Consider the following 55,249-nt stretch of genomic DNA (forward strand, 5'->3'; position numbering starts at 1 on the left):
CGACATCAACATCGGCAACGAGTTCGAGACCTTTGTTCCGCTTGGTGCGTCCGATTACGGATGGCAGAAGACGGCCATGTTCTCGGTTCAGCTCGATGCCCGCACCGAAACCGAACTCGGCACCCTGCGCGCCTTCCTCGACGCCCGTCTGGTTCATGGCTCGCTGGTCAGCCTCGACAAGGCCTATCTGTCGCTCGGCGGCCTGACCATCGGTCGCGCTTCCACCGCTTTCGATTATGACTTCGGCGGCGAGCAGGACGTCCTGAAGATCAACGGCACGCAGAACGTTGTGCAGTACACCTTCAAGGGTGGCAACGGCTTCTCCGCCACCATCTCGCTCGACGACGATGGCGACGTGATCTCTGGCGCTGGCGCTTATGACGACGGCATCGACAACGCCATCTCCGGCGCTGATTTCATTCCGAACGTTTCGGCCAACGTCCAGTACGCCTCTGGCCCGATCGCTCTCGGCGTTTACGGCGCTTATGACAACGACACCGAAGAAGGCATCATCAAGGTTCTGGGCAGCTATGCCTTCTCCGATGCCGACAAGCTGTCGCTCGGCGGTTACTGGGCTTCGGGCGCGACTTACGTCATGAGCCGCACCGACTTCTCCGGCTACACGGGCTTCCGTAGCAGCCTTGCGCTGCAGGGCAGCTGGTCGTTGCAGGGTGAATACAAGCACACCTTCAACGAGAAGCTGGCTGCTTCGCTCGGCGTTGTCTACATCAACAACGTCGGCTTTGCTGACGACATCGTCGCTGACGCCGATTTCAACTTCTGGCGCGTTGGCACCACGATCGACTACAAGCCGGTTCCCGGCTTCCTGATCAAGACCAGCCTGAACTACAACAAGTTCACTGGTGACGATGCTGACTTCGCGGTCGGCAACGATAACTTCAACGACGGCTTCTTCAGCGGTCTCGTTCGTTTCCAGCGCGACTTCTAAGTCAAGCTGACTTCACGATCAAAAGAACCCGGCGGGCAACCGCCGGGTTTTTTGTTGGGTTCTCGGTGGATTGAGCCTGGTACGTGATGGCTCGGTTACGTCAGGACGAGACCAGGCCTCTTCCAGAGGTCAATGTACAAAATGCGGCCGTTTGGAAGCACTGTCTGCCGCCTAGCGCTGCGCTTGCGCCGAATCGAAAAATTCCGCGATTTGGCCAGGCAGGGCGCCGGTTTCGAGGAAGGGTGCGTGGCCTTGCCCTTCGACGCTCACGCTTTTCATGCCCGGATGCAGCCGTGTCATTTCCTTGACCGTCGCGATGGACAAGAGCCGGGAGTTTTCCCCGCGAATCGTCATCATCGGAATTTCCTTGAGCATTTTGAACTGCGGCCATAGCGTCGGCAGCGGCTGGGACAGATCCATGTCTTTCAGTGTCTCGGGCAATCTCGGGTCGAAATCTGGCACCAGACGTCTGTCCCGTTCCTTATATATAGCCGAAACCATCCGTTCCCAGTCGCCCATCTGCAGCGCCGGAAAGTCCTGACCATGCGCGGCGCGTTGCGCTGCCAGCGCTTCGGCGACTGTATCGACATGCGGTGACTTCTGCAGATAGTCGCGGATATGAGCCAGCCCTCCGGCTTCGATCTCCGGGCCGATATCGTTGAAGACGATCGCTTTCAGCACCGACGGCTTGGTCACGCCAAGGACATGGATGATCAGTCCGCCGCGCGATGTGCCAATAAACGCTGCCTGGTCGATGCCAAGCGCCGAAAGACCACAGAGGATGTCGTTGGCCTCGGTGCCGACATTATAATTGGCGACGTCGGGGTCGTAGGCCGATTCGCCGCGTCCCCTGTAATCGAATGCGATCACGCGCCGGCGCGTCTTTGCCTGTCCGGACAGATACAGCGCCAGTTCATGGAAATCGCGCGCGTTGCGGGTCAGGCCGGGCAAGCAGACCACGGGCCAATGGTCCGCATTCGATTCGCCGTAGACCCGTGCGTGCAGCCGCAACCCATCCGGTGCGTCGTAGAAGAAATCGGAAAAACCCTGATTGTCGGGCATGGAAGTTCTCCTGGCGGATGCCACCGTGCCTACGGACGAACGGCCAATCGGCGACTATGGGGTTGCGGGAGGACTACAGCCCGGGCTTCGGCTCCCACGCTGTGCTGCCGGCTCACTTTCGGCCATTCACCAGATCGCCTGCAATGTCGAATCTTCCCGACAGCCGCATCTTGTAGACCTCGTAGTTTTCTATCACGCGCTGCACGTAACTTCTTGTTTCCGTGTACGGAATCCGCTCGATCCAGTCGATTACGGCATCGAGATCCCTGCCGCGCGGGTCGCCATATTTTTCGACCCATTCGGAGGCGCGGCGCGGTCCGGCATTGTAGCCTGCGAATGTCAGCACGTAGGAGCCATTGAAACGGTCGAGCTGTTCGCCGAGAAAGGCGGCGCCCAGCGTGGCGTTGTAACCGGCATCGGTGGTCAGCTTCGCCTGCGAGAACGTCATCCCCGCTTTCTTCGCCAATTGTTGCGCCGTGCCGGGCATCAGCTGCAGCAAGCCGCGCGCGCCGGCTTTCGACACCGCTCCGATGTTGAACTCGCTCTCCTGCCGCGCGATGGCGTAAGCCAGCGCCTTGCCGGAGCCCGATATATCGGCGGAGGCCGGGATGACTCCGATCGGATGGGAGAGCGCGCCGACATCGATGCCGTTGGCGCTGGCGACCTTGCCAACCTTCAAAGCGAGAAAATGATTGCCCCGCTTTTCGGCCATTGCGCTAAGCAACGCCAGTTCTCCCGGGCTCGTCAGTTGACCGGCCAGATCGAGATAGAGCGCGTCGGCATAGCGATTATACCCGGCCGCTTCGAGACGCCTGATGGCGGTGACAGCTTCCCGGCCTTCGAAAGTCTTCCGGTCGGCCGCGGTTGCGTCAGGATAGACGACGTTCAGCGTCTGGCGTCCGATGCGTTCGCCGGCAAGCTGCCCGTAAAAGGTGGTCCCAAAGGCCGCGGCCTTGCCAAAATAGTCCTTGGCATTCCCCGGGCCGCCAGCTTCGGCGGCGCGGCCAAGCCAGTAATAAGCGCGTGACAGGGTAACCGGTCCCTGTCCGAGATCGGCAATGCGGCTGAAATGTTTGGCTGCGATTGCCGGGTCGTTCAGGCCGCGCAACGCATACCAGCCGGCATGGAATTCCGCGTCGGCGGCATTGGCTGTGCTTTCCGCTGCATGGGCGGAAACGATCCGGTAAGCGGATTTGACGTCGCCTTCATCGACAAGCTCGCGCGACAGAACCCGCCGTTCCACCCACCATGCATCCGGATCGACAAGCGCCGCCTTGTCGGTCGGCGCCTTGAGCACGACTGCGGCCGCTTCGGCATACTTCTTCTGCTTGCGCAGAAATTCGGCCTGGGCGAAGGCATAGCCGGCTGCCCGCTGCGTTGCCGGTACGGCGGTGAGAAGCGCTTCGGCATCCTTATTGCCGCGAATCACCGCCGCCCACGCCGTGGCAAGTTCTTTCACGTCCGTCAGCTCGGCGACCCGCAGGGCGGAGGTCACGCGATCGGCATAGAACATGCGCTCCATGCGGGCCCGCTGATCCGCAGCGGACAGGATCGCGCCAAATTCGTTGAGGATCGCGGCTTCGTCCGCCGCCTCCAGCTTTTCGGTGCGCCAGAAAGGCGAGAGGACGCTGCGGGCGGCTTTTATATTGTCCGTCGCGACATAGGCCCTGGTAAGCAGGATCACGCCTTCGGTTGTCTGCGGCTGGCTCCCGCCGAATGCCTGAAGCACGAGCTTCGGCGCCGGGTTCTCACGGTAGAGGGCGCGTTCGCTGTTCCGTCGCAGTGTCGTCATGCCGGGCCAGCCGGCCAGCGTTCTGGCCGCGGCGGCAATTTCTCCGCTAGGGACCGCATTGCCCCCGTAAAGCGCGATCGCCCAGGCCAGGACATGGCGGTCGAGCGAAGCATCGGCCAGACTGTCGCGCACCCTGCGCGCGCCGTCGATGTCACCAGAGGAAAGGGCATCGAGGCCACTCTTCAGCCTATCGACTGCGAGGGACGGTTGTACAGTTCCCATCATCGGGAGCGGAATGGTCGCGGTTGCCTGGGAATCCACACTCGCGCCAGCCGCAAGGCCGGGCAGCAGCGCCATGGCCGCCGCCACAAGCACCGTCCGATGTACTAGCCGGGCGAAAATTGTGTCGGTCATTCCTGTCTTGACGCTATCCGCTGGGGCAGGTGCTAGCAAACCTAGCGACGCCGCATGAAAGGTGCGTAAACGAAAAATTGTCGTGGTCGTTCGGATTTGCTTCCTCTGGCATCATCACTGTTCTTGTTCCGCAACGGTGTCCAGACTATGGTGCCCGGCCTCGCTCTCGGCTAGAAGCCGGGAGTAAACACCGGGAATAAACATAGGTCGGAATCTCCGGGATTCCATGGAGTTGAACAAATGCTGAGAGGATCGCTTACCGCGCTCGTAACGCCGTTCGAGCAGAGCGGGCGTTTCGACGAGAAAGCTTTCCGGGCATTTGTCGACTGGCAGATATCCGAAGGCACCACCGGACTTGTGCCTGTCGGAACCACGGGTGAATCGCCTACGCTTACGCATGATGAGCATCGTCAGGTGGTCAAGGTCTGCGTGGAGATGTCGAAGGGGCGCGTGCCGGTGGTCGCCGGCGCCGGTTCGAACAACACCGAAGAGGCGGTCGGGCTTATCCGGTATGCCGAACAGGCAGGCGCCGACGCTGCTCTCGTGGTTACGCCGTATTACAACAAGCCGACCCAGCGCGGCCTCTACGAGCATTTCGCCGCGGTGGCCAGGGCTACCAGCCTGCCGATCATCATCTACAATATACCGCCCCGCTCAGTGATCGACATGAGCCCGGAAACGATGGGCCGGCTGGCGCATGACTTCAAGAATATCGTCGGCGTCAAGGACGCCACCGGCAAGGTCGAACGCGTTTCCGAGCAGCGCGCTACGTGCGGCAAGGATTTCATCCAGCTTTCCGGCGAGGATGCCTCGGCCCTGGGTTTCAACGCCCATGGCGGTGTCGGATGCATCTCCGTGACATCCAATGTCGCGCCCAGGCTTTGCGCGGAGTTCCAGGAAGCCACATTGGCCAATGATAAGGAGCGTGCGCTGGATCTGCAGGATCGGCTGCTGCCGCTGCACAAGGCCATTTTCATCGAGCCCGGCGTTTCAGGCGCCAAATACGCCCTCTGGCGGCTGGGCAAGATTGAAAACGTCACGCGTTCGCCGCTGGTGACGGTCGAGGAGCAGACGGCGGGCAAGATCGATGCCGCCATGAAGTTCGCGGGACTGATCAACTGAAGCCGGTCCGCCCTTGCCAAGCGGGGCGGCTGTCTCCATGTGTGGGTTCCTTTGACGCGTCCGCGCTGCGCTTGCAGCGCGGCATATATTTTCCATGAACTCGATGCCATGAACCAGATCAGAAAAGCCGATCCGAACAGCAAGATCGCCGCGGAAAACCGCAGGGCGCGCTTCAACTATGAGGTGCTGGATACGCTCGAGACCGGCCTTGTCCTGTCGGGCACGGAGGTCAAGTCGCTGCGTGGCGGTCATGCCAACATCCAGGAGTCCTACGCGTCTTTCGAAGGCGGGGAGGTCTGGCTGATCAACTCCTATCTGCCCGAATATCTGCAGGCAAATAGGTTCAATCATGAGCCGCGCCGCCGCCGCAAGCTGCTCGTCTCGAAGCGGGAGATGGCCCGGCTGGCGCAGAGCGTCGAGCGCGAAGGCATGACGCTGGTGCCGTTGAAAATCTACTTCAACGACCGGGGCAGGGCGAAGCTTCTGCTCGCCGTGGCGCGTGGCAAGAAACTGCACGACAAGCGGGCGACCGAAAAGGAACGCGACTGGAACCGCGAGAAGGGACGCCTGCTGAAGAACGCGGGCTGAGTTGCCGATCGGGCGACAGCTTGAATCTATGTTTCCAGGAAATCCCGTATATCTTTGAAAACGCTAACAAACATCGCTTCGGTCAACACCCCTGTATTCGTGTTGTAGCGCGAGCAATGATAGCTGGAGAACAGGGTGGTCGGGCCGATCTCGTGCCGCCCGCCATGCTTGAAGGGGTGCGCCGCCACACGCGCGCCGAGCGCCCGAACGGTCGATTGGTGCGCGATAGAGCCGAGCGCAAGGATCGCCCTGAGGTTAGCAAACCGGGCAATGGTGGGTGTCAGAAACGTCCGGCAGGTGGCGATCTCCGGCCCGGTCGGCTTGTTTTCCGGCGGCACGCAACGCACGCCGTTGGTGATCGCAGTGCCGATCAATTCAAGGCTGTCATCCGGCCGCGCTTCGAATTGTCCTCGGGCGAACCCAAGGGCGGTAAGCGTCGAGTAGAGCAGGTTCCCGGCATAGTCCCCGGTGAAAGGTCGGCCGGTGCGGTTTGCGCCGCGCAGTCCCGGAGCCAGTCCCACAATGAGCAGGCGCACGCTGTCCTCGCCTTCGGGTGGCAGGAATGTTGGCACCGGCGCGTTGAACCAGCCGGGCTCGTTTACCCGCCACGTCTCCCGAAAGGACACAAGGCGAGGGCATAGCGGACAGTCGCGACCGGGTTCCGAGAGGATGGCCATGTCGGTCGCCGTCAGTAGTCGTCATCCTCGTCGCTGGCGGAGGCGGGTTCAGGCCGGCGGATTGGCCTTTCCGAAGGATCGCGGCCGACCTCGTTCTTCAAGGTCATGAGATCGATGAAATGGTCCGCCTGCCGGCGCAAATCATCGGAGATCATCGGCGGCTGCGACGCCATCGTCGAAACGACCGATACTTTGCGGCCGCGCCTCTGCAAGGCTTCAACCAGCGTGCGGAAGTCACCGTCGCCCGAGAAAATGACGTAGTGATCGACGGAATCGGCCAGTTCGAGGGCGTCCACCGTCAATTCAATGTCCATATTGCCCTTGATCTTGCGGCGGCCGGTCGAGTCGGTGAATTCCTTGGCCGGCTTGGTCACCACCTTGAAGCCGTTATAGTCCAGCCAGTCGATCAGCGGCCGGATCGAGGAATATTCCTGATCCTCGACCAGCGCGGTGTAATAATAGGCGCGCAGCAGATAGCCCTTTTTCTGGAAGCTGGACAGCAGCTTGCGGTAGTCGATATCGAAGCCCAAAGATCGGGATGTGGCGTAGAGATTGGCGCCGTCGATAAAAAGAGCGATCTTTTCGCGTGGATCAAACATGGACAATATCCCGTCGTGAAATAGGCAATAATCAAAAACGCAGGTCACGCTTGTTGGTTTCGGATGACCGGCAGAACTTTATGCTTATGGAGATAGCGCCGGACCCAGCGCGTGGAAAGTGGCGGGTCCCCATTGCAAGGAATTGTGATCGGGTTCGGTGCTTATGCCAGGTGGACTGGCGCCACCCCGCCACGCTTGTGTTTTTTTGTCGTTCGGGTTATGCACCGCGCCAGATTTCCGCAAATCCAGAGCACGAAAGGGGCATTGAATGGCCCGCGTAACCGTTGAAGATTGCATCGACAAGGTCGACAACCGCTTCGAGCTGGTGCTGTTGGCCGGTCACCGCGCCCGCCTCATCAGCCAGGGCGCCCAGATCACCATTCCGCGCGACAACGACAAGAACCCGGTCGTCGCCCTGCGCGAGATCGCCGACGAGACGCTTTCGCCAGGCGATCTCAAGGAGGATCTGATCCATTCGCTGCAGAAGCATGTCGAGGTAGACGAGCCTGAAGCCGATGGCGATTCTATCACCGACCAGAGCACTGCTGCCGTCGCGTCCGACGCCGACGAGCCGGAAGATAGCATCACTTTCGACCGGATGACGGAAGAGGATCTGCTGGCTGGCATCGAAGGCCTGGTGGCGCCGGAAAAAAGCGACGATTACTAAGCCTTAAAGCCTGCCGCACTTTCGTGGCGGCGTTTTCATGGTTATCTATGTCATGCGCCGGATGTAGCGTCCGGCGCATGATTTATTTCTGTCCCGCGAGAACCGGCACATGATGCGGCAGTATGAGCTTGTCGAGCGCGTCCAGCGCTACAAGCCAGACGTAAACGAGGCATTGCTCAACAAGGCCTACGTCTATGCCATGCAGAAGCACGGTCATCAGAAGCGGGCCTCCGGCGATCCCTATTTCTCGCATCCGCTCGAAGTCGCAGCCATCCTCACCGATATGCATATGGATGAGGCAACGATCGCCGTCGCACTTCTGCACGATACGATCGAGGACACGACCGCCACCCGGGCCGAAATCGATGAATTGTTCGGTCCCGAGATGGGCAAGCTCGTCGAGGGACTTACCAAGCTCAAGAAACTCGATCTCGTTTCCAAGAAGGCCGAGCAGGCGGAGAACCTGCGCAAGCTGCTGCTGGCCATTTCCGAGGATGTGCGGGTCCTGCTCGTCAAGCTTGCCGACCGGCTGCACAACATGCGCACGCTCGACCATATGCCGGAGGCCAAGCGCCTGCGCATCGCCGAGGAGACGATGGAGATCTACGCGCCGCTGGCCGGGCGCATGGGCATGCAGGGCATGCGCGAGGAGCTGGAGGAAATCGCCTTCCGGTACATCAATCCGGAAGCCTATCGCGCGGTGACGGCTAGGCTGGCGGAGATTTTCGAGCGCAACAAGGGCGTGCTGCAGGAGATCGAGAAGGCGCTGTCAGCCCTGTTCGAAAAATATCAGATCAAGGCGAGCGTGAAGAGCCGGCAGAAGAAGCCATGGTCGGTCTTCCGCAAGATGGAAACCAAGGCGCTGTCGTTCGAGCAGTTGTCGGATATTTTCGGCTTCCGCGTCGTCGTCGATACGGTCGAGGATTGTTACCGGGCGCTGGGCGCCATCCACACCAGCTGGTCGATGGTCCCCGGCCGGTTCAAGGACTACATCTCCACGCCCAAGCAGAACGACTACCGTTCCATCCACACCACCATTGTCGGCCCTTCGCGCCAGCGCGTCGAACTGCAGATACGCACGCTCGAAATGAACAAGATCGCCGAGTACGGCGTCGCCGCGCATTCGATCTACAAGGATACGGGCGGCAAGGCCAATGGCGCCGCCAACACCATCTCCAAGGATACGAACGCCTATGCCTGGCTGCGCCGCACCATCGAGCAGCTTGCCGAGGGTGACAATCCGGAGGACTTCCTCGAAAACACCAAGTTGGAACTGTTCCAGGACCAGGTCTTCTGCTTCACGCCGAAGGGCATGCTGATCGCCTTGCCGCGCGGGGCGACGCCGATCGATTTCGCTTATGCGGTTCACACCGATGTCGGCGACACCTGCGTGGGCGCCAAGGTCAATGGCCGCATCATGCCGCTGATGACGGAACTGAAGAATGGCGACGAGGTCGAGATCATCCGCTCCAAGGCGCAAATTCCGCCAGCGGCGTGGGAGTCGGTCGTCGTCACCGGCAAGGCGCGGTCGGCGATCCGCCGGGCCACCAAGAACGCCATACGCAAGCAGTATTCCGGGCTCGGTATTCGCATTCTGGAGCGCGCCTTCGAGCGCAATGGCAAGTCCTTCGCCAAGGAAAGCCTGAAGCCCGTCCTTCATCGTCTGGCCCGCAAGGACATCGAGGATGTGCTGGCGTCGGTCGGTCGGGGTGAGCTTGCCTCCTCCGACGTCCTCAAGGCGGTGTTCCCCGACTACAAGGACGAGCGGGTCACCACGCAGCAGGTCAAGCCGCGCGAGGAAGGCTGGTCGCGCATCCGCAACGCAGCCGGCATGCTGTTCAAGATGCCAGGACGCGCGGCGCGCCGGGAAAGCCAGCCGAAGGACGATGCGGTGCCGATCCGTGGCGTTCGCGGCGACCTGCCGGTGCGGTTTGCGCCCGAGGGCGCCGTGCCGGGGGACCGCATCGTCGGCATCGTCCAGCCTGGCTCCGGCATCACCATCTACCCGATCCAGTCGCCGTCCCTGACCGCCTTCGACGACCAGCCCGAACGCTGGATCGATGTGCGCTGGGACATCGACGAAAACAACAAGGAGCGGTTCCCCGCCCGCGTTTCGGTCACCGCCATTAACGCACCGGGCTCACTTGCGGAGATCACGCAGGTTGTCGCTTCGAACGACGCCAACATTCATACGCTTTCGATGGTCCGCACCGCACCCGATTTCACCGAGATGCTGCTTGATCTCGAAGTCTGGGATTTGAAGCACCTCAATCGGCTGCTGTCGCAGCTCAAGGAGAACTCCAGCGTCAGCGACGCCCGCCGCGTCAATGGCTGATTGGACTTTGTGAATGCTGTTGCTGCTTGAACCTGATTGCGCTTGAGCGCTGGCGGGTCCATATGAGGTCGGTCTTAAGGCACTGCTGATTGAAATGCTGTTCAAACGCCGGAAAACAGAAACGCTTGGTGAACGATTGCGCGTGTGGCTTTGGCCCCGCCGGTCGTTCTCGCGCTCACTGCGCTATTTCTCCAAGCGTGTGCTGAGGCTCAACGCCACGCCTCACGCGGTTGCAGCGGGCGTCGCGGCAGGCGTCTTCGCGTCATTCTTCCCGCTCGGCTTTCATTTCATCATCGCCGTCGTGGTCGCCTGGCTTTTCGCCGGCAATCTGGTCGCGGCGGCTATCGGCACGGCGCTCGGCAATCCGCTCACCTTTCCTATCCTGTGGGGCGCCTCCTATGAGACCGGCAAGCTGATCCTGCATCATCACATGCCGCCGCATGGCCCGCCCGCCGATCTCGGCGACCTGATGCACCATCTCTCCTTTGCGCAATTGTGGGGGCCGGTGCTGAAGCCGATCACCATCGGCGCTTTGCCGCTGGGTCTGGTGTTCGGCCTGCTCTTCTACGGACTCACCCGTTGGGGCATGGGCGTTTTCCGCGAACAGCGCCGCAAGCGTCTGGCCGCCAGGGCGGCACGCAACCATGCGTCCGTCCCTCCCCACGGCAGCATTGGCTCCACTGCTCGATGATCATCGGCATCGGCAGCGACCTGATCGATATCCGTCGCATCGAAAAGTCACTGGAAGCCCATGGCGAGCGCTTTATCCGGCGCATCTACACCGATATCGAACGCCAGCGTTCCGAAAGCCGCCGTGGCCGTGCGGCCTCATACGCCAAGCGCTTCGCTGCCAAGGAAGCGTGTTCCAAGGCCCTGGGTTCCGGCATCGCCTATGGGGTCTACTGGCGCGACATGGGCGTGGTCAATTTGCCGGACGGCAAACCCACCATGGAATTGACTGGCGGCGCGGCTGCGCGGCTGGCCGGTATGATCCCGCATGGCCACCGACCTGTCATCCACCTGACCATCACCGACGATTTCCCGCTCGCTCAGGCGTTCGTGATCATCGAGGCGCTGCCGGTCTCACAAGCGCCATAGTAATGGGCCTTTGCACGTCTTATTGGCGTTGCCCCCTTGGCGCTGAAACCTTATAGAACCATCGATAAACGAGGACGACATGAGCGTGGCTGACAAATCCGACAAGAAGTCCGGCGGGCTTGGCGAAACCGTCAGCGTCATCGTTCAGGCGCTGCTTCTTGCGCTGGTCATCCGCACGCTTTTCTTCCAGCCGTTCTCCATCCCGTCGGGTTCTATGCGTCCGACCCTGCTTGAGGGCGACTATTTGTTCGTCACCAAATGGGCTTATGGCTACTCGCGCTATTCGCTGCCGTTCGGCCCCAATCTATTTTCCGGCCGCATCTGGGGTTCCGATCCCAAGCGCGGCGATGTCGCGGTATTCAAGTTCCCGCCGAATCCTTCGCTGGATTACATCAAACGCGTGGTCGGACTGCCGGGCGATCATATCCAGATGAAGCAGGGCCAGCTCTTCATCAACGGCACGGGCGTGCCGCGCGAGAAGGTCGGCCAGATCGATGACCGCGACATCACCGAGGTCAACGGACCGGTCGATGTCTACAAGGAAACGCTTCCCAACGGCGTCAGCTACAACACCCTCGACCTGTCGCCGAATACCATAGGCGACGACACCAAGGAGTTCGTCGTGCCGGAAGGCCATTACTTCATGATGGGCGACAACCGCGACAACTCCAGCGACAGCCGCTTCAGCGTCGGTTATGTGCCGGCTGAGAACCTCGTCGGCCGCGCCAACATGATCTTCTTCTCCATTGGCGGCGGCTCGAGCCCGCTCGAGATATGGAACTGGCCGTCCTACATGCGCGCCTCGCGCCTGTTCCATTTCGTCAATTAAGTATGGCGACGAAGCGGCTGACAGCGGACGAGCTTGCCGAAGCGCTTCGCGAACGTACAGGTCACAGCTTTCGCGACCCGCAGCGCCTGCAGCGGGCGCTGACACACGCCAGCGCGCGCAGCGCTCATGCCGGCGTCGATTACGAGCGTTTCGAGTTCCTCGGCGACCGGGTGCTCGGCCTCGTCGTCGCCGATATGCTGCTGGCGGCATTTCCTGAGGCGCTGGAAGGCGAGCTGTCGCTGCGCCTCAACGCATTGGTCAACGCCGAGACACTGTCGCGCATCGCCGAGGAGATCGGCTTGCCGGAATTGGTTCGCGCCGGCAGCGACGTGCGCAATCTGGCCGAACGCAAGCGGACCAACCTGCGCGCCGATGCGCTGGAATCGCTGATCGCGGTGCTTTATCTCGACGGCGGGCTGGAAGCGGCCCAATCCTTCATCCACCGTTACTGGCAGCCGCGTTCGCAGGCCATGGGCGTGGCGCGGCGCGACCCCAAGACCGAGTTGCAGGAATGGGCGCATCAGGCAGCCGGCGCTGTTCCCGACTACCTGGTCGAGGCGAGGGAGGGACCGGATCACGATCCCCTGTTCACCGTCCGCGTGGAGGTCGGTGCGTTTGAGCCTGCGGTTGGCAGCGGCCGTTCGAAGCGCGAGGCCGAGCAGGCCGCGGCGGCAGCCTTGCTGGTGCGCGAAGGCATATGGACCAGCGAAGGAGCCACCCCATGACCATGGCCGAGACGCCCGCGACACATTCGGGCTTCGTCGCCCTGATCGGCGCTCCAAACGCCGGCAAATCGACATTGGTGAACCGGCTTGTCGGCTCCAAGGTTTCGATCGTCACTCACAAGGTGCAGACGACGCGTGCGCTGGTGCGCGGTATCGCAACGCATGAGAATGCCCAGATCGTCTTTGTCGACACACCCGGTATCTTCAAGCCGAAGCGTCGGCTCGACACCGCCATGGTCACCACCGCCTGGGGCGGGGCGAAGGATGCCGACATCGTGCTGGTGCTGATCGACGCCGAGCGTGGCATCAAGGGTGACGCGGATGCCATCCTGGAGCGTTTGAAGGATGTCCGCCAGCCGATGGTGCTGATCCTCAACAAGGTCGACAGGGTCAAGCCCGAGGCGCTCCTGGCGCTGACGGCGACGGCCAACGAGCGTGTGCCATTCAAACGCACCTTCATGGTCTCCGCGCTGACCGGTTCCGGCTGCAAGGATTTGCTTGATTATCTGGCAGAAAGCCTGCCGGCAGGGCCCTGGTATTATCCAGAGGACCAGATTTCCGATCTGCCGATGCGCCAACTCGCAGCCGAGATCACACGCGAAAAGCTCTATCTCAGGCTGCATCAGGAACTGCCATATTCCTCCCATGTCGAAACAGAAAAGTGGGAGGAGAAGAAGGACGGTTCGGTCCGCATCGAACAGGTCATCTATGTCGAGCGCGACAGCCAGAAGAAAATCGTGCTTGGCCACAAGGGCGAGACCATTCGCGCCATCGGCGAGTCGTCGCGCAAGGAGATCGGCGCCATTCTCGAACAGAAGGTGCATCTCTTCCTGTTCGTGAAGGTGCGCGAGAACTGGGGCGACGATCCCGAGCGCTATCGCGAGATGGGGCTGGAATTTCCTCACTGACGCTCCTGCTGGAGAGGCACCATGGTTTCCATGACGGTCGAGCTTCGAAACCTTGAAGGAACCGAGGCTGCCGTCGGCTGGGCTGGCGCCCACACGGTCGTCATTGATCGGCCCGTAGGGAAGGCCGGCGGCAAAGGCTTGGGCTTCAACGGCGGCCAGATGCTGGCGCTGGCGATCGGCGGCTGCTTCTGCAACGATCTGCGTTACGTCGCACACGGTATGGGTGTAGCGCTCGGCCGCATTGCCGTCAGCGTCACGCTGGAACTCGACGGCGAGCCGCTGCTGGCGACATCAGCGACAATGACGGTCTCGTGCGAAACGCTGGACGGCTCTGATCCGCAAATGCTGATCGAAAGAGCCAAAGCCGACAGTACGGTGTCCAATTCACTGGCCAGAGGCTTTCCGGTGACTGTCGCGACGGCTGCAAACCGCCCGTAGGTGGATTGGGCCCTGGCTGGAGCGCTGTTAGCGGCTCACAGTTTCTGCCCCGGGTCCGCCTGCATGAAGCGGCGAGCCAGCCCAGCCCCGGCGCCTCGAACCACCAGTAGAACCGGCCCGTGGTCAGGAGGACCGCCAGCCTGCCGAAGCCGATGGCGAGAAAGATGAACCGACGGCGTCCATCGCGCCGAGCACCGTGACCCGCCGGTTTCAAGTCCGTTTGTACGGTCCGGCAAATCGTGGCGGGAGCGTTTGCGAACTCCTTGATTTCGCCACTGAACCCGTCAAAGCTTTCACGCATGGAATGGCGTGACGAGGGAATCATCCTGGGCACCCGAAAGCATGGCGAGACGAGCGCCATTCTGGAGGTGATGACGCGTGCCCACGGCCGCCATCTCGGCCTTGTGCGCGGCGGCCGGTCGCGCAAATTGCAGCCCGTGCTTCAGCCCGGAAACCGCGTCGATCTTCTGTGGCGCGCGCGGCTCGATGAGCACCTTGGCGTGTTCCAGGCTGAGGCGCTGGAGATGAATGCCGCGCGTTTGATGGACAGCGCCGTCGCGGTCTACGGCCTGCAGGTGCTGGCAGCGCATCTGCGCCTGCTGCCGGAGCGCGATTCCCACGCGGCGCTCTACGAAACGCTGACGATCATGATGCCGCATCTCGATGACGGCGATGCCGCGGGCGAACTCGTGGCCCGTTTCGAACTGCTCATTCTGGACGAACTGGGGTTCGGGCTCGATCTTTCCCACTGCGCCGCGACTGGCGCTCGCACTGATCTTGCCTATGTCTCGCCGAAGTCGGGCAGGGCGGTATCGCGCGCGGCAGGCCAGCCCTGGCATGACAAGATGTTGGTCTTGCCGGCATTTTTACAGCGGGGTTCGGGCTTGCGCGCCGACGTGGTGGGGATAGACGACGCGTTCAGGCTGACTGGTTTTTTCTTCGCTCGCCATGTCTACGAGCCGCGCGGTATCAATGAACCGGATGCGCGGAACGGCTTTCTTGCCGCGTTGCGCAAGCACCATGCCGCCCAGCGGTTGCTGGCCGGGGACACTGCCGCATGAGCGGAAGAACAGTCCAATGAAGACTGGTCTGGTTTGAGGGAGCCGCCATGTTTGAAAGTCTGATCGGCCTGGCCGTCATCGTCGCGCTGCTTTTCATGGCGGTACGCCAGCAGAAGCGGCTCAATCTGGTCGAGCGAGAACTCGGCGCGCTCCGCAACATGGTGCTTGCGGGCGTCGCGCTGCCAAAAGCCATGGCGGCTGAGAACCAGATGACGCGGCAAGCGGAGACACCTTCGCCGGAGGCCGAAGTACCAGATGCGGAGGTATCGCAGCCTGCCGCGACCTCCGCGGACGAGGAAACGGTATCCGGACCCTGGGCGGTGGCTGCCGGATCCCATAAGACAGAGCCGGATGAAACGCCGCCCGCCCAGCCCGCTCGCCCCACGGGCCGGCCTGACATCGAGACCGCGCTCGGCACCCGCTGGGCGGTCTGGGTTGGCGGCATCGCGCTGGCCCTCGGCGGCCTGTTCCTCGTCAAATACACCATCGAGGCCGGCATTTTCGGCCCGGGCGTCCGGCTCACGCTGGCGGGCCTGTTCGGCCTGCTGCTCGCCGGGGTCGGCGAGTTCATCCGCCGCACCGGCTTCAAGGTTCCGGTTCAGGGCGTTGCTGGCGCGTACATTCCCGCGATCCTGACCGCCGCCGGCGCGTTTACCCTGTTCGGGGCGGTCTATGCCGCGCATGGCGTCTACGGTTTTGTAGGCCCGACGGCGGCCTTTGCGCTGCTGGGCCTGATCGGCATCGCAACGCTGGCCGCGGCGCTTGTGCATGGACAGGCGCTCGCCGGGATAGGTCTGTTGGGTTCGCTGGCGACGCCTATGCTGGTTTCGTCGCAATCGCCCAATGCATGGGCGCTGTTCGGCTACATCGCCATCGTCCTCGCGGCGACGGGAGCAGTCGCGCGCATCCGGTCCTGGAATTTCCTGATGGCGGCGGCATTCGTCGGCAGCGGTCTGTGGATGCTTGCTTACCTGATGCAGGCGCCGCTTCCGGACTTCACGGTGATCGTGTTCATCGCCGCCGTGACGTTGGTGGTGCTGGCGTTCGTCTGGCTCGGACGGCATGATTTTGGCTCGCAGCCGGTCGGCGCCTTCGATGTCCCTTCCGTGGCGGTCGCGGTCTTCATTGCTCTGTCGGCGTTGGCGCTTTTCATCTACCCGCCTTTCGCCGCTACCGGTGGCGTTCTATCGGGCGTTGTTCTGATCGTGGCGATGCTTGCCGTGGCGTTCTACCGTCCGATGGCGATGCCACTCCTCTATGGCGCCGGTATTGCTGCGACGCTGGCGTTCCTGCACATTCTTCCAGTCGTTTCGGTGTCGCTGGGACTCTCCGGCGGATATCTTGAAATGGGCGGCGTGGCGACCGTCGGTTCCGACCCGGCGATGAAGTATGCAGGCTTGGTTCTCGGCCTGGTCTTTGTCGCCGCCGGCTTCTGGACGGCTCGCCGCGACATAGCCCGGCCTCTCGCTTCCGTCTCCTGGACCGGCTGGGGCGTGGCGGTTCCACTGGTCATCCTGACAACGCTCTGGATCGCGTTCGGCAATATCGACCGGGATTTCTTCTATGCCGCCATCGCCTTGCTGCTGACGGCGGTCTTTGTGGCGGGAGCCGAATGGATCGCCCGTGCCGAACAGCCGCCGCTCTCGGGCGGCCTTGCGGTTTCCGCTGCGTTGGCGGGAGCGGGACTGACCAGTCTCCTGTTCATCCACATGGCATTCGGTTCCGGACTGACGACTGTCTTTGCCGGGTTGCTTGCCGTCGTTCCTGCGCTCGCGACGCGCTGGCGCTCCTATCCGGTGCTTGGATGGCTGTCGGTCGGCTCCCTCATCGCGACGATCTGCCGTGTCGCGTTCGATCCGACCATCGTCGGCGCGGCATTCCTGTCGACGACGCCGGTGTTCAACTGGCTGCTCGCCGGCTACGGCATTCCCGCGCTGGCCTTCGGTTTCTCGGCCTGGCAGCTTGCCCGGACGACCGGCGGCCGGCCCCGCCTGGCCATGGAAGCGGGCGCTGCGCTGTTTGCGTTGCTCATCGTGGCCATGCTGGTGCGCCATGCCATGCATGGCGGCGTCATCGACGATGGCGCGCTGACGCTGGCCGAACAGGCAATCTATACGCTGATTGCTCTGGGTGCGGGCGGCATCCTCATCGCCATCGACATGCGGTCGCCGAGTTCCGTGATGCGCTACGGTTCATTGGTAGTAGGCGTGATGTCCGTTGCCAGCATCGTGATCCAGCATTTTTTCTGGCTCAACCCGCTGTTCACAGATGAAGCGACGGGCAGCATCCCGGCGTTCAATCTCCTGTTCCTGGCCTATCTGCTGCCGGCGGTCGCTGCGGGCGGATTGGCGTTCTATGCGCGCGGCAAGCGCCCCAAATGGTACTCGGCCATGCTGGCGCTGGTCGCGTCGCTGCTGGCCTTTGCCTACGCGACACTGTCCGTGCGCCGTGTCTTCAAAGGCGAGTTCATCGGCCTGTGGAGCGGCATGGAACCGCTGGAAACCTATTCTTATTCGGCGTTGTGGCTGGTGCTCGGCGTCGCGCTGCTGACGCTTGGCGTGTGGCTGGGTTCGCAGGTGCTGCGCATCGCTTCCGCGGCGCTGATTTCGATCGCGGTGCTGAAGGTCTTCCTTTTCGACATGTCGGAGCTGGAAGGTGTTCTGCGCGCGCTGTCCTTCATCGGCCTCGGCGTCGTGCTGATCGGCATCGGCCTGTTCTACCAGCGGCTGCTGACCCGCAGTGCAAGGGAACGCCCGCAGCCCGGATAATGTGAGCTGGCGGGAATAAAAGCGTCGCGCACATCGTTGTCTTTTCGGCTGGGTCGATTCCGCGATCTGCTTGCGCAGGCGGGGCGGGCCGGGTTCAATCGACATTCGGCCAGGCACGGCATCGAACCGGCGGGCAATGGAAGCGAAGAAGGCAGCGATCCTCAACGAAATACCGCGTTTGCGCCGCTACGCACGCTCGCTGCTGCGCGATCGCGACGCGGCCGACGACCTCGTGCAGGACTGTCTCGAGCGCGCGCTGCTGCGCCTGGACAATTGGCAGACGGGCGAAACGCCAAGGAAATGGCTGTTTACGATCATGCATCATCTGTTCATCGACGGGCTACGCAGGACGAGCCGGCGCGGCGAGGCCGCGATGCTGCCGCTCGACGCCGGCGAAGTGTCATCTGTGCCCGCCGAGCAGGCGGAGAACATGGCTTCGCGCGAGATCATCGATGCATTGCAGGCGATCGGACCAGATCGCCGCGCGGCGCTGGTGATGGTCGCCATCGAAGGGTTTTCCTATGCCGAGGCGGCGACAATTCTTGGCGTCCCGGCCGGCACGCTGATGTCGCGCATCGCCCGGGGCCGTGAGGATTTGCGTGCGCTTCTGGAGGGTAGCGCGCGCCGCAGGGCGATAAGGATCGTCGAGAAATGACCGGACGCGATTTTTCCGAACACGATATCCACATGGCCCTCGATGGCGAATTGCCGGCCGAGGAACGCGCCGCCTATGAGGCATGGCTGGAACTCAATCCGGAGATGAAGGCGCGCAGCCAGCGCTACGCCGCCGACCGCGACGCGCTCCGCCAAGCCGTCGCGCATGTTGCGGATGAGCCGGTGCCGGCGCGCCTGACAAGGATGGTACTCGGCGAAATGCCGAAGCGGCAGGCAGGTTTGCGCTCGCGCTGGTGGTTGGCAGCCGCGGCGGCGGTGCTGTTCATGGTTGGCGGTGCCGGCGGCTATCTGGCTGGTGCGCGCGGCACCGGCCTCGAAGCTCCGGAGGATCAACTGGCGGAGGAAGCCATCGCCGCGCATGTCATCTATGCTGCCGAGCAGCGTCATGCGGTCGAGGTGCCGGCCAGCGACAAGGATCACATGCAGAGCTGGCTGTCGAAGCGGGTCGGCATCAAGCTGGTGGCGCCAGACCTTGCAACCGATGGCTTCGAACTCGTCGGTGGCCGCCTCCTTCCGGCAGGCGCCAACAGCGCCGCCATGCTTCTTTATGAGGATCAGAAGGGCAATCGCATCTCCGTTTTCGTCACGGCCGAGGCTGTCAAGAAAAGCAGGGGCAGCTATGCGCAATCCGATGACGGGCCGCGCGCGGTTTACTGGCTGGATGAGGGCTATGGCTGCGCCATCGTCGGCTCGCTGCCGCGCGAGCGCCTGAACGAGGTGGCAAAAAGCGCCTACAGGCAGTTGCTGGCCGGCATGACGACCTGAGAAATCACCCAATCGACACGGCTCGTGCGCTCCGCCGATTGGGCTTTCGATACAGCTGATGCCTCCTGCGGCGAGGCTTTGCGCCAGTCATGGAATCCGTCACAATTCAGCCTAAATCGAAGCGCGATAGCGCTATTTGTGCGCCGTCGATCCGGCTGGTTGTGCGAGACATCCGGACCGTTATTCCCCGTCCCTCGACCGAGGTTTTTCAGCCTGCATGCCTGCTGAAATCCGCATGGCCCGCGCGTCTGATGTCGATGACCTCGCCGCCATCGAGGCCTCTGCTTTTCAGGCCGATCGCATTTCCCGCCGCTCGTTCCGCCGGCTTGTCGGCAAAGACACCGCCGCCATTCTGGTCTCGTTGCAAGACCGGATGCTGGCCGGCTACTGCGCCGTTCTTTTCCGGGCTGACAGCCCTCGCGCTCGCCTCTATTCAATTGCGGCGGCACCCGGAGTCAGTGGCGTCGGCCGGCTGCTGCTCGAGGCCGCCGAGGAAACGGCTGCCGGACGGGGATGCAAATACCTTCGGCTGGAAGTGCGGCAGGACAATGCACGCGCCATCGCGCTCTATGAAGCCGCCGGCTACCGCCGCACCGGCCGGGTCGAAGGCTACTACGCTGACGGCATGACGGCGCTGCGTTTCGAGAAGCTCTTATCTGGCGGAAAAGTCCCGTCCGGTGCGGCCCCCACTCATCCCGACCAGCCAAAGGTGCGTGAAGCATGACCTGGGTGATTTTGACGGGAAGGCAGAACGATATCGATCCGGTGGCGACGCCGCACAAGATCATCACCAGCCGCGACTATCTCGCCCATCCTGCGCTGTTCCGTGGCCAGCGGCCCAAGGTTATCAACCTGTCGAACAATTATGCCTACCAGAGCCGGGGTTACTATGCCTCGCTTCTCGCCTCGTCGCGGGGCCACAAGGTGATCCCGACGGTGGAGACGATGATCGACCTGTCGGAGCGCAAGCTCTACGAGAATTCACTGCCGGAGCTCGAGCTGGCGCTCAACAAGTGCCGCAAGGATCTCGGCGGCTCATATCCGGCAAAGGTACACATCTTCTTCGGCATAGGCCCGTCGAAGGCATGGGATCGCTTCGCCCGGCTTCTTTTCGACTGGTTTCGCGCCCCGGCTCTCGAAGTCACCATCAAGGACGCTACCGAATGGGCTTCGATCCGCAAGATCGGCTTTCATCCGCTGGCGCGCATGGACGACGACGAGGAAGAGCGCTTCCTGACCTGCATGGACACCTATACGGGCCGCGAATGGCGCGACACCAAGGCGCGGACCCCGGCGCGCTATACATTCGCCACGCTGATCGATCCGCAGGAGGAATTGCCGCCTTCGGAAATCTCCTCGCTGCGTCATTGGGCGCGGATCGCCGAAAAGATGGGCGTTGAAGTGGAGCCGATCACCAGGCGCGACCTGGCCAAGCTGGCCAACTACGACGCCCTGTTCATCCGCGAGACGACGTCGATCTCCAACCATACCTATCGCTTTGCCCGCCGGGCCCAGCAGGAAGGCATGCCGGTGATCGACGATCCTCTGTCGATGATCCGGTGCACCAACAAGGTCTATCTCAACGAGCTGATGACCTACAACAAGGTGCCGGTGCCGCCGACGGTTATGATCGCCGGGCTGTCGGATCTTGAAACGGCGGCCCAGACGCTCGGCTTCCCGCTTGTGCTCAAGATCCCGGACAGCGCCTTTTCACGCGGCGTCAAGAAGGCGTCGAACTTTGCCGAGCTGAAGGCGCTGGCGACCGAATGGCTGGAGGATTCAGATCTTCTGATCGCACAGAAATTCATCCCGACCGAATATGACTGGCGCGTCGGCGTACTCGGCGGTCAACCGCTTTTCGCCGTCCACTATCTGATGGCCAAGAAGCACTGGCAGATCGTCAACCACAAGGCCAACGGCAAGCCGGATCAGGGCGGCATCAGGACCTTCACGCTGAAACAGGCGCCGGCGCATGTCGTCGAGACGGCGGTCAAGGCTGCCCGCTGCATCGGCGACGGGCTCTACGGCGTCGATCTGAAGGAAACCAAGGACGGGATTTTCGTCATCGAGGTGAACGACAACCCCAACCTGGACCATGGTTGCGAGGATACGGGCGAGAAGGACGAAGTGTGGACCCGGCTCACCCAGTGGTTTCTCGACCGGCTGGAACGGCAGGGCCGGTAGCCGTTCGCAGTCAGACGACGATGGGCGCCGTCGCTCCGTCCATGCTCACCGATACGCCGGTGATGTAGCTCGCTCTGTCGGACGCCAGGAACAGGACGGTGTCGGCGATCTCCTGCGGCGTCGCCGCCCGGCCCATCGGAATGCGCGACAAGGCACGTTGCCGCGCCTCGTCTTCGGATATCCCGTGCAGGGAGGCTTCCGCGCGAAGACCCTCGGTGACACGGCCCGTTTCGGTCAGTCCCGGATTGACGGCAACCACGCGGATGCCGCGTCCGGCATAGGCGGTCGCCAGTCCCGCCGTGACCAGCATCAGGCCGGCATTGGCCGCGCCGCCGGCAATGTGGGTGGGTGAGGCGATCTTGCCGCCATTGCCGATGACATTGACGATCACGCCGCTGCCACGCGCCGCCATCAGCTTCACCACCGGGTCGATGATATTCACATAGGAGAAGAACTTGGCGTCGAACGCCTTGCGGTAGGCGACCGGCGACAGCTGATCCGGCGGCGTGCGCTGGGCGGCGCCGGCGCTGTTGACCAGGACATCGACCGGCCCCAGTTCGCGTTCGATCGTTTCGACGACGCGCGCCGCCTCTGCCTCATCGGACAGGTCCGCGGCCAGCCCGTACGAACCCGGCAATTGCGCGCAGGCATTTTCGACGTTCTCCTTCGAGCGCGAAACGATCGAGACCCGCGCGCCTTCGCCGGCGAAAGCCTGCGCACAGGCCAGCCCAATGCCCTTGCTGCCGCCGGTCACGACGACGACCTTTCCCTTCAGGCCAAGGTCCATGATCAATCTCCTCCTTGCCGTATCGCGTCGAGTTCCGCGAACCGCGCCAGGAATGCTTTCTGCGCCCAGATGGTCGAACGCGGCGCAAGGTCCAGCCGGTCGGCGGAAAAGCCGCGCGGACGCCCGAAGAATTCCGTTGCCTCGGCCACAGCGAAGCCGGCCAGCTCCGTCGCCTCGAAATAGGCGGCGATCTGGTCGGCGCGCTTGATGTCTTTGACCAATCCGACGCCGGGTTCGGCCGGCAGCGAAAAGCGGAGATGGATGGCGCGCTGCAGCCGCAGTTCGCAATCCTTGTAGCCGCCGCCCATGACCGATTTGAACGGTGAGATCATGTCGCCGATGACATATTCCGGGGCGTCGTGGAGCAGGGCGGCCAGCCGCTGGGCCGACGACGCAACCGGTGCGATCCGGGCGAAGATCGTTTCGACCAGAAGCGAATGCTGGGCAACGGAAAAGGCATGGTCGCCCCGGGTCTGGCCGTTCCAGCGCGCCACGCGGGCAAGGCCGTGGGCGATGTCGGAAATCTCGATGTCGAAGGGCGAGGGGTCGAGCAGGTCCAGCCGCCGTCCCGAAAGCATGCGCTGCCAGGCGCGGACCGGCGCGCCGGCGCGGTCGGCTGCCATCAGGCTTCCTCCGTGTTTTCCGGAAAGGTGAATCTCGCCCAGTCCGGAATAGAGAGATGAACAGGTACGACACCCGCCAGGATCGCCTTGCCGTCATCAACCGCGGCCTTCACCCGGTCGATGCGCGCAACCGCCAGACCGGCGCTGCCGGACGTCGAGCCCAACGCGCCAACCGGCCGGCCATCCACGGTCAGTTCGGTTCCGGCTGCAGGCAAGGGCGCATCCGCGGACACGATCAGCACCCGTCGCCGCGCCGTGCCGCGATGCTGCATCCGCGACACCACTTCCTGGCCGACATAGCATCCCTTCTTGAAGCCGACACCGCCGTTCTGGTCGAGGAGAACGTCGTGCGGGAAGGCATCGCCGAGTTGATAGTCGACCCCGCTCTCCGCCACCCCATGCGCGATGCGGAAGGTATGCCAGGCGGCAAGGTCTCCCTCATCGGATCGTACGCCATAGACGCGCACGACATCGCGGTCCGCAAAGCGTCGGTCGGATACTGCCGGCTCGGCCTTGCCTGAATCAAAGTCTGAGGCAATTGAATCGATCTGCCATTCCACGGAGACAAGCGACTGTTCCTGTTTGGAAATGCCCACCTTGGCCCGCAGCCGGTAAAGCACTAGCCTGCGCATGAAATCGTCGGCAATGTCGGCGCGGCACTCCAGCAGGAAGCCATTTTCGCCGGCGCGCGAAATCAGGAAATCGAACAGGATTTTGCCCTGCGGCGCCAGCAGCGCTCCGGGCTTTGCCTCACCCGCGCCAAGCTGGTCCAGATCGGTTGTCACGATGTTCTGCAGGAAGTGCTCGGCCTCGGCCCCGGATACGGAAACGAGCGCACGGTCTTTGAGCAGGGCGGATGGCATGTGTCGGGCGGCCTGAATTCTGCAAAACGGTCAGGCTTAGGTAAGCCTCCGCAACTTTCCCCGCAAGAGAGCCGGAAGCGTGAACCTCAATCGGCTCAGTCGCCCGCGACGAAGAACTTCCAACGGCCCTCGGGCGTGATTCCGACACGGTAGAAGATGTAAGCGCCGAACTGCTTCATGTCCTCGTAGTCGCCGGCGGTGACGATCTTGAACAGTTCCACCCGCTGCCGGGCATCGAGCTTGTCCAGCGGCAGTGCGAAGAAATAAGGCCAGACATAAAGCTCCTGGTCGGTGCCGACGTCGATATGGGAATAACCGGCGTTCATCACCTCTTCCATGATCGCCAGTATTTCCTGCCCCTCGGTGTCGCCGGAGAGGCCCTTGAGGAAGTCGATGGGGTCGCCATCGATATCGGTGAGGGAAAGCTGGGTCATCGAATCCCTTGTGCCGATCAGCGGCCGCAGCTTTTCAATGTCGCCGCTCTTGGCTGCTTCGACGATCAGGTCGTGCATGCGCCGCACCGGTTCGGGCAGTTTCGACAGATCGTAGACGACTTCGGGCAGCGGCGCCGCGGGATCGACATGCGGGCTGGATGGGCCGCCGCTTTGCGGAGGGGTGGCCGGCTCGACCTGTTCCGGTTCGTCCTGATCGGGCGCGGTCGGCTTGTCGTCGGCGGGCGGCGAAGGCTGGATCGGGTCCGGCAGGGGAACGCCGGTATCCGGCCCGCTGTCTTCGCCGGCGTCAGGCTGTTCGGCCGGCTTCGCCAAATCCTCACGCTTGATTTCGCTCAAGGCATGAGCCGGCTGGGCATGTAGTACCAGGAGCGGCGTAAGGCTTGCCGACAGGAGGGCGAGCCAAAGGCTCAGAGCCGATACATGCCGCCGAACGCCGGATTTTTCTTGTCTGAACACCCGCTTCTCCATGTCGGACGCCGCGCCCGAAAAGTAAGCCCAAGGCGGAACGCCACCTGGCCGGGCGCCGACTCAGTGCCGCAATTGGTCGGGGTCGAAAGCGCCAGCGATCACCTTTTCACGCATCCTGTCCAGCAGGGCAAGAGCCGCCGTTTCGCCATTGGCGCGCAGCATTTCCGCGAACGCCGTTTCAAGCGCCGCCTCTGCGATGATTTCCGGCTCGATACCTGCCGAAAGCCCTTCGGCCCAGGCTTCGTTATGGCTTTCGACAGCGGTCAGGCGTTTTTCTTCCCGGACCAGCGCATCGATATCGCTGAAGCTATGTTCCATAGGCGACTTCCACCCTTTCAAGTGTCGATCCTTCAAATACGGATCAAACTCGACTTGTCCCTTTAATGTCCCGTTAAGACTCTAGCACAGGCTTCCGCCGCTGTACGCTCGCCTTTGCCGGAAAAGTTAACGGCCTGTTAATTGCCGTAGCGCGAAGCGATGTCGCGCGAAAGGGCTTCCCCTTCCTTGACATAGCGGCTGATTGCCTCGGTCGCCGATGGCGTACACTGGCTGTACGCGGTCCCGAACGAGCGATAGCCACGATTGAAGGAGGCGATGAAACGCGCCTTGCGCTCCGGATCCGGACTTTCCGATTCGAGCAGTTTCTCCATCTCCGTCCGCCAGTTTCCACCGGTCTCTCCGCACAGGCTGCGCAGGAAGTGGAGGGAGCCGAGTATTTCGGCGAGGCGCATCAGCCCGGGTTCGAATGGCGCTTCCACGGCGCGGGCAGGCGACAAGGCGATTCCGGCGGCGATGCCGGTGGCAAGGCAGGTCGAAAGCAAATGCGAAGCGCGGCGCATAAACCCTTGTGACGAAACAATTTGTCAGCCGCAAGACCGCCATGCTGACAGGGGGCTGCGTTTTCAGTCCTTGCCCAGCAATTCGCTCGCGATGGTAAAGACCGAGCCGGCCAGGGGCAGATCCGACATTTCGGCCAGCGTGTAGAAGGCGGCGCTTTCGGCATCGTCCGCGGCCATCGCTTCGCCGCTCACATACCGCGCGCCGAACACGGTGAGGCGATAGTCGACCGGATGGCCTTCACTGGAACCTTCGATGAAAATGGTCTCTACCGGTCGGAAATCGTTGGCCTCCAGCCCGGTCTCTTCCATCAGTTCCCGCCGCGCCGCCTGCTCGAGCGTTTCTTCCGACTCTACCTTGCCGCCGGGAAAGGCATACAGCCCTTGCGATGGCGGCAGCGCGCGCTTGACCAGCAAAACCGTGTTGCCGCGCACCACGGCAACCGAGACGGCAGGCATTTCTTTTCTCTTGGCCATGAGGTTGCCTTGGATGTGCCTTCTGTGGATCGATAGGCTTTCTGCAGCTTTAAAGGTTGCGGCCTTCCGCTGCCACCGCCACTTTCAGGCTGAATATATCGAAAGATTGAACTCGCCATGTGCGGACGTTTCGCCCTCACCGCCACGACCGACCAGACGGCGGCCTTCCTGGGGCTCGCCGAACTGGAGGAGTTTCCGGCGCGCTACAACATCGCGCCGACGCAGCCGGTGCTCGCGGTGCTGTCCGCCGGCCCGCGCGAGCCGTTTTCCAACCGTCCCGACCGCTTGGCCATGCTGGTGCGCTGGGGACTGATCCCTGCCTGGGTGAAGGATACCCGCGATTTCCCGCTGCTGTTCAACGCACGTTCGGAAGGCATTGCCGAAAAGGCGTCGTTCCGCGCCGCCATGCGTCACCGCCGGGCGCTGATCCCTGCCTCCGGCTTCTATGAATGGCACAAGCAGTCCGGCGGTAGCGGCAAGGGACAGGCCTATTGGGTGCGCCCGAAGCAGGGCGGATTGATTGCGTTCGCCGCTGTCCTTGAGACTTACGCCGAGCCGGGAGGTTCGGAGATGGACACCGGCGCCATCGTCACCACGAGCGCCAATGACAACATCCGCCATATCCATGAACGCATGCCTGTCGTCGTGCAGCCACAGGATTTCGCTCGCTGGCTCGACTGCCGCAGCCAGGAACCGCGCGATGTCGTCGATCTCATGAAACCTGTCGAGCCGGGGTTTTTCGAGGCCCTGCCGGTCTCGGACCTCGTCAACAAGGTGGCGAATACCGGCCCCGAAATACAGGAACGGGCCGAAATCGCAGCCGTTCGTGAGCCCGAAAAAGCAAAGCGCCGCACCAATGGCGACGCTGGCGATACGCAGTTGACGCTATTTTAGAACGCCGCGACGTTTGTAAATCAAACGCCGGGTGCCCGAGCCGGGTTCAGGCGGCGCGTGGCGCGATGAACTTCTGGACAGGCTTTTTCTTCTTGGCCGTATGAAGCAGAGCCGCGGCGATAGCTGCCGGGCCGATTGCCCTGTATTGACTGTCGAGAGCCGCCGGTTGGGCGGGGCTGGTCTTAACCTTGCTGCGGGCCATGTTCGTCTTCCCCAAGACATTCCGTTTCGAAGTGCTTCATTGTCTCGCCGATTCGGACCAAATCGTGACGGTGTCGGCAAGAAGCCGGCGAACGTTCATCACTGTGCCGACATGTTTAATAGAATCTTACTGATCGTTCCCTCGGCCATGCGTAGCAGGCTTTTGCCGAAAGTTGCGTCTTGACGGCAACACTGGGCAGGGCGATAAAGCCGCCCCATGAGAACGTCTTTCGCCATTTGCTCCATTTGGATTATTGACTAGCGCTCGCGCTGGTCCGGACGTTTTCGCCTCATTTTTTCAGCAGGACAAACGCCCCGGCCAGCAGGCTGGAGCTGTCTCGCGTCTTGGCGCGGCGTGCTCCCGACAGCAGGAACGGACCGGGAAGGCACGCATGTCTGAAAGCACCAATGGGTTGCGTCTCTACAACACGCTGACGCGGACGAAGGAGACGTTTTTTCCGATCGATCCGGACAATGTCAGGATGTATGTGTGCGGCCCGACGGTCTATGACTTCGCCCATATCGGCAATGCGCGTCCGGTCATCGTTTTCGATGTCCTGTTCCGGCTGCTGCGGCACCTCTACGGCGAAGACCATGTGACCTATGTCCGCAACATCACCGACGTGGACGACAAGATCAACGCCCGTGCGCTTCGCGATTTCGGTGCTGAGATTTCTGGCGGGCAATTGTCGCTGAACGAGGCGATCCGCCACGTGACGGAAAAGACCGCGCAGCAGTTCCGCGGCGATGTGGCCGAACTCGGCTGCCTGCCGCCGACAGTAGAGCCGCGCGCCACCGAATTCGTGCAGCCGCGCGCCGACGGCAAGGCCGATATGATCGGCATGATTCAAACCCTCATCGAACGCGGCCATGCCTATGAAACCGCGGGCGAAGTCCTCTTCGATACCGGCTCGATGCCGGAATACGGCCAGTTGTCGAAACGGCATCTGGACGAGCAGCAGGCCGGCGCGCGCATCACCGTGGACGAGCACAAGAAGAACCCGCACGATTTCGTCCTGTGGAAGCTGTCGTCGCCGGAGGAGCCGGGATGGGAGTCGCCGTGGGGCAGGGGCCGGCCCGGTTGGCACATCGAGTGCTCGGCCATGTCCGCGGCCTACCTCGGCGAGACCTTCGACATCCATGGCGGCGGGCTCGATCTGATCTTCCCGCACCACGAAAACGAGATCGCTCAGTCGCGCTGTGCCCACGGCTCGCACGCCATGGCCAATGTCTGGATGCACAATGGCTTCCTGCAGGTGGAAGGCCAGAAGATGTCCAAGAGCCTCGGCAATTTCTACTCGATCCACGAACTGCTCGAGACGGAGACTTTCGGCGGCCGCAAATGGCCCGGCGAAGTGCTGCGCCTCGCCATGCTGATGACGCACTACCGCGAACCGATCGACTTCAGCGTGCGCAAGCTGGAGGAGGCGGAAAACACGCTGCGAAAGTGGAAGCGCGCCGCCGACACAGCCGCCGCGTCGGCGCCTGACCTTCCGCAAGCGATCGTCGATGCACTTTCGGACGATTTCTCCACGCATGCCGCATTTCAGGTGCTGACGCAGCTCGCCGGCGAGGCGGGTGAAGGCAGCGGAGCGGCGGCGTCGCTGAAAAGGGCGCTTGAATTCCTCGGTTTCGACGTCTCCTCCGCGCAGGTGAACCAAAACGAGGTCGATCGCGCCATAGCCCGCCGGCTGGAATTGATCGCCGCCAAGAACTGGGGCGAAGCCGACAGGATCCGCGACGAATTGTTGGCGCAGGGAATCCAGTTGAAGGACGGGAAAGACCCAGCCACCGGCGAGCGTGTCACCACTTGGGAAGTAAAGCGGTGAGAAGCGGCTCAACCAGATGGAGTGATGTCCATGATTGACCACACAGGCATACCAGTCGCGGATTTCGACAGGGCAAAGGCGTTCTACGACCGTGCTACGGCGCCGCTCGGGGGTTCGCTCCTTTTTATGGTTCCGCCGGAACATACAGGCGGCATGAAGGTCGGCGGCTATGGCCGTGAGCGGCCGGTTTTCTGGCTGCGCGAAACGGGCCAGGCCGGGAAAAGCGGACGCCACTACGCGTTCACCGCCAACAGCCGGGCCGATGTCGATGCCTTTCACGCCGCGGCGATCGCTGCCGGAGGCCGTGACAACGGCAAGCCCGGCATCCGCGCGCACTACCATCCCGATTACTATGGAGCATTCGTCCTCGACCCTGACGGCAACAACATCGAAGCCGTTTGCCACAAGCCCGAATAAGACGGACGGAAAGCACGATGAGCCTCGACAACAGGCCGGTCTATACAGGGGGGTGCCAGTGCGGTGCCGTTCGATTCCGTGTCGAAGGCACGCTTGGCGAGGGCTCAGTCTGTCATTGCCGCATGTGCCAGAAGGCGTCCGGCAGTTTTTACATGCCGCTGGTTTCCGTGCGCGAGGCCAAGGTGGAATGGACGCGCGGCGAACGCCGGCGCTTCCACTCCTCGAACCATGTCGATCGCGGATTCTGCGGCGATTGCGGTACGCCGCTGACCTATGAGGCGCCGGATGGCATGGCGCTGACCATCGCCAGCTTCGACAAGCCGGAAGAAATCGCTCCCGTCATCCAGTGGGGCGTCGAGGCGAAACTTCCCTATGTGGACGGTGTACCATCGCTCCCTGCTGAAGAAACGATGGCAGACATCGAAACCGCGCCGTTCCTGGCTGATCTCGTCTCCTATCAGCACCCCGACCACGACACGGACGAATGGCCGCCAGCGGACCGTTCGCACAAGGCCAGATCGAAATGACAGATCAGTTAAGAACCCTCTATCCAGAAACCGAACCGTTCGACAGCGGCATGCTGGATGTCGGCGACGGACACAGCATCTATTGGGAGCGCTGCGGCACCAAAGGCGCCAAGCCGGCGGTGTTCCTGCATGGCGGTCCGGGCGGCACGATCTCGCCGAAGCACCGGCGGCTCTTCGATCCGAAGCTCTACGATGTCATCCTCTTCGACCAGCGCGGCTGCGGCAAGTCCACGCCCAATGCCTCGCTCAACGCCAACACCACCTGGCACCTCGTCGCCGACATCGAAAAGCTGAGGGAGATGGCCGGTTTCGACAGATGGCTTGTTTTCGGCGGCTCCTGGGGATCGACGCTGGCGCTCGCCTATTCGGAAATCCACCCTGATCGCGTCAGCGAACTCGTGGTGCGCGGCATCTACACGCTGACCCGCGCCGAGCTCGAATGGTATTATCAGTTCGGCGTGTCCGAGATGTTTCCCGACAAATGGGAGCGTTTCATCGCGCCGATCCCGGAAGGCGAGCGGGGCGAAATGATGGCCGCCTATCGCAAGCGCCTCGTCGGCGACGACCGCAAAGCGCAGATCGAGGCGGCGCGCGCATGGAGCCGCTGGGAAGGCGAGACCATCACGCTGCTGCCCGATCCGGCCACCAGCGATGCGTTTGAAGAGGAAGACTACGCGCTCGCCTTCGCTCGCATCGAGAACCACTTTTTCGTCCATGCCGGCTGGCTGGAAGAGGGGCAGTTGCTGCGCGATGCCTTCAAGCTGAAGGACATTCCCGGCGTCATCGTCCACGGCCGTTACGACATGCCGTGTCCGGCCAGATATGCGTGGGCGCTGCACAAAGCCTGGCCGAGGGCCGAGTTCCACCTCATCGAAGGCGCCGGCCATGCTTATTCGGAACCGGGCATACTCGACCGGCTGATCCGCGCGACGGACAAGTTTGCAGGCAAATCATGATGGTCCGGGAACGCCTCTATCTTTTCGACACCACTCTGCGGGACGGCCAGCAGACGCCGGGCATCGATTTTTCCGTCGAGGACAAGATCGCTATCGCCAAGATGCTCGATGAATTCGGCATCGACTATGTCGAGGGCGGGTATCCGGGTGCGAATCCGACGGACACTGCTTTCTTTGCCGAAAAGCGCACGCAGCGCTCGAAGTTTGTCGCCTTCGGCATGACCAAGCGTGCTGGCGTTTCAGCGTCCAACGATCCCGGCCTCGCGGCGCTGCTGCGGTCGGCATCGGATGCGATCTGCTATGTCGCCAAAAGCTGGGACTACCATGTCCGCGTCGCGCTGGGCTGCACCAATGAGGAAAACCTCGAGGCGATCCAGGCTTCGGTGGAGGCGGCGCGGGGCGCTTCCAAGGAGGCGATGGTCGACTGCGAGCATTTCTTCGACGGGTTCAAGGCCAATCCCGATTATGCGCTTGCCTGCGCCAGGGCTGCCTATGAAGCCGGCGCCCGCTGGGTCGTCCTGTGCGACACCAATGGCGGCACCCAGCCCTCGGAAGTACGCGCCATTATCGGCAAGGTCGTTGCCAGCGGCATTCCCGGCGACCGTTTGGGCATTCACGCCCATGACGATACCGGGCAGGCCGTCGCCAATTCGCTGGCAGCGGTGGAGGCTGGCGTGCGGCAGATCCAGGGCACGCTGAACGGCATCGGCGAGCGCTGCGGCAATGCAAACCTGATCACGCTCATCCCGACGCTGATGCTCAAGCCTGCTTTCGCCGATCGCTTCGAAACCGGCATTTCAGCGGAACAGCTTGCCGGTATTTCGCGCCTGTCGCGTGCCTTCGACGAGCTTCTCAACCGGGCGCCGGAAATCCAGTCGCCCTATGTCGGGGCATCTGCCTTCGCTACGAAGGCCGGCATCCATGCTTCCGCTCTGGCCAAGGATCCGGCCACCTATGAGCATGTGCCGCCGGAATCGGTGGGCAACCGCCGCCGCGTCATGGTCTCGGATCAGGGCGGCAAGGCCAATTTCGTCGCCGAGCTAAAGCGACGCGGCATCGACGTGCCGCGTGACGATCACCGGCTGGATGCGCTGATTTCCGTGGTCAAGGAGCGCGAGGCGGAGGGCTATGCCTATGAAGGCGCCGACGCGAGCTTCGAACTGCTGGCGCGCCGGATGCTGACAGGCGTTCCGGAATTCTTCAGCGTCACCTCGTTCCGCTGCATGATTGAGCGTCGCTTCGACGCCAACGGCCAGTTGCGGACCGTATCCGAGGCGATCGTCAAGGTGCTGGTCGATGGCGAGGAGAAAATGTCGGTCGCCGAGGGCCATGGCCCGGTGAACGCGCTCGACATCGCGCTGCGCAAGGATCTGGGCAAATACCAAAGCGAGATCGCGGATCTCGAACTGGCCGACTACAAGGTGCGTATCCTCAATGGCGGCACCGAGGCGATAACACGGGTGCTGATCGAATCGCACGATGCGACCGGCGCGCGCTGGTGGACGGTCGGCGTCTCCGACAACATCATCGACGCCTCTTTCCAGGCCTTGATGGACTCCATCGTCTACAAGCTGATGAAGAACCGCGAAATGGCCGGATTGGTAGCGGCCGAATAGCCGGCTGCGCCGGCATGTCGGCTTGGGCCATTGGCAAAACTCCGTTGAACCATGCGATGTTTGACGTGGCTTTCGGCCTTCGAACGGCTCATACCGCTGCGATGTCCGCCGAACCAGCTCCAGAAAACGACAAATCTGCCCGGCGCGGCTTCGTGTTTGCGGTGTCGGCCTATTTCTTGTGGGGATTCCTGCCCTTCTACATGAAAGCTGTCGCGCATATCCCGTCGCTCGAAGTGGTGGCGCACCGGGTCATCTGGTCGCTTCCGGTCGCTGGGGTCGTGCTCCTGTGGCTGGGGCGCACCGGCGACATCAAGGTGGCGCTGCGTACGCCTCGCACCTTGGCCATGGTCGCGCTGACGGCGGCCATGATCACCGCGAACTGGTGTGTCTATGTGTGGGCTATCGCGGCCGACCGCGCGCTGGAAACCGCGCTCGGCTACTACATCAACCCGCTGTTCAGTGTTTTTCTCGGCGCGGTTCTGCTCGGTGAGCGCCCGACCCGGGCGCAGCTTGTGGCCATTGCGCTTGCGGCGCTGGCCGTAGCGGTCCTGACCTGGGAGAACGGCGGGCTGCCTTGGGTGGCGGTGGCGCTGACCTTTACCTGGGGCTTCTACGCCCTGCTCAAGAAGACCGTGCCGGTTGGGCCGTCGCAGGGTTTTTTCCTTGAAGTGCTGATCCTCGCTGTTCCGGCGCTGGGTTACATCGTTTGGCTCGAGGCAACCGGCGCCGGTCATTTCGGCGATCAGAGCGTGTCGGACATCTGGCTGCTGATGAGTTCCGGCCTGGTCACCGCCATCCCGCTCATCCTCTATGCCAACGGCGCGAAGCTGCTCAGGCTGTCGACCATCGCCATCATGCAGTACCTGGCGCCGACGATGATCTTCCTGGTCGCGGTGTTCGTCTTCCACGAGCCGTTCTCGACCGAGAAGGGCATCGCCTTTGCGCTGATCTGGGCAGCGCTGGCGGTCTATTCGTGGTCGATGCTGTCGGGCGGCCGCAGCGCGGCGGCTACAGTTTCTCGATAACCGAGGCTTCGCCTTCCGTCGGCGCATCGGCGGCGGCGCCTGCCGTCAGGATGGCGGCGACGATCGCGTCCGGATTGTCGACGACCAGCGGCTTGACGCGATTGGCGGTGTGGATGAACCCTTCCGCCGCCATATGATCCATCAGCGCGATCATCGGATTCCAGAATCCACGGACATTGCCGAACACCACCGGCTTGCGGTGATGGCCCAGTTGCGCCCAGGTCAGGATCTCTATGACCTCTTCCACGGTGCCGATGCCGCCCGGCAGCGCCACAAAGGCGTCGGATTCTTCGAACATCCTGTGTTTGCGCTCGTGCATGTTCTTGGTGATGACGAGTTCGTCAAGCCGGTCGAGCGCCGAGCCGCTGGCTTCGCGGTTGATCAGGAAGCCGGGAATGATGCCCATGACCTTGCCGCCCGCCCGCAACGCGCCATCGGCAACCGCGCCCATGATGCCCTTGGTGCCGGCGCCGTAGACCAGACGAAGACCATTACGGGCAAGCGATCGGCCCAGTATGTGAGCGGCTTCGATATAGACGTCGTCGTGGCCGGGAGACGAGCCGCAGTAAACGCAGACGGATCGAATCGTGTTCATGGGCATGATTGGTGATGGGGCAGGCGGCGGCGGTCAAGCCTGAAAGGGCTTTTTCTTGTCGCTTTCGGCAAAACAAGCTAGACCCGCATTGGGGCAAGGGGAACGATAAAAATGGCAATCAAACCAGTACAGACATTGTTGTTTGCTGGCGCAGGCGTGGTCGCCGTCGCCGGTGTGGCGTATGTTTCCGGCGCGCTCGATCCGCTGCTGAAACCTGCACCGCCCGCGCAGGTCGCCGCGCTTCCGTCGCCGGGCTCTACCGCAACGCCTACGCCGCCGCCAAACCTGCCTGAGGGGCAAGCGCCCGCAGCGGATACCAAGGCTCCGGTAACACCTGAAACCCCGGCAGCCCCACCGGCCGCCGCCGCTTCAGCCGCGCCGAGCTTCGATGTGGTGCGCGCGGAAGGCGACGGCTCGCTGGTCGTTGCCGGCAAGGCAGCGCCCAATGCCAAGGTGGAAATCCTGAACGGCTCGGCCGTCATCGGCACGGCCACCGCCGGCCCCGAGGGCGCCTTCACGGTGGTGCTCGATGACCCGCTCAAGCCTGGCGACTATCAACTGACGCTGCGGTCGACCAGCGCGGCCAATGAGACGGCGAACTCCGCGCAGACGGCGGTTGTTTCCATCCCGGACAAGGCCGACGGCCAGGTTCTGGCCATGGTCGAGGAAGCCGGCAAGCCTTCCGAGCTGCTCACTGTGCCGGAGGCTGCCAAGCCGGACTCGGAAAAGCCCGCGCAGCCCGCAGGCACCGCAGCCGCGCCCGCAACGCCGTCCACTCCCTCCGCACAGCCCGCCGCGCCTGCCATGGCGAGCGCCGATCCCGCCAAGCCCGTTGTCGATGCGGCGAAGATTGCAGTCGAAGCCGTTGAAATCGACGGCGGCAAGGTGTTCGTCGCCGGCACCGCCGCGCCGGGCAGCAAGGTGCGCGCCTATGCCAGCGACATTCTTCTGGGCGATGCGCTGACTTCGCCGGATGGGCATTTCCTCGTCGAAGCTTTGCGTGACCTGCCGGTCGGCAACTACACGGTCCGCGTCGATGCGCTGGACGGCAGCGGCAAGGTCATTGCCCGCGCGGCGGTTCCGTTCGAGCGCGAGCCGGGCGAATCCATCGCCGCTGTCGCGCCTGCTCAGCCGCAGCCGGGCCAACAGGTGACCGAACCGCAAGCCGCCGACGCCGGAACGAGCCAGTCCGGGAACGCTGCCGGTGCCGAAGCCAAGCCGGCGCAGCCGGCCGGCGATGTGGCCGCGGCGACCCCACCCGCCGCGAACCAGCCCGCAACTGCGCCAACTGGTCAATCGGCCGGGACGGCAGCTGAAAAACCTGCGGACATTGCGTCAGCAACGCCAACGCAACCGGCGGAGACCACCGCGCCAAAGCTCCAGCATGCCGACGGCGCCGTCATCATCCGGCGCGGCGACAATCTGTGGCGCATTTCGCGGCGGATCTACGGCCATGGCATTCGCTACTCGACCATCTATCTCGCCAATCAGGAGCAGATCAGCGATCCCGACCGCATTTGGCCGGGCCAGATTTTCAAAGTTCCGGAAAAGTCGAGCGAGGGCGAGGCGGCCGACATGAAGGCGATGGGCGAACAGGCGACGATCCGGTAAGTCGATCGCGGCAATATTGCCGTCACTGCTTGCAAAAGGCGCCTTCATCGTTTATCGCCGATAAACGATGAATATTGCTCTACTCAACGAGGTTTCGTCGCCGCGCCGGGCCGACCAGGCGATGGCCTCGAAGCTGGCTGCGCTGGCGCACCCGGCACGTCTGGAAATCCTCAAACGGCTTGCCGCCAGCAATTCCTGCTGCTGCCGCGATGTGGTGGCGCATCTCGATCTGGCGCAGTCCACCGTCTCGCAGCATCTGAAGATGCTGGTCGCGGCCGGGCTGGTGCGGTATTCGGCGGACGGCCAGCGCTCGCTCTATTCCGTGGACCATGAAGCGCTCGATAACGTTTCCCGCGCCGTTGCCGACCTCGCGGCGTCCTGCCGCTCCTGCTGCTGACACTTCGCAAGGCATTTCAAATTGGCTGACAAGACCGTTTCCGCCGAATCCGGCTCGACCCTGCAAACCCTGCGCAACCTCTGGCCCTACATGTGGCCGGCGGACCGCGCCGATCTGCGCGCCCGCGTCATCTGGGCCACAGTTCTGCTGGTCGTCGCCAAGCTCACGCTGGTCATCGCGCCGTACTTCTTCAAATGGTCGACCGATGCGCTGGCGGGTGACGCCAAATACACGCCGCCGCTGCCGGCGATTCTTTTGGCGCCGGTCATGCTGGTCGTGGCCTACAATGTCGTGCGCCTTGTGCAACTCGGCTTCAACCAGCTTCGCGATGCCCTGTTCGCCCGCGTCGGCCAATATGCCGTTCGCCAGCTGGCGCACCGCAGCTTCGTGCATATGCACCAGCTTTCGCTGCGCTTTCATCTGGAACGTCGCACCGGCGGCCTGTCGCGCGTCATCGAGCGCGGCACCAAGGGCATCGAGACGATCGTCCGTTTCACCGTACTCAATACATTGCCGACGGTGCTCGAGTTCGCGCTGACGGCGGGCATCTTCGCTTTCACCTATGGCTGGAAATACGTGGCGGTGGTGGCGATCACCGTCTGGCTCTACATCTGGTTCACCATTCGGGCCAGCGACTGGCGCATTATCATCCGCCGCGACATGAACGACAGCGATACCGACGCCAACACCAAGGCGATCGATTCGCTGCTCAACTACGAAACGGTGAAATATTTCGGCAACGAGGCAATGGAAGCTGCGCGGTTCGACCGCTCCATGGCCCGCTACGAGACCGCGGCCACGCGCATCTGGACCTCGCTCGGCTGGCTGAACTTCGGCCAGGGCGTTATTTTCGGCCTCGGCACCACCATCATCATGGTCATGTCGGCGCTGGAAGTGCAGGCCGGAACGCAGACCGTCGGCGACTTCGTCTTCGTCAATGCGTTGATGGTGCAGCTTTCGGTGCCGCTGAACTTCATCGGCTTCGTTTACCGGGAAATCCGCCAGGGCCTGACCGATATCGAGCAGATGTTCGACCTGCTGGATGTCCAGCAGGAAGTTCTGGACAAGCCGGACGCCAGGCCGCTCGCCGTCGCCTCGGGCAAGGTCGAGTTCCGCGACGTGCATTTCGCCTACGACCCGAACCGGCAGATCCTGAAAGGCATTTCCTTCGAGGTTCCGGCCGGCAAGACCGTGGCTATCGTCGGCCCTTCCGGCGCCGGCAAGTCCACCATCTCGCGGCTGCTGTTCCGCTTCTACGACATCCAGAGCGGCGAGGTGCTGATCGACGGGCAGGATATCCGCGATGTAACGCAGGAAAGCCTGCGCGCGGCCATCGGCATGGTGCCGCAGGACACCGTGCTGTTCAACGACACGATCCGCTACAACATAAGCTACGGCCGCACCGGCGCGGGCGAGGACGAGGTGCAGAAGGCGGCCGAGCTCGCCCAGATCGGCACCTTCATCGAGCGCCTGCCGGATGGCTACAAGACCATGGTCGGCGAGCGCGGGTTGAAGCTGTCGGGCGGCGAGAAGCAGCGTGTGGCGATTGCCCGCACCATCCTGAAGGCGCCGCCGATCCTGATCCTCGATGAGGCGACTTCGGCGCTCGACAGCCACACCGAGCAGGAAATCCAGGCGGCGCTCGATCTCGTCAGCAAGGGCCGCACCACTATCGTCATCGCCCACCGGCTGTCGACGGTCATTTCCGCCGACGAGATCATCGTGCTGCAGGACGGCCAGATCGCCGAACGCGGCACGCACGCCGCGCTGATGACAAAGCGCGGGCTCTACGCATCCATGTGGGATCGCCAGCGCGAAGCGACGGAGGCGGAAGAGCGCCTGCGCATCGCGCGCGAATCCGACGAGCTTGGCGTCGTGGTGCGCCGGCGCACGGCGGAGGTGGACTAAACCGGCCTGGTCTCGATTTATGCCGAACTTGCTGTAAGTTGCCGGACCGGCTGCCATGCAGAGGCAGCCACCATGCCTTGGCTGGCATGATCGTCAGGCTGGGGATGCGTAATCCGGAGGGACCTGCCGCATGTATTTTGCTATTCTCGCCTATCATGAAGAAGATACGGTCGCCTCCTGGTCTTCGCAGGAAGATGCCGAGGTCATGGCCGACCTGCTCGAAATCAACAACCGCCTGACCGAGGAGGGCCGTCTTGGTCCGTCCGGCCGACTGGATTTGACCGGCCACGCCTTGACCTTGCGCGGACCGGGAACCGGCACGGTCACCGACGGCCCGTTTGCCGAAACCAAGGAACAGCTTCTCGGCTTTTACGTGGTCGATTGCGCATCGCCCGAGGAGGCGGTTCAGATCGCCCGCGACCTGCGCCGCGTCAACCCGACGGCGGTCTATGAAATCCGCCCGGTCACGCTCTATCTTCCGGGAGCGCCGCTTTCGCCAAGCTAGGCGCTGGGTAGTGCGGCAAAGAGGCCGCCAGCTGGCACAATGGTGCGTTGCGGCTGGCCCGAGTTTCCGATAGAGAGGCCCGAGCCGAAACGGAGCTGCAAATCAGCCCTATGAACCTCGTCGATACGGTCAAGAATACGTTCGTTCCGATCCACCGCGAGGGGTATCCGTTCATTGCCGCGTTCGCGGCGGTGACGCTTGTGCTCGGTTATTTTTCATCGACGCTGTTCTGGATCTGCCTAATCCTGACGGTCTGGTGCGTCTATTTCTTTCGCGATCCGGAACGCGTGACGCCTGTTGACGACCGGCTGGTCGTGAGCCCCGCCGATGGCGTTGTCTCGGCGGTCGGGCCGGCGGTGCCGCCGCGCGAACTCGGGCTGGGTGCCGCGGAGATGACGCGCATCTCGGTGTTCATGAACGTCTTCGCCTGCCATGTGAACCGCGCGCCGGTGCGTGGCCGCGTCAGCCGCATCGAGCATCGTCCCGGCAAGTTCCTCAACGCGGAACTGGACAAGGCCAGCGCCGAAAACGAACGCAACGGCATCGTCATCGACAGCCCCAACGGAACCGTCGCCGCCGTGCAGATCGCCGGTCTGGTCGCCCGCCGCATCGTTTGCTGGGCCGACATGGGCGGCACGCTCTCCATCGGCGAACGCTTCGGGCTGATCCGTTTCGGTTCGCGCGTCGATGTCTACCTGCCGACAGGCGCCGTGCCGCGTGTCGCAATCGGCCAGACAGCGATAGCGGGCGAAACGGTGATCGCCGAATTCGGCGGTGTCGCGACAGCGCCGCTGGTGCGCGTGTCGTAAGCCGATGGCAGGCGCCCCGTTCAAGAAGTTCGAACCTCATGGCCAAGGCGGGCCACGCATTCGTGAAATCCCGCTGCGCATGATGTTCCCGAACCTGATCACAGTGCTGGCGATCTGCGCCGGCCTGTCCGGCATCCGCTTCGGCTTTGAAGGCCGGTTCGAGACTGCCGTCGTCATGGTTCTGCTTGCCGCATTCCTTGATGGCATCGACGGACGTCTTGCGCGGTTGCTCAAGGCGACCTCGAAGTTCGGGGCGCAGATGGATTCGCTGGCCGATATCGTCAATTTCGGTGTCGCGCCGGCGCTCGTCCTTTATGCCTACCTGCTCGATCGCGCCGGTTCGCCGGGCTGGATCGCAGCGCTCCTCTTCGCCATCGCGTGCGGTATGCGGCTCGCCCGCTTCAACGTCCTCGACGAACAGGTCGACAGGCCCGCCTGGCAGGTCGATTATTTTGTCGGCGTGCCGGCTCCCGCAGGCGCGGTGCTGGTCATGCTGCCGCTCTATCTGGCGTTCCTCGGCGTCGAGCCTTCCCGGCCGCTTGCGTTTATCGCCGTCGCCTTCACCATTCTGGTGGCATTCCTGCTGGTCAGCCGGCTGCCTGTGTACTCGGGCAAGAGCCTGAAGATTCCGGGCGATCGCGTCCTGCTCGTCATCCTGGCCGTCGTGCTCTATTTCCTGCTGCTGGTCAGCTATCCATGGCACACGCTGACGGCATCCGTGGCGGCCTATCTGCTGTTCCTGCCGTTCAGCGTCAGGGCCTACTCGAAGCGGGCCAAGAAGGAAGGCGAGGCGGCTTTACCGCCGGATGTCGACAGCGCGGCTTAGGCTCTGACGTCAGGCGGCTGCACCCAGCCCCAGATGATCGAGCGCCAGTTTGCGGGCCGACACATAGTCGGTCTTGCCCGATCCCAGCAGCGGAATCTGCTTCACCTTGACGATGTCGTTCGGCACCATGAGTTCGGCAGCGCCGTGCGTCTTGCCGAACTTGCGCAACTGTTCCGGGTTCGCGTCGTCCGCCGTGGTAACGAGCACGATGCGTTCGCCGCGCCGCTTGTCCGGAACGGCGACGGCGGCATGATGTTGCTCGGGCCACAGCGACTGCACCAGCATTTCGACGGCGCCGAGCGACACCATTTCGCCGGCGATCTTGGCGAAGCGCTTGGCGCGGCCGCGGATGGTGATGAAACCGTCCTTGTCGATGGCGACGATGTCGCCCGTGTCATGCCATTTCTCGGCCAGGGGCTGCAGTTCGCCGGGCCGGTCCGCGGTCATGTAGCCGATCATCATGTTGGGACCTGAAAGCCAGAGCTGTCCTGCGCCTTCTATGCCTTCGACCGGTTCAAGCCTGGTGCGGATGCCGGGCAGCGGCCGCCCGACCGTGCCGTCCCTGTTGTGGATGGCGGTGTTGACGGAAACGACCGGCGCGGCCTCGGTGAGGCCGAAACCCTCGATGATCTCGGCCTGGAAGCGGTCCCGCCAGACCCGCCGCGTTTCGGGCTTTACGGCTTCCGCGCCGGCCACCACGAAGCGCAGGCTGGAAAAGTCGCCATCCTTGGCCGTGCGTGCGTAGTTGGCAAGGAACGTATCGGTGCCGAACATGATCGTGGGCCGGATCTTCCGCGCGATCTCGGGGATGATCTTGTAGTGCAGCGGCGAGGGATAGAGGAACAACTTGACGCCCGTTACCAGCGGCAGGATGGTGCCGCCGGTCAGGCCGAAGGAGTGGAACATCGGCAGCACGTTCAGCAGCGTGTCCGCCGGCGATATGGTGATGCGTGCTTCCGCCTGCATGGCGTTGGCGACGAGGTTGCGGTGCGACAGCACCACGGCCTTGGGCGTGCCTTCGGAGCCCGACGTGAACAGGATGACAGCAGGCTTCGCGGCGTCCTGCCCGGCCAGCGGCAAGCGCCACAAGACCGCGGCCGCCAGCTTCTCGACGGCTGTCACCGAGGGACGCAGATCCTCCAGCCACAGGAACTTGGCGCCGGTGGCCTCCACCGCCTGGACGATGTCGGCGAGATCGGCCTTCTCGATGAACGCCCGCGACGAAACCACCGTGCGGATAAGCGCCGTCCGTATGGCCGACGTCACGCTGCCGGGACCGGCGGTGTAGTTGATCATCGCGGCCACGCGGCCGGCGGAGCTCAGGCCAAGCAGCGAAACCACCGCGCCGTTGGTGTTCGGCAAAAGCACGCCGACGGCCTCGCCGGGCGCTGTCAGTTTTTCGAACCGCTTGCCGAAGATGCGGGCGCCGATGAAGAGCTTGCGGTAGCTGAGCGAGCCGGTCACCACATCCTCGACGATCGGATGCGATGCGCCGACCCGGTTGGCGGCTGCGAGCACCGCCTCGAAGAGGCTTAGCTTCGGACTGGTCGCGGCGAGACGAACCTCAGCCATGCGGTCGAATAGCGCGTTGCTGCGGGTGCTTGCCTGTTCGCCGCCGAGGGCAAGCAGTTCAGGAACCGTCATCGGCTCCAGCACGCTGATCGTAAGCTGCGGAAACCATCGGCTTGGCATCCGGCCGGCAGGGGCGAGCGCACGGGGCAGGGCGTCCGCGCCACCGATGAAGATCGGAACGACCCGCGCTTCCGCCTGCAGGGCGATGCGGGCGACGGCACGGTAGAGACGGAAGGATTTCACATCCGGCTCCACCGCTTCCGGAATGTAGACGGCAAGCCGGCCCTTGCCCCTCAACGTGCGCACCAGCCGGCGGCTGACGAAGACGTGCTCGGCATTGAAGGCTATGGTCCGCGCCAGTTCGCGCCACGGCTCCAGCATCATGGAACGGGCGGAACGCTCGTCGAGTATGTGCAGCGTATCCTCGGGCAGCAGCGACAGCATCAGCGCCGGGTCGAGCCGGGAACGATGCGTGATGACGTAGATGACCGGCGCGTCGGCCGATCGCGCCACCTTCATGCGGTTGTCTGAAATCCGGTAGGCGAGCTTGAACGGCACGTAGAGCATTGCCTGGGCGAGGCCGAGCCCGAGGCGGAATTTCTCGAACAGACCGATGGCTATCCAGGCGCCGGCGAGACCCGCAAGCAGTGCCAGTGTCAGGATCAATGCGGCTTCCTCCCAGCTGCTCTCGGCTCCCGATGCCGGTCCGCAAGAACCTAGACGATGTTCGGTCAAGGTCAATGCGGACGTCGGTGATGTTTGCCACCCCTCCTGCCACGGGTGGCCGTTGCCGGAAGTTTCCTGGCGGCAAAGAAAAAGCCGACCTTACGGTCGGCTTGGAGGGGGACGGGCTGAGGGGTTTGGGGGGACTTGGGGATAGCCCGTCGCTGCCATAATGCGCCGGCCCCGCGAAGGTTCCGTGACAGACCGAATTTTATCAAATCTTTTTTCGGCCACCCAGCCAGATCGGTTTTACTGGGCCGGCTGTTCAGGTTGGTCCTCGGCGCCGAGATCGTCCACATAGGGCGATGCGCTGGGAACGCACTGAACCTGCCAGCCGGAGGGTGCTGGCTTCTTCTGATATTCCACGATTGCCGAATCGCACTGCTCGCGCGTGTCGAAGGTGCTGGGCAGCACCACCATGCCGCCCTGCGGGCTGGCGACGATCAGATACCAGACCAGTGTGATGGTCGATGACATGGAAAATTCCTCGCATATGAAAGAGGGGAGAATCGGATGAAACTACCAAGCCTTCCCGCTGTACGGAAGCGGCACTGCTGGTGCGATCGCCATGCCACATTCACATTGTCGCGGACCGGTCATGCCGGTTGCTGGTAGGAAACCCAACGATTGTGCTTGGCCTGGAAGATCATGCCGGTCTGCGTCAGCCCGGAGCTTGCCAGCGGCAGGATGCGCTCGACGACCTCGGTAGGATGCGGCAGCGTTTCCGGATTTTCCCCGGGCATCGCCTGCGCCCGCATGGCGGTGCGCGTGGCACCGGGGTCGACCGCGTTCACCCGCAGCGGCAGGCTCTCCGTTTCGTGCGCCCAGGACCGCATCAAGGCCTCCACCGCCGCCTTCGAGGCTGCGTAAGGCCCCCAGAAGGCGCGCGCCGAATGAGCGGCGCCGGATGAAATGATGATGGCGCGGCCGGCGTCCGACAGGCGCAGCAGCGGATCGACCGAACGGATCAGCCGCCATGTCGAGGTGACGTTCACGGCCATCACCTTGTCAAATACCTTGGCTTCGACGTGCCCGATGGGCGAGATGGTGCCGAGTACGCCGGCATTGGCGACAAGAATGTCGAGCCGGCCCCAGCGCTCATGGATGGCGCCGCCCAGCCGGTCGATGCCGCTCATGTCCGTGAGGTCGAGCGGCACCAGCGTGGCGTCGCCCTTGCCGGTCCTTGCACGCTCGGCCTTGATCTCGTCGTCCAGTTCCTCGAGCCCGCCGACCGTGCGGGCCACCGCCACCACATGCGCGCCCGCCGCCGCCATCTGCTTGGCGATGAAATAGCCGATGCCGCGTGACGCCCCGGTCACGATGGCGATGCGGCCGGTAAGATCGGGAGCAGCGGTCATTGGTTTCTCGTCTCGGGAAGTCACTCCGGGTGGCATGCAGCCCGGAGCCTTGATGAAGTCAATTGAATTACGATCCGCCGGCCGCCAACAGGGACAGGGTGCGGACATTGTCGGCGCCGTCGAAATCGGCAAGCCGGGTGGGATACTGGCCGGTAAAGCAGGCATCGCAGAACTGCGGCTGCTGATCGTCGCGGGTTTCTTCCCCGACGGCGCGATAAAGGCCTTCGATCGACAGGAAACCGAGCGAATCGACCCGGATGAATTCCGCCATCTCCTCGATCGACATGCGCGAGGCGAGCAGCTTGGATTTTTCCGGAGTATCGACGCCGTAGAAGCACGAGGCCCGCGTCGGCGGCGAGGCGATGCGCATGTGCACTTCCCTGGCGCCGGCGTCGCGCACCATCTGCACGATCTTCTGGCTGGTGGTGCCGCGCACGATGCTGTCGTCCACCAGCACGACGCGCTTGCCTTCGATCATCCGGCGGTTGGCGTTGTGCTTCAGCTTGACGCCCATGTGGCGGATCGAATCACCGGGCTGGATGAAGGTGCGGCCGACATAGTGGTTGCGGATGATGCCAAGCTCGAAAGGAATGCCGGCTTCCTGCGAAAAGCCGATTGCCGCCGGGGTGCCGGAATCGGGCACGGGCACGACAATGTCGGCGTCGCAGGGACTCTCGCGGGAAAGTTCAGCGCCGATGCGCTTGCGCACGTCATAGACATTGCGTCCTTCGACCGAAGAATCGGGCCGGGCGAAATAGACATATTCGAAAATGCAGAATCGGGTTTTCTGGGGCTCGAAAGGAAAATAGCTTTCGATACCCTTGGCCGTGACGACGACCATCTCGCCGGGCTTCACGTCACGCACGAAGCGCGCGCCGATGATGTCGAGCGCGCAGGTCTCGGATGCGAGGATCCAGGCGCCGTCGAGATCGCCCAGCACCAATGGCCGGATGCCGAGCGGATCGCGGCAGCCGATCATCTTCTTTGACGACAGCGCCACCAGCGAGAACGCACCTTCCACCTGGCGAACGGCGTCGATGAAACGCGCGTTGAGGTCGCGTTCCTTGCTGGTGGCGACGAGGTGAAGAAGCGTTTCCGTGTCCGAAGTGGACGAGAAGATCGCGCCCTGCTTCTGCAGGGTGCGCTGCACCGTCATGGCGTTGGTGAGATTGCCGTTGTGGGCGACGGCAAAGCCGCCATCCGCCAGTTCGGCGAAGAAGGGCTGGATGTTGCGCAAGCCTGCGCCGCCGGTGGTGGCGTAGCGTGTGTGGCCGATGGAGCGTGTGCCCGGCAGGCGGTCCAGCACCGCCTGCTTGGTAAAGGTATCGCCGATCAGCCCGACATGCCGCTCGACATGGAACTGGGTCCCGTCATAGGAGACGATACCCGCCGCCTCCTGGCCTCGATGCTGCAGCGCGTGCAGCCCGAGTGTGACGATAGCCGCCGCGTCCTGGCGTCCGAAGATGCCGAACACACCGCACTCGTCATGGAAATGGTCGTCTGCTTCCGCGGAAAGCACGTCGCCTGCGTCTGCCATGGCCTGAAGCCTCTCGTCCGCTAAAAAGGCCATATAAGGCGAGAGCTTGCCGAAAGCAACGCGCGACGACGGTCAGTTCACATGATCGTCAGTTATTTGCCGGCGGCGTTTCGGCCGGGGCTGTGCCTGCCGGGGGCTGTCCGGCCGGCGCGGTTCCCGCATCGGGGGCCGTACCTTCGTCAGCAGCCGGCGGCGTGGCGTCTGTCCCGGTCGCGGGCTGTTCCGGATTGAGCCTGTTCAGGATGGCGTTTTCCGGGTCTTCCGGCAGGATGCTTTCCAGCCAGGTGCCGACCGACTCGAGCAACGGCTTGGACTTGGCGTTCGCCACCCAGCCGGGCGCCCGTTCGCCGGCAAGCCAGTTGAAGAACAAAAGGCCCACGGCCACGACCAGAATGCCGCGCGCGGCGCCGTAGAGGAAGCCCAGCGTCCGGTCGAGCGCGCCGACGCGGCTGTCGATGATCCAGTCGGCAATCTTCATGGTGATGACGGTGACGACGATCAGCGCGATGACGAAGACGATCGCCGCCGCCGCCGCCATGGCGAGCTTTTCGTTGTCGATATAGGGCTGCACGAACGGCAGCACCGGCTTGTAGAAGAAGAAGGCCGCCACCGCCGCCGCCGCCCACGAGGCGATGGAAAGCACTTCGCGGGAGAAGCCGCGCACCATGGCCAGCATTGCCGACACCAGGGTGAAGCCGACCAGAATTCCGTCAAGCAGCGTAATCGGCATGTCCCCACTCCATGAGCCGCATCAATTTTCCTCAACGGCGCGGCTGCGGCGGGAGCCGGCAATGCGCGCCACGAGATCGGACAGCTCGGTGGGTTGAAAAGCGCCGGCCCCGATACCCCCGGCATTTTCCTCGCCGCCTTTTGGATTGCCCAAAGGCAGGACCGCGCTTCCGAAACCAAGTTTTTCGGCCTCCTTGAGACGCTGCTGCGCATGCGCAACCGGCCTCACGGCGCCCGACAGGCTGATTTCGCCGAAATAGACGCAATCGGCGGGAAGGGCAAGTCCGGTAAGCGAGGAAACAAGGGCAGCCGCCACCGCCAGGTCGGCAGCCGGCTCGGTAATCCGATAACCACCCGCGACATTGAGATAGACGTCATGCTGGCCAAATCGAACGCCGCAATGCGATTCGAGAACGGCGAGGATCATCGACAGGCGTGCCCCATCCCAGCCGACGACCGCGCGGCGCGGCGTGCCGAGCGAGGAGGGCGCGACCAGGGCCTGGATTTCCACCAGCACCGGCCGCGTGCCTTCCATGCCGGCGAACACGGCGGCGCCGGGCGCCTTGGCGTGGCGTTCGCCGAGGAAGAGCTCGGAGGGATTCGCCACCTCGCGCAGGCCCTTGTCCGACATCTCGAAGACGCCGATCTCGTCGGTTGGGCCAAAGCGGTTCTTGACCGTGCGCAGGATGCGGTAGTGGTGTCCGCCTTCGCCTTCGAAATAGAGCACGGCATCGACCATGTGCTCGACCACGCGCGGCCCCGCGATCTGGCCTTCTTTGGTCACATGGCCCACGAGCACGATCGCAGCACCCGTCGATTTGGCGTATCGGATCATCGCCTGCGCGGCGGCGCGCACCTGCGTGACCGTACCGGGCGCCGAATCGGCCATGTCCGTCCATAGCGTCTGGATCGAATCGAGGATGACGAGGTCCGGGCGCCGACCGTCGGCGATCGTCGCCAGTATGTCCTCGACATTGGTTTCGGCAGCCAGTTCGACTGGAGATGCGGCAGCGCCAAGTCTCTGCGCCCGCAGCCGGATCTGCGCCACGGCCTCCTCGCCGGAAACATAGACGACACGGTGGCCCTTCATCGCCAGGGCGGCTGCCGCTTGTGTCAGAAGCGTCGACTTGCCGATGCCGGGATCGCCGCCGACGAGCAGCGCCGACCCGCGCACGAAGCCGCCGCCCGTCGCCCGGTCGAGTTCGCCGATGCCCGACACAATGCGCGGCGCATCCTCGATGTCGCCGGAAAGCGTGGTGAGCGCCACGGCGCGACCTTTGCGGGCATTGCGCGTCGAGGCCGGCCCCGAGCCGATGCCGCCCGCTGTTCCTTCCTCGACAAGCGTGTTCCACTCGCCGCACGCATCGCATTTGCCGGCCCAGCGCTGGTGAACGGCGCCGCAACTCTGGCAGATGAACTGGACACGGGACTTGGCCAAGCGCCTACTCGAACCTCTCCGGCAGATGCTGGTCTTCCGCCAGATCGGAGAACCGGGTGAACTCGCCCTGGAAGGCGAGGCTGACGGTCCCGGTTGGCCCGTGGCGCTGCTTGGCGACGATGACCTCGGCCTTGCCGCGCATCTCGTTCATCTCGGTTTCCCACTTGATGTATTCATCAGTGCCGGGCTTGGGCTCCCTGTTCTTGAGGTAATATTCCTCGCGGAACACAAACAGCACCACGTCGGCGTCCTGCTCGATGGAGCCCGATTCGCGCAAGTCCGAAAGCTGGGGGCGCTTGTCGTCGCGGCTTTCGACCTGGCGTGACAGCTGCGACAGCGCGATGATCGGCACGCTGAGTTCCTTGGCCAGCGCTTTCAAGCCGGTGGTGATCTCGGTGATCTCCTGCACGCGGTTCTGGCTGGAAGCCTTGGAGGACCCCGTCATGAGCTGGATATAGTCGATGACGATGACGTCGAGGCCGCGCTGCCGCTTCAAGCGCCGCGCCCGCGCCGCAAGCTGCGCGATCGAAATGCCGCCCGTCTGGTCGATGAACAGCGGCAGCTTCTGCATGGTCTGCGAGCAGGCGACCAGCTTCTCGAAATCCATCTCGGAGATTTCGCCTCGGCGGATTTTCGAGGAGGGGATTTCCGTCTGCTCGGAAATGATACGGGTGGCAAGCTGTTCGGACGACATTTCCAGTGAGAAGAAGCCAACGACGCCGCCATTGGCTGCCTTGAAGGAGCCGTCTGCCTGCTGCGCCGGTACGTAGGATTCAGCGATATTGAAGGCGATGTTGGTGGCGAGCGACGTCTTGCCCATGCCCGGGCGTCCGGCAAGCACGACAAGATCGGATGACTGCAGGCCGCCCATGCGGCGGTCGAGGTCGCGCAGGCCGGTGGCGACGCCGGACAGATGGCCGTCGCGCATATAGGCGGCATTGGCCATGTCGACGGCGGTCTTGACCGCGTCGGTGAAACTTTCAAAGCCGCCGTCGTAGCGACCGGTCTCGGCCAGTTCGAACAGCCGCCGCTCGGCATCCTCGATCTGCTCCGAGGGCGACATGTCGACCGGCGCATCGTAGGCGATGTTGACCATGTCCTCGCCGACGGTGATCAGCGCCCTGCGCGTCGCCAGATCGTAGATGGCGCGGCCGTAATCGGCGGCGTTGATGATGGTGACGGCTTCCGCCGCCAGCCGCGCCAGATACTGCGAAACCGTCATCTCGCCGACCTTGTCGTCAGCCGGCAGAAAAGTCTTGATCGTCACCGGATTGGCCATCTTGCCCATGCGGATCAGTTCGGCCGAAACCTCGAAGATCTTGCGGTGCAGCGGTTCGTAGAAATGCGAGGATTTGAGGAAATCGGACACCCGGTAAAAGGCGTCGTTGTTGACCAGCATGGCGCCCAGCAAAGCCTGCTCGGCCTCGATATTGTTCGGGGCTTCGCGATAGAGCGGTGTTTCCGCCGTAGCGAATTTGCGTGCTGCTTCTGCCATTTCGTCCCCGATTTTTATCCCAGCTTTCGATATCAGAACGGGGCGAGTCGGCGATGACTTATCTGCACCGAGGCGGTCGGAATCCGAATTGCTTACCGCGATTCACAGGCAAGATTTTTCCGTGGAAAGAATCCACATTGACGCGAATCGAAAGCAAGAGTCTAACTGTTACTGAATGAGAACAAAACAGGAAAATGATATGCGGGAGTGGGTGGCATGTCGATGTTTTTTGGTTTGCTCGCCCTGGTTAGCGCAATCCCTGTTTTCTATCTGACAAGGCTTGAGGGAAGGGATCTGGAATTGGCGAAGCCATGGATATGGGGAATCGGTTCCGCAATCCCTGTTTTCCTCGTTCTGGCGGGGCTCTTCCACGACTACGGCGCATGATTTAGCCGAGAATATCGACCGCATCGCCCCAATCAGCCCGGCGCGCAGCCTTGAAGGTCTCGCCATCGCGCTTGGTGAAAAGCACCTCGGCGGCGGTGCCGTTCGGCTGGCAGAGCTTCAGCGCGACCTTGCCGGAACCTGCCTTTGGCGGCGCTAGCACACGCGGGCTGCGCTGCGTCAAAGGCAGGCGCGAGGCTGCCACATAGATGAATTTCTCGTCCTCCCAGGGCACCTCGGCGTCCTTGGCCAGCCGGTGCAGCCGCGAGCGCGCGACCCGGCGCGAGAAATGGCACCAATCCGGTTCGATCAACGGGCAGGGATGTTCGTGCGGGCAAGGGGCTGCCACATGCGCGCCGGCGGTGATCAATTGTGCCCGTGCGTCGAGAATGCGGCGCCAGCCGGCCGGGGTGCCCGGCTCAATGATCAGCAGCACGCCGGTTGTCAGACGCCACAGCCTGTCGATCAGCCTGGCCAGCGAGGCGGGGGCAACCTCGTCCAGAACATAGGCAGCGGTGACGAGATCGGCAGGTTTCAGGTCGCCCAGATCGATCGTGGCGTCGCCAGCCTGCCAGTCCGTATCGATGCCGGTTGCAATGGCCAACCGCTGACCGACCGCACGTGCCGGGGCGCTGGCTTCCAGCATGGTGGCGCGTCGGAGCGCCGGCCAGCAATCTGCTGTGGCCCAAAGGACTGTACCAGGGCCAGCGCCGATATCGAGAAGACTGGCAGGCGAGAAATCGGGCAGGGATGCCGCCGTTTCTTCCAGGCTGGTGCGGACGGCCGCGTAGGTGGCGGGCAGGCGTGTCGCCAGATAGGCCTTCACGGCGATATCGCCGCCCATATGCAGCCGCCCGTCGCGCACTTCGGCCCGGTAGCGGTCGGATAGGGTCTTTCCGGCCGATTTCAGCGTTGCAAGCGGCACGTCCGCCAGTAGGGCGTCGATCTGGGCGCGCAGGGCGGCGGGCAATTCCATGTCCTAGGCGCCGCGCGGAGCAAACAGGATGATCGACGCGCCGGCTACGCAGACCAGCGCGCCGACGAAATCCCAGCGGTCGGGGCGGATGCCTTCGGCCAGCCACAGCCAGCCGAGCGAGGCGGCAATGTAGATCCCGCCATAAGCAGCGTAGGCCCGCCCGGCTGCATCGGCTGGCGTCAGCGCCAGCAGCCACGCGAACAGGATGAGCGAAAGAATGCCGGGCGCGAGCCACAGCGGGGATTTTTCCAGCCGCCACCAAGCCCAGAAGGAGAAGCAGCCGGCGATTTCGGCAATCGCCGCGGCGATATAGAGAAGATAGGTCATGACGCGTCCCGCCGGATCCTCGAGCTCTTTTGATCCGACCGGCGGGTTATGGCAAGGCTGCGACATCCGGGATTAATACGGGGATCGGAGTGCGCAACGGGAAAGGAAGCCTAGTCTTTTCCGGTGACTCGCTTGCGCCGGGTCGTTCTGGCCGTGGGCTTGGCGATCGCCTTTTCCACGGCCTTGGCGACAGGTTCATTCCTGCTGTGGCCCATCTCGTGCATTTCCAGCGCCTTTTCGCACTTGCCGATATAATCGCGCGTCATGGGCAGCACATCGTTCTGGCGGGTCAGCTGGAGCTGGAAGACGACAAGGTCCTGCCAGCGGAACGAGGCTTCCGAGCCTGAGAGATAGAACTCCCACATGCGGCAGAAGCGCTCGTCGTAGATTTCCTTGATCTTGTCGCGGTTGGCGAGGAACCGCTCCCGCCAGGCCTTCAGCGTATCGGCATAGTGCAGCCGCAGCACCTCGACGTCGGCGATCATCAGCCCCGAGCGTTCCACATGCGGCATGATTTCCGACAGCGCCGGAATGTAACCGCCCGGGAAAATATGCTTGCGAATGAAAGCGTTGGTGGTCGTTGGCGGGGTAACGCGACCGATCGTGTGCAGCACCATCACGCCGTCCGGCTTCAGCAGCGTCGCGCATTTATCGAAGAAGGTTCGATAGTGGTTGACGCCGACATGCTCGAACATGCCGACCGAAACGATGCGGTCGAAGCGTTCGGAAAGGTTGCGGTAATCCTGCAGCTCGAAATGCACATGGCGGTCGAGACCTTCGGCATGCGCCCGGTCGGTCGAAACCTGGTGCTGTTCGGTCGACAGCGTAACGCCGAGCACATCGGCCTCGAAGGTACGGGCGATGTAGAGACCGAGCCCGCCCCAGCCGGAGCCGATGTCCAGCACCGTCTGGCCGGGCTTTATCTTCAGCTTGGACGCGATATGCCGCTTCTTGGCGAGCTGCGCCTCCTCCAGCGTCATGTCCGGACGCTCGAAATAGGCGCAGGAATACTGCATGTCCTCGTCCAGGAAGAGCTTGTAGAGCTCTCCTGACAGGTCGTAGTGATGCGCGACGTTCTTGCGCGAACGGCGCGCATTGTTGAACTGCTGGAACGGCCGGGCGGTCAGCCGCACCGAATTGACCAGCTTGCCCCATGTCGAATCGGTCCAGGTCAGGCCGATATTGCGGTAGACCAGTTCCAGAAAGCCCAGCACGTCGCCTTCGACGAAGTCGAGTTCCTGTTCCATGAACATTTCAGGGATGGCGAGCGACGGATGAACGGTGATTGCCCGTTCGGCGTGCCGGGTGTGGATCACCATGTGGACGCGCGGACCGCTGCCGTCGCCAAAAGTGCTTGTCCGTCCGTTCGGACCGGTGATCGCGAAATTGCCTGTATGAATGACCCGCTCGACAATGCGTTGCAGAAACAAATTCATGGCGATGCCCTCGAAAGCACAGAATATTGCCTAATCTTGCTAAAAAGAGAGGGGCTTGAAAAGTTCCCTGTGGCACAAAAAACCCGGGCACGAGGCCCGGGTTCTTGGTCCAGTGAAGGACGGCAGTCGGCAGATGCCTGATGCCGGTTGCTGTTATTGCCCTTCTTCTTCGCCGCCTTCGAATTCGGCGTTCGGATCGAAGAAATTGTCGGGGCGGGCGTTGTCGTTGATGTCGTCGCCGTAGATGGCCTCGGCGGTGGTGAGCGTCTCGCCCTGGGCCTGACGCTCGGCCTCTTCGGTGGAACGCGCGATGTTCAGCGTCACCGTGACCTCGACTTCCGGATGCAGCGCGATCGCCACATTGGTGAGACCGATGGTCTTGATCGGATGGTTCAGCTCAACCTGGTTGCGGCCGACAGTGAAGCCTTCCGCGGTCAGGATGTCGGCGATGTCACGGGTGGAAACCGAACCGTAGAGCTGGCCGGTTTCGCCAGCTGAGCGGACGACCATGAAGCTCTTGCCATCAAGGTTGTCGGCGATGCTCTGTGCTTCCGACTTGCGCTCGAGGTTGCGGGCTTCGAGCTGCGAGCGCTGGCCTTCGAACTTCTTCTTGTTGGCTTCGTTGGCGCGCAGCGCCTTGCCCTGCGGCAGCAGGAAATTGCGGGCGAATCCGTCCTTGACCTTGACGGTCTCGCCCATCTGGCCGAGCCGGGAAACGCGTTCGAGAAGAATGACTTCCATTGTTTCGTCCTTTCAGAACCGCAAGCGGTTGAATCAGATTGTCAGGACAGGAAGCAAAGCGGCGGTATCGCCGGGGGTCGCTGTCCTGCCATGGGCAGTTAGGAGCCATTGCCGGCTCCAACTCGGTTGTGGGTGTCACCCGACCGCGCCGATCGCGGAAGGGAAGAAGCGGGCGGCAAAACCGCCCGCTTCTAATCTTGTCAGCGAACCACGTAGGGCAGCAGGCCGAGGAAACGGGCGCGCTTGATCGCCTGGGCGAGCTCGCGCTGCTTCTTCTGGCTGACGGCGGTGATGCGCGAAGGGACGATCTTGCCGCGCTCGGAAATGTAGCGCTGCAGAAGACGCACGTCCTTGTAGTCGATCCGCGGCGCATTGGCGCCGGAGAACGGGCAGGTCTTGCGGCGGCGATGGAACGGACGCCGGGTCGGGATCTGATTGATGTCGACCATTATTCTGCACCCCCTTCAAAGCTGCGCGGCGCGCGCGGACCACGGTCGCCGCCGCCATCGCGGTCGCCGAACGAGCGGGCCGGCCGGTCGCCGCGATCGCCGCGATCACGGTCGCCGAACGAGCGCGGGCCGCGGTCACGGTCGCCGAAGCCGCCACGATCGGAGCGCTCTTCGCGCTTCTGCATCATGGCCGAAACGCCTTCCTCGTGCTTGTCGACCTTGATGGTCAGGAAGCGCAGGACGTCTTCCGACAGACCCATCTGGCGCTCCATCTCATTGAGCGCGGCCGGCGGGCAGGTGAGGTCCATAAGCGTATAGTAGGCCTTCCGGTTCTTCTTGACCCGGTAGGTGAGGGACTTCAGTCCCCAGTTCTCGACCCGGCCAACCGAGCCGCCGCCAGCGGAGATGACACCCTTGAAACGTTCAACGAGCTCATCGACCTGCTGCTGCGACAGATCCTGCCGGGCAAGGAACACATGTTCGTAAAGAGCCATAGTTCTTTTGCCTTTCTTCGTTTCTCTCCCGGTCCCGGCGGCTAAAGCCTCTGCAACTTCTCTGATCCTTAGAAGGCCTGAGGCCGTCTCCGGAGAAGAAAGGAGCACTGACGAGACGGTCGAGAGCGGAGACACGGGAGGCGGAAGCCCTATAGCTCCACAACGAAAGCTTTGTTTTCAGGGAAAACGACCTTCGGCCCTCCGTACAGCCCCCAGCTAGGACCGGCAGATTGCGGGTGCGTATACAGCAATGCCCGTCGAATGCAAGTCCGGCCCGACGCGGTTTGCGGTCTTTTGGAGCGTTAGAGGCCCTTGTTCCTGAACGCCAGACGCCAGAAGGCCACCAGCATATAGGCTGCGAAGAACAGGGCGAGGGACCAGCCGAACCCGGACGGGCCGAAAATATCCATGCCGATGCCGATGGCCTGCGGGCCGAGCACCATGCCCACGCCATAGCAGAGAACGAAGGCGGCGTTGGCGGATGCCAGCTCATGGCCGGAAAGCTGCGAGCCGAGATGCGCGAGCCCGACCGTGTAAAGCGCCGCGACCACGCCGCCCCACACGAACAGCAGCCCCGCCATCAAGTGCCAGTTCTGCGCGAACATCGGCATGACGATCGTGCCGACAAGGCCAACGGTGGCGCAAACGAGCAGGATGTAGCGGCGGTCGCTGACCCGGTCGCTGATCATGCCGATGGGTATCTGCAGCAGAACATTGCCGAGGCCGATCATGGTCAGGAGCAGCGCGGCATCCGATTCGGAGTAGCCGATCCGACCGCCATAGACCGGAAACAGCGCGAAGCCGCCGGTTTCCACCGCGCCGAACACCAGGACGGCCGCCGTGGCGGTCGGAACCAGCCAGATATAGCGCAGGAAGCCGCTCGTTTCCTCGCCTTCCGGCCGGATGGGCGGACTTTCCTTGCGCGCGGCAAAGACTGGTATGGCGGCAATCGTCACCAGGCCGACAGCGACCCCGAAGGGCATGAAGCCGGTGCTGCCAAGATGCGCGAACAGCCATGGCCCGGCCGCGAAGCCGAGCGACAGAACGGTCGCATAGATGCCGAGCACCAGGCCGCGCCTGTGCGGTGGCGCCGAGGTGCTGATCCAGAATTCCGACAGGATGAACAGGACCGTGAGCGCGATATGCAGCACGACGCGAAGCGGAAACCACATCCAGAAGGCGGGCGCGAAATGAAAACCGACGAAGGCCAGCGCACCGGCCGCGATCATCAAGAGCATCGCATGGGCGACGCCCAGCCTTGATGCCAGAGGTGTCGCCAGCGGTGCGCCGGCGATGGAAGCGAGACCCGCCACGGCGGTATTGAGGCCGATCATCGAAGCCGAATGGCCCCGCGATTCCAGGATGACGC

At 63.0% G+C, this 55,249-nt stretch carries 58 protein-coding genes (1 of these 58 cut by a window edge); 31 read left to right on the forward strand and 27 right to left on the reverse strand.

Translation table 11 applies throughout. The features are described from left to right. Positions 1 to 949, forward strand: a 949-nt coding sequence (locus ASD44_RS02145) for a porin (protein ID WP_056206702.1), incomplete at its 5' end; no start/stop codon positions are given. Positions 950 to 1,120: 171 nt separating this feature from the next. Here ASD44_RS02145 and ASD44_RS02150 read toward each other — a convergent pair. Together ASD44_RS02150 and ASD44_RS02155 are read right to left on the reverse strand one after the other, a co-directional pair. After that, complete coding sequence (locus ASD44_RS02150) at positions 1,121 to 2,011, reverse strand: alpha/beta hydrolase (RefSeq protein WP_056108182.1); 891 nt, start codon at positions 2,009 to 2,011, stop codon at positions 1,121 to 1,123. A gap of 112 nt (positions 2,012 to 2,123) precedes the next feature. Continuing rightward, positions 2,124 to 4,157: a lytic transglycosylase domain-containing protein gene (locus ASD44_RS02155; RefSeq protein ID WP_056108184.1), complete on the reverse strand. Its 2,034-nt coding sequence runs from the start codon at positions 4,155 to 4,157 to the stop codon at positions 2,124 to 2,126. 240 nt (positions 4,158 to 4,397) lie between these two features. Here ASD44_RS02155 and dapA point away from each other — a divergent pair, with 240 nt between their 5' ends. Together dapA and smpB are read left to right on the forward strand one after the other, a co-directional pair. After that, on the forward strand, positions 4,398 to 5,279 hold the full coding sequence (gene dapA, locus ASD44_RS02160; protein ID WP_056108187.1) for a 4-hydroxy-tetrahydrodipicolinate synthase: 882 nt from the start codon (positions 4,398 to 4,400) through the stop codon (positions 5,277 to 5,279). A gap of 108 nt (positions 5,280 to 5,387) precedes the next feature. Continuing rightward, positions 5,388 to 5,867 carry an SsrA-binding protein SmpB gene (gene smpB, locus ASD44_RS02165; RefSeq protein WP_056108190.1) on the forward strand — a complete coding sequence of 160 codons (480 nt, stop codon included), beginning with the start codon at positions 5,388 to 5,390 and terminating at the stop codon, positions 5,865 to 5,867. A 26-nt stretch (positions 5,868 to 5,893) separates the two neighbouring features. Here smpB and ASD44_RS02170 read toward each other — a convergent pair whose 3' ends face one another. Further along, positions 5,894 to 6,544 (reverse strand): uracil-DNA glycosylase, encoded by a 651-nt coding sequence (locus tag ASD44_RS02170; RefSeq protein WP_056108193.1) that lies wholly within the window; start codon positions 6,542 to 6,544, stop codon positions 5,894 to 5,896. Between the two features lie 11 nt (positions 6,545 to 6,555). Further along, on the reverse strand, positions 6,556 to 7,143 hold the full coding sequence (locus ASD44_RS02175) for an NYN domain-containing protein (protein WP_056108196.1): 588 nt from the start codon (positions 7,141 to 7,143) through the stop codon (positions 6,556 to 6,558). Positions 7,144 to 7,411: 268 nt separating this feature from the next. On the opposite strand from ASD44_RS02175, the gene rpoZ reads away from it, so the two are divergent. The 14 genes from rpoZ (at position 7,412) to ASD44_RS02245 (ending at position 21,596) form a co-directional block, all read left to right on the forward strand. Then, on the forward strand, positions 7,412 to 7,810 hold the full coding sequence (rpoZ, locus tag ASD44_RS02180; protein WP_056108199.1) for a DNA-directed RNA polymerase subunit omega: 399 nt from the start codon (positions 7,412 to 7,414) through the stop codon (positions 7,808 to 7,810). A 109-nt stretch (positions 7,811 to 7,919) separates the two neighbouring features. Then, entirely contained in the window at positions 7,920 to 10,145 is a 2,226-nt protein-coding gene (locus tag ASD44_RS02185; RefSeq protein ID WP_056108201.1) for a bifunctional (p)ppGpp synthetase/guanosine-3',5'-bis(diphosphate) 3'-pyrophosphohydrolase, read from the forward strand. A 94-nt stretch (positions 10,146 to 10,239) separates the two neighbouring features. Continuing rightward, a complete protein-coding gene (locus ASD44_RS02190) occupies positions 10,240 to 10,836 on the forward strand; it encodes a DUF2062 domain-containing protein (RefSeq protein WP_056108204.1) in 597 nt (198 codons plus the stop codon). Then, entirely contained in the window at positions 10,833 to 11,243 is a 411-nt protein-coding gene (gene acpS, locus ASD44_RS02195; protein WP_056108207.1) for a holo-ACP synthase, read from the forward strand. The genes ASD44_RS02190 and acpS overlap by 4 nt, the downstream gene beginning before the upstream one ends. 79 nt (positions 11,244 to 11,322) lie before the next feature. Beyond that, on the forward strand, positions 11,323 to 12,072 hold the full coding sequence (gene lepB, locus ASD44_RS02200) for a signal peptidase I (protein ID WP_056108210.1): 750 nt from the start codon (positions 11,323 to 11,325) through the stop codon (positions 12,070 to 12,072). Between the two features lie 2 nt (positions 12,073 to 12,074). Further along, positions 12,075 to 12,797 carry a ribonuclease III gene (gene rnc, locus ASD44_RS02205; protein WP_056108214.1) on the forward strand — a complete coding sequence of 241 codons (723 nt, stop codon included), beginning with the start codon at positions 12,075 to 12,077 and terminating at the stop codon, positions 12,795 to 12,797. After that, on the forward strand, positions 12,794 to 13,705 hold the full coding sequence (gene era, locus ASD44_RS02210; RefSeq protein ID WP_056108216.1) for a GTPase Era: 912 nt from the start codon (positions 12,794 to 12,796) through the stop codon (positions 13,703 to 13,705). Before rnc ends, era begins: the two co-directional genes overlap by 4 nt. A gap of 21 nt (positions 13,706 to 13,726) precedes the next feature. Beyond that, positions 13,727 to 14,143 carry an OsmC family protein gene (locus ASD44_RS02215; RefSeq protein WP_056108219.1) on the forward strand — a complete coding sequence of 139 codons (417 nt, stop codon included), beginning with the start codon at positions 13,727 to 13,729 and terminating at the stop codon, positions 14,141 to 14,143. A gap of 299 nt (positions 14,144 to 14,442) precedes the next feature. Next, complete coding sequence (gene recO, locus ASD44_RS02220) at positions 14,443 to 15,204, forward strand: DNA repair protein RecO (protein ID WP_056108222.1); 762 nt, start codon at positions 14,443 to 14,445, stop codon at positions 15,202 to 15,204. 47 nt (positions 15,205 to 15,251) lie between these two features. Further along, a complete protein-coding gene (locus tag ASD44_RS02225) occupies positions 15,252 to 17,972 on the forward strand; it encodes a DUF2339 domain-containing protein (RefSeq protein WP_056108224.1) in 2,721 nt (906 codons plus the stop codon). A 136-nt stretch (positions 17,973 to 18,108) separates the two neighbouring features. Then, positions 18,109 to 18,627 (forward strand): sigma-70 family RNA polymerase sigma factor, encoded by a 519-nt coding sequence (locus ASD44_RS02230; RefSeq protein WP_056108227.1) that lies wholly within the window; start codon positions 18,109 to 18,111, stop codon positions 18,625 to 18,627. Continuing rightward, complete coding sequence (locus ASD44_RS02235) at positions 18,624 to 19,412, forward strand: anti-sigma factor (protein WP_056108230.1); 789 nt, start codon at positions 18,624 to 18,626, stop codon at positions 19,410 to 19,412. Before ASD44_RS02230 ends, ASD44_RS02235 begins: the two co-directional genes overlap by 4 nt. Before the next feature lie 235 nt (positions 19,413 to 19,647). Then, positions 19,648 to 20,136: a GNAT family N-acetyltransferase gene (locus tag ASD44_RS02240; protein ID WP_244478710.1), complete on the forward strand. Its 489-nt coding sequence runs from the start codon at positions 19,648 to 19,650 to the stop codon at positions 20,134 to 20,136. After that, complete coding sequence (locus ASD44_RS02245; RefSeq protein ID WP_056108235.1) at positions 20,133 to 21,596, forward strand: RimK family protein; 1,464 nt, start codon at positions 20,133 to 20,135, stop codon at positions 21,594 to 21,596. Before ASD44_RS02240 ends, ASD44_RS02245 begins: the two co-directional genes overlap by 4 nt. A gap of 10 nt (positions 21,597 to 21,606) precedes the next feature. Here ASD44_RS02245 and ASD44_RS02250 read toward each other — a convergent pair whose 3' ends face one another. The 7 genes from ASD44_RS02250 to ASD44_RS02280 all read right to left on the reverse strand — a co-directional run bounded on the left by ASD44_RS02250 (position 21,607) and on the right by ASD44_RS02280 (position 26,105). Beyond that, a complete protein-coding gene (locus ASD44_RS02250) occupies positions 21,607 to 22,383 on the reverse strand; it encodes an SDR family oxidoreductase (protein ID WP_056108239.1) in 777 nt (258 codons plus the stop codon). A gap of 2 nt (positions 22,384 to 22,385) precedes the next feature. Beyond that, positions 22,386 to 23,006 carry an HD family hydrolase gene (locus ASD44_RS02255; RefSeq protein WP_056108241.1) on the reverse strand — a complete coding sequence of 207 codons (621 nt, stop codon included), beginning with the start codon at positions 23,004 to 23,006 and terminating at the stop codon, positions 22,386 to 22,388. Next, complete coding sequence (locus ASD44_RS02260) at positions 23,006 to 23,869, reverse strand: folate-binding protein YgfZ (protein ID WP_056108245.1); 864 nt, start codon at positions 23,867 to 23,869, stop codon at positions 23,006 to 23,008. Before ASD44_RS02260 ends, ASD44_RS02255 begins: the two co-directional genes overlap by 1 nt. Before the next feature lie 95 nt (positions 23,870 to 23,964). Then, positions 23,965 to 24,792, reverse strand: coding sequence for a hypothetical protein (locus ASD44_RS02265; RefSeq protein ID WP_056108248.1), 828 nt, complete (start codon positions 24,790 to 24,792; stop codon positions 23,965 to 23,967). A 60-nt stretch (positions 24,793 to 24,852) separates the two neighbouring features. After that, positions 24,853 to 25,110: a hypothetical protein gene (locus ASD44_RS02270; protein ID WP_056108252.1), complete on the reverse strand. Its 258-nt coding sequence runs from the start codon at positions 25,108 to 25,110 to the stop codon at positions 24,853 to 24,855. A gap of 137 nt (positions 25,111 to 25,247) precedes the next feature. Further along, positions 25,248 to 25,631, reverse strand: a complete 384-nt coding sequence (locus ASD44_RS02275; RefSeq protein ID WP_056108254.1) for a TIGR02301 family protein — start codon at positions 25,629 to 25,631, stop codon at positions 25,248 to 25,250. Positions 25,632 to 25,694: 63 nt separating this feature from the next. Continuing rightward, on the reverse strand, positions 25,695 to 26,105 hold the full coding sequence (locus ASD44_RS02280) for an NUDIX hydrolase (protein WP_056108256.1): 411 nt from the start codon (positions 26,103 to 26,105) through the stop codon (positions 25,695 to 25,697). A gap of 117 nt (positions 26,106 to 26,222) precedes the next feature. On the opposite strand from ASD44_RS02280, the gene ASD44_RS02285 reads away from it, so the two are divergent. Next, entirely contained in the window at positions 26,223 to 26,999 is a 777-nt protein-coding gene (locus tag ASD44_RS02285; protein ID WP_056108258.1) for an SOS response-associated peptidase, read from the forward strand. Between the two features lie 46 nt (positions 27,000 to 27,045). Here ASD44_RS02285 and ASD44_RS18550 read toward each other — a convergent pair whose 3' ends face one another. Then, the gene (locus tag ASD44_RS18550; protein ID WP_200946395.1) at positions 27,046 to 27,201 is read right to left on the reverse strand and encodes a hypothetical protein; all 156 of its coding nucleotides are present in this window, start codon (positions 27,199 to 27,201) and stop codon (positions 27,046 to 27,048) included. Between the two features lie 391 nt (positions 27,202 to 27,592). Between ASD44_RS18550 and cysS the strand changes: the two genes are divergently transcribed. The 6 genes from cysS to rarD all read left to right on the forward strand — a co-directional run bounded on the left by cysS (position 27,593) and on the right by rarD (position 33,570). Then, a complete protein-coding gene (gene cysS / locus ASD44_RS02290) occupies positions 27,593 to 29,029 on the forward strand; it encodes a cysteine--tRNA ligase (RefSeq protein ID WP_056108263.1) in 1,437 nt (478 codons plus the stop codon). Between the two features lie 30 nt (positions 29,030 to 29,059). Beyond that, entirely contained in the window at positions 29,060 to 29,446 is a 387-nt protein-coding gene (locus ASD44_RS02295) for a VOC family protein (RefSeq protein ID WP_056115263.1), read from the forward strand. 17 nt (positions 29,447 to 29,463) lie between these two features. Next, positions 29,464 to 29,973: a GFA family protein gene (locus tag ASD44_RS02300; RefSeq protein ID WP_056108266.1), complete on the forward strand. Its 510-nt coding sequence runs from the start codon at positions 29,464 to 29,466 to the stop codon at positions 29,971 to 29,973. After that, a complete protein-coding gene (pip, locus tag ASD44_RS02305; RefSeq protein ID WP_056115266.1) occupies positions 29,970 to 30,929 on the forward strand; it encodes a prolyl aminopeptidase in 960 nt (319 codons plus the stop codon). Before ASD44_RS02300 ends, pip begins: the two co-directional genes overlap by 4 nt. After that, entirely contained in the window at positions 30,929 to 32,545 is a 1,617-nt protein-coding gene (gene cimA / locus ASD44_RS02310; protein WP_056108268.1) for a citramalate synthase, read from the forward strand. Before pip ends, cimA begins: the two co-directional genes overlap by 1 nt. A 101-nt stretch (positions 32,546 to 32,646) precedes the next feature. Beyond that, positions 32,647 to 33,570 (forward strand): EamA family transporter RarD, encoded by a 924-nt coding sequence (gene rarD, locus ASD44_RS02315; RefSeq protein ID WP_056115267.1) that lies wholly within the window; start codon positions 32,647 to 32,649, stop codon positions 33,568 to 33,570. Here the strand turns inward: rarD and ASD44_RS02320 are convergent. Beyond that, the gene (locus ASD44_RS02320) at positions 33,554 to 34,165 is read right to left on the reverse strand and encodes a TIGR00730 family Rossman fold protein (RefSeq protein WP_056115270.1); all 612 of its coding nucleotides are present in this window, start codon (positions 34,163 to 34,165) and stop codon (positions 33,554 to 33,556) included. The two genes, rarD and ASD44_RS02320, sit on opposite strands and share 17 nt — an antisense overlap. Positions 34,166 to 34,276: 111 nt before the next feature. Between ASD44_RS02320 and ASD44_RS02325 the strand changes: the two genes are divergently transcribed. The 6 genes from ASD44_RS02325 to pssA all read left to right on the forward strand — a co-directional run bounded on the left by ASD44_RS02325 (position 34,277) and on the right by pssA (position 40,221). Next, positions 34,277 to 35,776 carry an Ig-like domain-containing protein gene (locus tag ASD44_RS02325; protein ID WP_056108271.1) on the forward strand — a complete coding sequence of 500 codons (1,500 nt, stop codon included), beginning with the start codon at positions 34,277 to 34,279 and terminating at the stop codon, positions 35,774 to 35,776. A gap of 67 nt (positions 35,777 to 35,843) precedes the next feature. Beyond that, positions 35,844 to 36,173 carry a metalloregulator ArsR/SmtB family transcription factor gene (locus tag ASD44_RS02330; RefSeq protein ID WP_056108274.1) on the forward strand — a complete coding sequence of 110 codons (330 nt, stop codon included), beginning with the start codon at positions 35,844 to 35,846 and terminating at the stop codon, positions 36,171 to 36,173. Positions 36,174 to 36,194: 21 nt separating this feature from the next. Next, on the forward strand, positions 36,195 to 38,081 hold the full coding sequence (locus tag ASD44_RS02335) for an ABC transporter ATP-binding protein/permease (RefSeq protein WP_056108276.1): 1,887 nt from the start codon (positions 36,195 to 36,197) through the stop codon (positions 38,079 to 38,081). 130 nt (positions 38,082 to 38,211) lie between these two features. After that, positions 38,212 to 38,586, forward strand: a complete 375-nt coding sequence (locus ASD44_RS02340; RefSeq protein WP_056108279.1) for a YciI family protein — start codon at positions 38,212 to 38,214, stop codon at positions 38,584 to 38,586. Between the two features lie 95 nt (positions 38,587 to 38,681). Beyond that, on the forward strand, positions 38,682 to 39,395 hold the full coding sequence (locus ASD44_RS02345) for a phosphatidylserine decarboxylase (RefSeq protein ID WP_274533099.1): 714 nt from the start codon (positions 38,682 to 38,684) through the stop codon (positions 39,393 to 39,395). Between the two features lie 4 nt (positions 39,396 to 39,399). Continuing rightward, positions 39,400 to 40,221 carry a CDP-diacylglycerol--serine O-phosphatidyltransferase gene (gene pssA, locus ASD44_RS02350; protein ID WP_056108285.1) on the forward strand — a complete coding sequence of 274 codons (822 nt, stop codon included), beginning with the start codon at positions 39,400 to 39,402 and terminating at the stop codon, positions 40,219 to 40,221. Positions 40,222 to 40,230: 9 nt separating this feature from the next. Here pssA and ASD44_RS02355 read toward each other — a convergent pair whose 3' ends face one another. The 7 genes from ASD44_RS02355 to ASD44_RS02385 form a co-directional block, all read right to left on the reverse strand. After that, positions 40,231 to 42,459: an AMP-binding protein gene (locus ASD44_RS02355; protein WP_056108287.1), complete on the reverse strand. Its 2,229-nt coding sequence runs from the start codon at positions 42,457 to 42,459 to the stop codon at positions 40,231 to 40,233. Positions 42,460 to 42,765: 306 nt separating this feature from the next. Further along, complete coding sequence (locus ASD44_RS02360; protein ID WP_056108290.1) at positions 42,766 to 42,993, reverse strand: hypothetical protein; 228 nt, start codon at positions 42,991 to 42,993, stop codon at positions 42,766 to 42,768. A gap of 119 nt (positions 42,994 to 43,112) precedes the next feature. Continuing rightward, entirely contained in the window at positions 43,113 to 43,874 is a 762-nt protein-coding gene (locus ASD44_RS02365; protein WP_056108293.1) for an SDR family NAD(P)-dependent oxidoreductase, read from the reverse strand. A gap of 67 nt (positions 43,875 to 43,941) precedes the next feature. Next, positions 43,942 to 45,411, reverse strand: a complete 1,470-nt coding sequence (purF, locus tag ASD44_RS02370; protein WP_056115271.1) for an amidophosphoribosyltransferase — start codon at positions 45,409 to 45,411, stop codon at positions 43,942 to 43,944. Between the two features lie 88 nt (positions 45,412 to 45,499). Next, positions 45,500 to 46,141, reverse strand: coding sequence for a CvpA family protein (locus tag ASD44_RS02375; protein WP_056108296.1), 642 nt, complete (start codon positions 46,139 to 46,141; stop codon positions 45,500 to 45,502). A 21-nt stretch (positions 46,142 to 46,162) separates the two neighbouring features. Continuing rightward, a complete protein-coding gene (radA, locus tag ASD44_RS02380; protein ID WP_056108298.1) occupies positions 46,163 to 47,578 on the reverse strand; it encodes a DNA repair protein RadA in 1,416 nt (471 codons plus the stop codon). Between the two features lie 4 nt (positions 47,579 to 47,582). Beyond that, positions 47,583 to 49,073 (reverse strand): replicative DNA helicase, encoded by a 1,491-nt coding sequence (locus ASD44_RS02385; RefSeq protein WP_056108300.1) that lies wholly within the window; start codon positions 49,071 to 49,073, stop codon positions 47,583 to 47,585. Positions 49,074 to 49,289: 216 nt separating this feature from the next. On the opposite strand from ASD44_RS02385, the gene ASD44_RS18285 reads away from it, so the two are divergent. Further along, complete coding sequence (locus ASD44_RS18285) at positions 49,290 to 49,460, forward strand: hypothetical protein (protein ID WP_156459748.1); 171 nt, start codon at positions 49,290 to 49,292, stop codon at positions 49,458 to 49,460. 1 nt (position 49,461) lies between these two features. On the opposite strand, the gene ASD44_RS02390 is transcribed toward ASD44_RS18285, so the two are convergent. From ASD44_RS02390 to ASD44_RS02420, 7 genes are all read right to left on the reverse strand, one after another. After that, positions 49,462 to 50,433 carry a small ribosomal subunit Rsm22 family protein gene (locus ASD44_RS02390; protein WP_056108303.1) on the reverse strand — a complete coding sequence of 324 codons (972 nt, stop codon included), beginning with the start codon at positions 50,431 to 50,433 and terminating at the stop codon, positions 49,462 to 49,464. Between the two features lie 3 nt (positions 50,434 to 50,436). Continuing rightward, the gene (locus ASD44_RS02395) at positions 50,437 to 50,760 is read right to left on the reverse strand and encodes a YnfA family protein (protein ID WP_056115274.1); all 324 of its coding nucleotides are present in this window, start codon (positions 50,758 to 50,760) and stop codon (positions 50,437 to 50,439) included. A gap of 110 nt (positions 50,761 to 50,870) precedes the next feature. Then, positions 50,871 to 52,196, reverse strand: a complete 1,326-nt coding sequence (locus tag ASD44_RS02400; protein WP_056108306.1) for a cyclopropane-fatty-acyl-phospholipid synthase family protein — start codon at positions 52,194 to 52,196, stop codon at positions 50,871 to 50,873. Between the two features lie 153 nt (positions 52,197 to 52,349). Then, positions 52,350 to 52,937 carry a 50S ribosomal protein L9 gene (gene rplI / locus ASD44_RS02405; protein WP_056108309.1) on the reverse strand — a complete coding sequence of 196 codons (588 nt, stop codon included), beginning with the start codon at positions 52,935 to 52,937 and terminating at the stop codon, positions 52,350 to 52,352. A 200-nt stretch (positions 52,938 to 53,137) separates the two neighbouring features. After that, positions 53,138 to 53,386, reverse strand: a complete 249-nt coding sequence (rpsR, locus tag ASD44_RS02410) for a 30S ribosomal protein S18 (RefSeq protein WP_056108312.1) — start codon at positions 53,384 to 53,386, stop codon at positions 53,138 to 53,140. Next, on the reverse strand, positions 53,386 to 53,880 hold the full coding sequence (gene rpsF, locus ASD44_RS02415; protein WP_056108316.1) for a 30S ribosomal protein S6: 495 nt from the start codon (positions 53,878 to 53,880) through the stop codon (positions 53,386 to 53,388). The genes rpsR and rpsF overlap by 1 nt, the downstream gene beginning before the upstream one ends. A gap of 302 nt (positions 53,881 to 54,182) precedes the next feature. Beyond that, on the reverse strand, positions 54,183 to 55,249 hold the 3' portion of the coding sequence (locus tag ASD44_RS02420; protein WP_056108320.1) for an MFS transporter. 118 nt of this gene lie beyond the right edge of the window; only the last 1,067 of its 1,185 coding nucleotides appear in the window; the start codon falls outside the window, past its right edge — the gene reads right to left on this strand; it ends in the stop codon at positions 54,183 to 54,185.

The organism is Mesorhizobium sp. Root554, from assembly GCF_001427025.1.
Taxonomy (GTDB): domain Bacteria; phylum Pseudomonadota; class Alphaproteobacteria; order Rhizobiales; family Rhizobiaceae; genus Mesorhizobium.

Excerpts from the sequence above, each read along its gene's own strand:
- ASD44_RS02150 (WP_056108182.1), bottom strand. The coding sequence starts at position 2,011 with ATGCCCGACAATCAGGGTTTTTCCGATTTCTTCTACGACGCACCGGAT.
- ASD44_RS02155 (WP_056108184.1), bottom strand. The coding sequence starts at position 4,157 with ATGACCGACACAATTTTCGCCCGGCTAGTACATCGGACGGTGCTTGTG.
- dapA (WP_056108187.1), top strand. The coding sequence starts at position 4,398 with ATGCTGAGAGGATCGCTTACCGCGCTCGTAACGCCGTTCGAGCAGAGC.
- smpB (WP_056108190.1), top strand. The coding sequence starts at position 5,388 with ATGAACCAGATCAGAAAAGCCGATCCGAACAGCAAGATCGCCGCGGAA.
- ASD44_RS02170 (WP_056108193.1), bottom strand. The coding sequence starts at position 6,544 with ATGGCCATCCTCTCGGAACCCGGTCGCGACTGTCCGCTATGCCCTCGC.
- ASD44_RS02175 (WP_056108196.1), bottom strand. The coding sequence starts at position 7,143 with ATGTTTGATCCACGCGAAAAGATCGCTCTTTTTATCGACGGCGCCAAT.
- rpoZ (WP_056108199.1), top strand. The coding sequence starts at position 7,412 with ATGGCCCGCGTAACCGTTGAAGATTGCATCGACAAGGTCGACAACCGC.
- ASD44_RS02185 (WP_056108201.1), top strand. The coding sequence starts at position 7,920 with ATGATGCGGCAGTATGAGCTTGTCGAGCGCGTCCAGCGCTACAAGCCA.
- ASD44_RS02190 (WP_056108204.1), top strand. The coding sequence starts at position 10,240 with ATGCTGTTCAAACGCCGGAAAACAGAAACGCTTGGTGAACGATTGCGC.
- acpS (WP_056108207.1), top strand. The coding sequence starts at position 10,833 with ATGATCATCGGCATCGGCAGCGACCTGATCGATATCCGTCGCATCGAA.
- lepB (WP_056108210.1), top strand. The coding sequence starts at position 11,323 with ATGAGCGTGGCTGACAAATCCGACAAGAAGTCCGGCGGGCTTGGCGAA.
- rnc (WP_056108214.1), top strand. The coding sequence starts at position 12,075 with ATGGCGACGAAGCGGCTGACAGCGGACGAGCTTGCCGAAGCGCTTCGC.
- era (WP_056108216.1), top strand. The coding sequence starts at position 12,794 with ATGACCATGGCCGAGACGCCCGCGACACATTCGGGCTTCGTCGCCCTG.
- ASD44_RS02215 (WP_056108219.1), top strand. The coding sequence starts at position 13,727 with ATGGTTTCCATGACGGTCGAGCTTCGAAACCTTGAAGGAACCGAGGCT.
- recO (WP_056108222.1), top strand. The coding sequence starts at position 14,443 with ATGGAATGGCGTGACGAGGGAATCATCCTGGGCACCCGAAAGCATGGC.
- ASD44_RS02225 (WP_056108224.1), top strand. The coding sequence starts at position 15,252 with ATGTTTGAAAGTCTGATCGGCCTGGCCGTCATCGTCGCGCTGCTTTTC.
- ASD44_RS02230 (WP_056108227.1), top strand. The coding sequence starts at position 18,109 with ATGGAAGCGAAGAAGGCAGCGATCCTCAACGAAATACCGCGTTTGCGC.
- ASD44_RS02235 (WP_056108230.1), top strand. The coding sequence starts at position 18,624 with ATGACCGGACGCGATTTTTCCGAACACGATATCCACATGGCCCTCGAT.
- ASD44_RS02240 (WP_244478710.1), top strand. The coding sequence starts at position 19,648 with ATGGCCCGCGCGTCTGATGTCGATGACCTCGCCGCCATCGAGGCCTCT.
- ASD44_RS02245 (WP_056108235.1), top strand. The coding sequence starts at position 20,133 with ATGACCTGGGTGATTTTGACGGGAAGGCAGAACGATATCGATCCGGTG.
- ASD44_RS02250 (WP_056108239.1), bottom strand. The coding sequence starts at position 22,383 with ATGGACCTTGGCCTGAAGGGAAAGGTCGTCGTCGTGACCGGCGGCAGC.
- ASD44_RS02255 (WP_056108241.1), bottom strand. The coding sequence starts at position 23,006 with ATGGCAGCCGACCGCGCCGGCGCGCCGGTCCGCGCCTGGCAGCGCATG.
- ASD44_RS02260 (WP_056108245.1), bottom strand. The coding sequence starts at position 23,869 with ATGCCATCCGCCCTGCTCAAAGACCGTGCGCTCGTTTCCGTATCCGGG.
- ASD44_RS02265 (WP_056108248.1), bottom strand. The coding sequence starts at position 24,792 with ATGGAGAAGCGGGTGTTCAGACAAGAAAAATCCGGCGTTCGGCGGCAT.
- ASD44_RS02270 (WP_056108252.1), bottom strand. The coding sequence starts at position 25,110 with ATGGAACATAGCTTCAGCGATATCGATGCGCTGGTCCGGGAAGAAAAA.
- ASD44_RS02275 (WP_056108254.1), bottom strand. The coding sequence starts at position 25,631 with ATGCGCCGCGCTTCGCATTTGCTTTCGACCTGCCTTGCCACCGGCATC.
- ASD44_RS02280 (WP_056108256.1), bottom strand. The coding sequence starts at position 26,105 with ATGGCCAAGAGAAAAGAAATGCCTGCCGTCTCGGTTGCCGTGGTGCGC.
- ASD44_RS02285 (WP_056108258.1), top strand. The coding sequence starts at position 26,223 with ATGTGCGGACGTTTCGCCCTCACCGCCACGACCGACCAGACGGCGGCC.
- ASD44_RS18550 (WP_200946395.1), bottom strand. The coding sequence starts at position 27,201 with ATGGCCCGCAGCAAGGTTAAGACCAGCCCCGCCCAACCGGCGGCTCTC.
- cysS (WP_056108263.1), top strand. The coding sequence starts at position 27,593 with ATGTCTGAAAGCACCAATGGGTTGCGTCTCTACAACACGCTGACGCGG.
- ASD44_RS02295 (WP_056115263.1), top strand. The coding sequence starts at position 29,060 with ATGATTGACCACACAGGCATACCAGTCGCGGATTTCGACAGGGCAAAG.
- ASD44_RS02300 (WP_056108266.1), top strand. The coding sequence starts at position 29,464 with ATGAGCCTCGACAACAGGCCGGTCTATACAGGGGGGTGCCAGTGCGGT.
- pip (WP_056115266.1), top strand. The coding sequence starts at position 29,970 with ATGACAGATCAGTTAAGAACCCTCTATCCAGAAACCGAACCGTTCGAC.
- cimA (WP_056108268.1), top strand. The coding sequence starts at position 30,929 with ATGGTCCGGGAACGCCTCTATCTTTTCGACACCACTCTGCGGGACGGC.
- rarD (WP_056115267.1), top strand. The coding sequence starts at position 32,647 with ATGTCCGCCGAACCAGCTCCAGAAAACGACAAATCTGCCCGGCGCGGC.
- ASD44_RS02320 (WP_056115270.1), bottom strand. The coding sequence starts at position 34,165 with ATGAACACGATTCGATCCGTCTGCGTTTACTGCGGCTCGTCTCCCGGC.
- ASD44_RS02325 (WP_056108271.1), top strand. The coding sequence starts at position 34,277 with ATGGCAATCAAACCAGTACAGACATTGTTGTTTGCTGGCGCAGGCGTG.
- ASD44_RS02330 (WP_056108274.1), top strand. The coding sequence starts at position 35,844 with ATGAATATTGCTCTACTCAACGAGGTTTCGTCGCCGCGCCGGGCCGAC.
- ASD44_RS02340 (WP_056108279.1), top strand. The coding sequence starts at position 38,212 with ATGTATTTTGCTATTCTCGCCTATCATGAAGAAGATACGGTCGCCTCC.
- pssA (WP_056108285.1), top strand. The coding sequence starts at position 39,400 with ATGGCAGGCGCCCCGTTCAAGAAGTTCGAACCTCATGGCCAAGGCGGG.
- ASD44_RS02360 (WP_056108290.1), bottom strand. The coding sequence starts at position 42,993 with ATGTCATCGACCATCACACTGGTCTGGTATCTGATCGTCGCCAGCCCG.
- ASD44_RS02365 (WP_056108293.1), bottom strand. The coding sequence starts at position 43,874 with ATGACCGCTGCTCCCGATCTTACCGGCCGCATCGCCATCGTGACCGGG.
- purF (WP_056115271.1), bottom strand. The coding sequence starts at position 45,411 with ATGGCAGACGCAGGCGACGTGCTTTCCGCGGAAGCAGACGACCATTTC.
- ASD44_RS02375 (WP_056108296.1), bottom strand. The coding sequence starts at position 46,141 with ATGCCGATTACGCTGCTTGACGGAATTCTGGTCGGCTTCACCCTGGTG.
- ASD44_RS02385 (WP_056108300.1), bottom strand. The coding sequence starts at position 49,073 with ATGGCAGAAGCAGCACGCAAATTCGCTACGGCGGAAACACCGCTCTAT.
- ASD44_RS18285 (WP_156459748.1), top strand. The coding sequence starts at position 49,290 with ATGTCGATGTTTTTTGGTTTGCTCGCCCTGGTTAGCGCAATCCCTGTT.
- ASD44_RS02390 (WP_056108303.1), bottom strand. The coding sequence starts at position 50,433 with ATGGAATTGCCCGCCGCCCTGCGCGCCCAGATCGACGCCCTACTGGCG.
- ASD44_RS02395 (WP_056115274.1), bottom strand. The coding sequence starts at position 50,760 with ATGACCTATCTTCTCTATATCGCCGCGGCGATTGCCGAAATCGCCGGC.
- ASD44_RS02400 (WP_056108306.1), bottom strand. The coding sequence starts at position 52,196 with ATGAATTTGTTTCTGCAACGCATTGTCGAGCGGGTCATTCATACAGGC.
- rplI (WP_056108309.1), bottom strand. The coding sequence starts at position 52,937 with ATGGAAGTCATTCTTCTCGAACGCGTTTCCCGGCTCGGCCAGATGGGC.
- rpsR (WP_056108312.1), bottom strand. The coding sequence starts at position 53,386 with ATGGTCGACATCAATCAGATCCCGACCCGGCGTCCGTTCCATCGCCGC.
- rpsF (WP_056108316.1), bottom strand. The coding sequence starts at position 53,880 with ATGGCTCTTTACGAACATGTGTTCCTTGCCCGGCAGGATCTGTCGCAG.